This is a genomic window from Phaeodactylibacter xiamenensis (assembly GCF_000759025.1).
In the GTDB taxonomy this organism is placed as follows: domain Bacteria; phylum Bacteroidota; class Bacteroidia; order Chitinophagales; family Saprospiraceae; genus Phaeodactylibacter; species Phaeodactylibacter xiamenensis.
In genome coordinates, this window is record NZ_JPOS01000002.1 from 80,001 (window position 1) to 137,671 (window position 57,671).

A 57,671-nucleotide genomic window follows, 5' to 3' on the forward strand; every position below is an offset into this window, starting at 1 on the left:
ATGTAGACTTCTTTCTCCCGGCAGGCATTCGCCTCAGTCATTGCTGCACCATAATATATGCCTGCGCCTGTGAGGTCAGCTGCGCCCTCGGCGGGGAGCTTCCGGTAGTCGACGCCAGTGGTAATGACTACGGCCCGGGTATTAATGGTGGAGCCGTCTGCCAGGTGGATGGTTTTGTATTGCCCATCGGTGGAGATGCTGCTGACCTCCTGAGGGGATAGAAACTCCACGCCAAACCGGGTCGCCTGAGTGATGGCGCGTCGGGCAAGTTCGGAACCGCTTAGTCCTTTGGGGAAACCCAGGTAGTTCTCAATCCGGGAACTTGTGCCCGCCTGCCCGCCCGGTGCCCGCCGCTCAATGAGCAAGGTCTTCAGCCCTTCTGACCCACCGTATACGGCTGCAGCTAAACCGGATGGCCCAGCTCCGACGATGACCACATCGTAAAGGTCGGACTTCGCATTGGGATGAAGGCCTATTTTGGCGGCTATCGCTTGTACAGTTGGGTCGGCGATTGCACTGCCATCCTCAAAGAAAACCGCAGGCAGGGTTTTGGCTGGAATATCATGCAAGTTGAGCAATTCTTTTGCTTCCGGGCTGGTTTCTATGTCCAGCCATTGGTAGGGCAGCAGGTTACCTGCCAGGAAATCCTTCACCTGATGGGACTTGGGGGAGTAGTTGTAGCCGACTACGCGTATGCCCCGGAATTTTGGCTTAAAGCCAACCTGCCACTCCTCGAGCAAGTCGTTGAGGACGGGATAAAGCCGTTCCTGTGGCGGGTCCCAGGGTTTAAGAAAGTAGTAATCGAGCTGTACATCGTTGATGGCTTTGATGGCTGCGTCTGTATCGGAATAGGCAGTGAGCAGCACCCGCTTGGCTTCCGGGTATAATGGCCGGGCACGTTCCAGAAATTCCACCCCCAGCATTTCCGGCATCCGCTGATCAGAAATGAACAGGGCGACTTCTTCTCCCTTTTTCTTTAATGCGTCCAGCGCCTCCAGCCCTTCGTTAGCGCTTTCCGTGCTGATGATGCGATAGTCTTCCTTATAAGCATTGCGGAGGTCGCGTTTCAGTGAGCGCAGTACCTGCGGGTCATCATCAACGGAAAAGATTATGGGTTTGCTGTTGTTGGCCATTCGTGTAAGTTTAAGCGGTGGGGAAACAAAGGGTAAAAACGGTGCGCCCGGGTTTTGAATCCAGGGTAATCTTGCCTTTGTGGCGATCTACTATTTTTTTGACGATATCGAGCCCTATCCCGGTCCCCTCCCCCATAGGTTTGGTGGTGAAAAAAGGTTCGAAAATCCGGGTTTGGTCTTCTTCGGGGATGCCGCTGCCGTTGTCTTCGATGTCTACACAGACATACTCACGGTCAGGGTAAGTGCGGACAATCAGCCGTCCACCGGGTGGCATGGCATCAACGGCATTGACGATGAGGTTGGTCCAAATCTGGTTGAGCTCACCGGCAAAGCCCTGTACCGCAGGCGCCGACTGGCAGAAGTCTTGGACCAGTTCGATTTGCTTGCCTTTTACAGGTACATTGCGACCACAAAAATGGTTGCACCCTATGAGCCAGTCAAAAGAACTGGGCGAGAAGCCCATCGGCCCGCTGTTGCGGAAAATGGCAGTCCCGGCTTCCGTGGGTATGCTTGTGATGTCCATTTACTCGATTGTGGATACGATCTTTGTCGGGATATGGGTAGGCACACTGGGCATTGCGGCCATTACGGTGGTGATGCCTATTATGTTCCTGATTTCCAGCATGGGGATGGCGATTGGCGTTGGAGGCAGTTCGATTATCTCGCGGGCGCTGGGCGGCGATGATCATGACAAGGCGTGCAAGGTTTTTGGCAATATGGCTACCCTGACGCTATTGCTGGTGGTCGTTTTGGGGCTGGGGCTATCGTTTTTGCTCACGCCGGTGCTGGAACTTTTTGGTGCGCAGGGCGATATTATGGAACCGGCTAAATCCTATTTTACGATTGTGCTGCTTAGCGTGCCCGGTCTGGCCTTTGCCATGATGGGCAATAATGTGATGCGGGCGGAAGGAGCGCCGAATATGGCGATGTTTACGATGATGGTGCCGGCTGTGGCGAATCTGATTCTGGACCCGATTTTCATTGTATGGCTGGACTGGGGGATTGAAGGGGCAGCATGGGCCACTACCCTGTCCTACTATGCGAGTGGCGGTTTCACGCTATGGTTTTTCCTTTCGGGAAGGTCGGAGCTGACGTTGTACAGCAGCAGCATGGTACTTGAGGGCCGGTTGGTCCGGGATATTTTCAGCATTGGTATTGTCACTTTAGCCAGGCAGGGCACGATTAGCCTGCTGACCATTGTGCTCAACCGTACGCTTTTTCAGTATGGCAATGAAGTGGCGGTGGCTATGTATGGGATTATCAACCGGGTAATGATGTTTGCCAACTTCCCGGTGCTCGGAATCACACAGGGGTTTATGCCGATTGTGGGGTACAACTTCGGAGCGGGCAAGCCGGAGCGGGTGCGCAGCATTATCAATTACGCTATTCGGAGTGGCACGGTGATTTCCCTGGGATTGTTTGCGGGGATTCTGTTTTTTGCAGACTCTATCGTGTCCATTTTCACCAATGATCCGGAGCTGATCAGCCAAACGCCCCGGGCGCTCATGCTCAGCTTTCTGGCGGTACCGCTGATTACAGCGCAGTTGGTGAGTTCTGCCTACTTCCAGGCGATTGGGAAAGCCTGGCCGGCATTAATACTCACGCTAACGAAGCAGGGGTTTTTCCTCATTCCTTTTGTGCTCATTCTGCCCCGGTTTTTCGGTTTAGATGGGGTATGGTATGCCTTCCCGGTATCGGATGTGCTGGCCGTGGCGGTTACATATGGGTATTTGCGGTATGAGTTGGGGAGGAAGGCACCGTATGAAGTGGAGGCAGCTCAGGTGTCCGGTGGAGATTAGAGCAGCCCCTGATACAGATCCGACATCTGTATTTCAAAAGCTCCGACCTGAAGATCCTGGTTTGTGTCATTGAAATCGGTACTTTTCCATCGATCCGTACCAGGCATTCGCTCAAAAAGGGTCACAAAGGGGCGGTCCTGCTCCAGGTAAATTATGAACTGCAGGGAGGCGATAGATTTGTACCCCTGTAACTTTTCCCCGAAGTCACGGTTACGGCTTGATGGAGAAATCACCTCTGCTACCATCCAGGGGTTAGTATGGGCAGTCTTTCCCGGAGCATATTCATGGATGGAAGGTATTCCATGTACGACGGAGACATCAGGTGCATAAGCTTTCACTTGATGCTCCATAAACACATGCCGATTACTGCCGTACCTCCGGTATTCGGTATTCCCCTTTAAGCAAACAAAAAGTACACCAAGGAGATTAGCAACGAGTTGCTCGTGGTGGTCAGATGCTATACTCATAATAATGATTGAGCCATCTTCAAATTCGACCGGATACTCGACCTGTTGCAATACGTCGATGAAAGTAGCGTAATCAGCAGAGAACCGGTGCAATTCCGGGCCTAACTTTAGACGATCAGACAATGATAGTGGAATGGATACGGCTGTGCTCATAATCTAAAAATAACACTTTCCACTCAAAAAAACAACCGGCGCCGGAACACTACTGCCCGACGCCGATCTCACCTAATTTTTTCAACGGTGTTTACTTCGTTTTGAGGAGGCGCAGGAGGATTGGCGCCTGACCTTCCCGGCGGATCTCCAGCAGGTAGAGGCCATCGGGGTGGTTGTGCAGGTCCCACTCGGTTTGTACCGTGCCCGCCTGAAGGACACGCTGCTCCAGTGCCTGCCCTACCGGGTTGCGCAGGACAACGGTGGCCGGCGCCGGAAGTGCCTGCCCGAAGGACAAGGTAAACGGCCCGCCCGTTGGGTTGGGGAACAAGCGGGGCTCCGGCAACTGCTCCCCGGTTGCGATGTCCAGGTCCGGCATGGAAAGGTTGCCGCCGCCGGACGACAGCCAGTTGACCCGCCCGAAGGTAGCTGAGGCCTGGCCGTTGGGGTCTGTAGTAAAGACCGCCAGCCCCATTTCCACACATTGGCCCATAGGCAGGTAGACCTGATGGAAGAGCTGCCAGCTACTGCTATTCGGTGTACGGTAGAAGCCACGAATCCAGTCTCCCTGACGGACCAGGCGCAAGCGGGTGGCAAATGGAGCGAAGGAGCTGCCTGATGACTTATTGCCTCCGGTTAGGTAGCGGGTCTCCCGGCGCAGCAGGTTACCCAAATTGGAGTATATAGCTGTCACCTTACTGCCGGGGGCGCTGCTTTCACGGATCATGATGCCCGCATAGCCATTGGTGACGGCTTCGATATCCGCCTGTATGCCCCCATCGCCACAAAGCGGGCGGTGTACGTAAGCGGCTTCATCGGCATTGCCCGGGAAGAGGTTATACCCACCTGTGCTGATGTCAAACACCCCTCTTGGGGCAATGCAGGGGTTGTAGGCATAGTCGGAGCCACTGCCCGGGTCGCCTATGTCTGTGGCGGACCAGCCGGCCGGCAGGTCTGTGCCCGGTACGATCGCCACCTGAGCGGTACAGCTCGCGCTGCCGCCCACCCCATCAGTAGCGGTGAGGGTTACGGCCTGAATGCCGAGGTCATCGCAGGTAAAGTACTCCTGATCCAGGCTGAGCGTGCCAGTGCCACAAGCCTCCGAGGTGCCATCGTCTATCATGCCAGGCGTAAGGAAGAGGTTGCCACCGGGGTCCAGCTTGGCGGTGATGTTGCCGCAGCCAACGGTAGGGACGCAGTCCGGGCAGTCGGTATTTACGGGCTCGAAATAACCCGTTACCGTGGGGGAGAATGCGGTCCAAATACCATTGACCCGCGCACGTACCTTTACGCCAACGGAAGCAGCATTAGTCAAACAGTCCGTACATTCATAAACGCTACTCGTTAACACCGTATTGCTATTGAGCAAAGGCACAGATGCCCCTGTAACAGTCAATACCACGTTATACAAATCCGCCCCCTCAACAGCAGTCCACGCCAGTGGGATGGTGATGCCTTCTTCAGGGCGGCCCTCATTGGAGCAGCCGTTGTCCAGGATAGCCCCCTCTGTGAATGCGGTGATGGAAGGCGGGTCGATGAGGCATGGCCCGCACAGCAGCCCACCACAGTCCACGCCGGTCTCATCGCCATTCTGAATGCCATCGCTGCAGGTCTCGCAGGAGCCATCGTCCTGATTGGCGGCCGGGTTGTAGTTGTGGGCGGTGGGGTCGGTGCAGCCGGGGATGGGGGCTGCTTCAGTCGTGAAAGATTCCTCCGTACAGCCTTGTGCATCGCCGTTGCCGTCATAAGGTGTGATGGTCACATATATAGTCGTACTGTATGGGAAATTACCGGGATCATAAGTCGTCACATTGCCTACATCCATGCTATTGAGAATGTCGGTGCCGCCGCTTGTGGTACCTACCGTAAGCTTATAGCCAATAACACCGTCAACATTGCCCCATGAAAGATCGGTAGAGATAGAAACGTTCGAGCCCCCATTCAGCGGCATGCTCAAGCTGGCACAATCCGGAAACAAACAGCCTCCTGTACCAGAATTGCAAAAGCTTTGAAAATCACCTCCTCCAGGCAGTCCAGGGTTGTTGCTGAAATCAACTATCAAAACATCACATAATGCAGACAGCGTTAAGGGGAAACAACCAGACAATTGGTTATCTCGACAATTCAAAGAAACCAATTCTGACAGCTCTCCTAACTCTGGAGGCAATGATCCTGTCAGATTATTATCATATAGAGCTAATTGCCTCAACTCTTGAAGGCTACCAATTTCAGGGGGAATCTGTCCAGAGATGTTATTAGCTGCCAGCCATAAAAATCTAAGCTTCGTCAGGCTTCCAAGTTCAGCGGGTATACTTCCTGTAAACCCATTATTGTGAAGGCGCAAGCTTTCCAGATTTGCCAAGTTGCTCAGCTCTGGTGGGATGACACCAGTGAAATTATTATTGTAAAGACTCAATGATCTCATCTTAGTAAGGCTACCTAGTGGTCTGTCAAGGCTAAAACTAGGGGTTGCCTGCGGCGACTTTTGAGGCTACTCTTCGTTGGATAACCCCTTACGTAGCGCTGCTATGCGCGGGAACATCCGCCTTGATTAGCCTCAAAATTCGCTCCCACTCAACCCATAAATTAACACTTGACAGACCACTAGTTCAAGAGGCAGCTCCCCGTTAAAGTTACCGCCTACAGCGTAAACACTTGAAAGGTTTAGTGTTTCCAGTTCTGTTAAATTCCCTATCTCAGGTGGAATATTTCCACCTACCCAAGTGCTTGAAAGATTTAAGTTCCTTAGATTAGTCAAATTCCAGATTTCAAGTGGAATGGATCCACTTAGGCCAGTTCTCGCGAAGTTCAATGTCTCCAAAAAAGCTAACTGTCCGATTTCAGTTGGTATTTCACCTGTCAAGCTTGTATTGAAGCTAAGGTTTAGTGTTTGCAAATTAGACACAGCCATAAGCCCCACCGGTATTTCACCGGTAAGTCCATTATAATTTAAATCGATTTCCTGCACACATCCCTCGGTATCTAAAATCACCCCAAACCAACTTTCCATTGGCTGACTCAAATCCCAAGTATTAGTCCATGTAGGTCCATTTGTAGCGTTGTAAAGGGCCACTAGAGCTAGAGAGTCATTCTGTCGGCAGGAACTATTGGTTGTAGCGACTGTTTTATCGTGAATGTCAGGCTGGGGCAAAGTATTCATTCCTGCTAATGCCAAAGGTGACCCGACCAAAAAAAGTATGTAAATTGACAAAAGAGGTTTAAGCAAACTACAGCTCAGGTTTGCACGATAAGTAGCATGGGCTAATAACGAAATTGTAAAAACACTTGCCGGTACTTCTCCGTAATAATTTTGAGGAGATACCAACATAGAGCAGCTAGCAGCCGACCGCCCATTTGATTTTTCGGGTAAAGTTTGATTCATGATTATATAAAGTTTGGTTTAAACAGGCACGAACTGACTGGAGCACCACCTGCCTGTGCAAGTGTGCCATAGTCAATTCCAAAAAAGGACCGGACAATCGGGTGTGGTTGGGAGTGCTGCGGCGCAGCGGGTATCAATTGGTTTCCCCGGGATATAGCAGGGTGTAAGCGGGTATAAAAATAAGATAGCCTACAGTGCGGGCAAACAACAACCCTATATCAAGTATTGTACGAGAAATTGTGGGTGTAAGCGGGTATAAAAATAAGATAGCCTACAGTGCGGGCAAAGGGAAAAAACAGGAGTGGTCGATATTGGGTATGAGTGGTCGATGGTCAGGTTAAGTGGTCAAATTAGGAGGGGGGTTGGGAACACAGATTGGAGAGATTGCGCAGATTTCCACGGATTTCCGAGCGGGCCCTCCAGCGGGGCGGGTCTCGTTGAGCAGATCAACGGCATCAGTGTACCCATGTCGCACGTGGCGGGTTGGAACACGGATTAAACTGATTGCGCGGATTTGCACTGATTCCGGGAAGGCCCTCCAGCGGGGCGGGTCTCGTTGGGCAGATCAGTGTCATCAGTGTACCCGTGTCGTGCGTGGCATGAGGGAACACAGATTAGACTGATTGCGCGGATTTGCACGAATTTCCAAGAGCCCTCCCCAAGCATTTTACCCCCACCTCATTACCGGCGCAGCATATGCTGGATTTTGTCTATCAACTGTTTTAAGCTAGGCCTGTCCGAGATCAGCGCCCCGCTCACGTCCCGGTAAAAATCAGCACCCCGGCGGCGGGAAGCCTGAAGCTGCTCACCATTTCTCAAAATGAGGTATTTCTCACCTGAGGTGTAGCGCTGTATGTGCAGCTCGTTAACCAGGTGGCTGCGGCTGATCCGGTGAAAGCCACCTTCTCCACTTAGTAAGTGTTCGTAGTATTTCAGGTTTTGGGACGATGCTAATCGTTGCCCATCCTCCAAATGTACGATAGTGGCGGGCCCTTTGGACTCTATGTAAACCACTTTGTCCTTATGGACCATTTCCATATCGCCATGGAGCAAAGGCACCGACATCACTGACCGAAGCCGTTGCCCCCGGCGTTCCAGCAATTCCATCATGAGGCCGAGTTTTTCAATGATCGCTTGCTGATCCTGGTCCTTTCGGCATGCCCGCTCTACAGCGCTGCGCAGCTGATCGGGATTGATGGGTTTCTCGATAAAATCAAGGGCGGCATACCTCATTGCACGTTGGACATTCTCCTTGCTCCCGTGCCCGGTCACGAAAATCAGGTGAGCATTGAGCAGGCGCTGCGACTCCAGGGTGTTTAAAAGGCTAAAGGAGGTGCCCTGCTTAATCTGTATATCCAGAAAAAGCAGGTCAGGCCGGATCTCCCGGACCAGCTCCACGGCATCAGGCAGGCAGTCCGCTACCCCGGCAATTTTCATGTCCGGAAAGGATTCTCGTAAGTGGTGCTGCAGCAATTCGGCCACAGGCAAACTGTCTTCAATAATTGCGGCGGTCATAAGCTGTTGTTCTGTTGGTTTGTATCGTTAATTGTACTATTGTGCCGCCACCGGGGCGGTCGGTAATATCTAATTCAATGTGCTGCCCCATGTTGTTGAGCAAGCGGATGCGCTCGTAGACCAGGGCGGTCCCTCTCGACTTAAAACTCCCCATGGAAGAGGCTTGCAACTCAGATGCCGCCTGCCGGCCAATACCGTCATCCATGATCCGGCAATATAATGCCTGACCTTCCATTTCAAAGTGGAGCAACAGATGCCCATTATTTTTACCCAGCCGGAAACCATGCTCTATGGCGTTTTCCACAAAGGGTTGCAGCAGCATCGGCGGAAGGGATATCTCACTTACAGGTACTGCTTTGGGCAAGGCAATCTCAAAGGTGAAAAGCCCGGGGTGCAAAACCTGCATTAACTCCATGTAGTGGGTCAGGAGTTCCACTTCCTCGGTAAGGCGCATGGTATTGTCCGCCTTCACGCTACTATTTAGATCAGCAGAAAGGCTGGATTCCATAAAATGGCCCATTAATTTCGCTAACCGTTGAATTTGCTGGTCCAGGGCATCGGGGTCGCCTTGCTTTGAAAAGTGTTGCATGGCTGTCAGCGTATTGTTGATGAAGTGGGGGTTGAGCTGCGCCTGCAGGGTATGCACCTGATAAAAAGTCAGTTGCTGCTCTTTCTCCCGCAGGATTAATTGTGCCTTTTGATTTTTACGGAAATACCGGTAAATACCGATCGAAAGCAACATAAGCAGCCCACTTAGTACGAGGCCTGCCCACGCTGCCTGGTAATAGAAACCGGGCGCCTTGTAAAAAGGCTGACTCACAGAAAAGTGCAGTACATCTACCGTAGCGTGGCGGGTATCTGCAATGCGCAGGCGCACCTCAAAGGTGTAGTCGCCAGAGGTCAGATTGGCAAAGTGGGCAAAGGGCTCCTCCTGCCAGGCACTCCAATTGGTATCGCGTTCCAGCAAGCGATAACTGTATTGGTGGCGAAGGGTAGAAGCAAAACCAATGGGCTCAAACTGCAGGGTGGCTTCATTGACACCGTAGGGCAAGGCGATGAATTCATCCGATAAAAACCCAATAGGGCTTCCATTGATGCGGAATATCCGTACCTGCGCCGGGGGCTGATCAAAACTGATCGCGTCTACATCAATAAAATAGGCACCATTCCCTGCCGGCACCCAGTAACGGTTCTCGCGGTCCAGGTAACAGCTGCTTTGACCTGATTCCAGCCCAAAAAAGCCATATCTATAGTTGTAGTTTTTTATCCGGAGCTGTCCGGTGGCTTTGTAGTGCGCCCAGTCCACTACCTTGATCTCGTTTTGCTCGGCAATCAGCATCAGTCCGTTGGGCGTAAAGGTGATGTCCATGACCCGAACCTGAAAAATATCAGGCCGGAAGGCTATCAGGCTGTCTGTTGCCGCATTGTAATACATCAGCCCTTCTTTGCTACCCACCCACAGCACACTGTCTGCTGCGATACTCAAGGATATAGCCCCACGCTGAGGAGCCCGTTTTTCATATAGATCAATCTCTCCCGTTTGAATATGCACACGTGCCAGCCCGGCTGAGGAACCCCACCAGTAGTAGCCGTCGGGGCTGCGGCAGATGGAAACAACAAATTTGCGGGCATGTGCGCCGCTATCGACTTGTATGAGTTTTACAGGCTGCTCTTCTTTCTTAAGAAGGAGGCGGCCATTCGTAGCCCCGGCCAGCAGGCACTGCCCTACAGTATCGTAGTATGTACCTAAGATGTCACTGCTTTCCTTCTCCTGCAACAGGTAGTCTGCCGGCTTAATGTAATGGTCGAATACACCGTCCCGATAACGGATCACTCCCTGGCTGAACGCAAAATACAGATGCCCGTCCAGATCCTGAGAGGGGCTGAAATACATACCTTCCGTAGGAATAGCATCACCTTCATCATCGGTCAGCTCAATTGGCACTTTTTCGGCAGGTCCGCCCATCTCGAAAGCATACAATCCATAATTGAAGTTGGGCGACCAGTAGCGGTATTCCTCATCTTGTAAAATACCCCAGGGCAGCGGCAGTTCCTCATTCCCATAGTAGAAAAACCCATGAGGAAAGTACTGGAATATACCGTTTTCGGTGCCGATCCAAATATGGCCATCTCTGTCTTCCAGTAAAGCATTTACCATTACTCCTGAAAGTAAAGTTTCAGGGGCTCCATCCTTAGATATCCGTACCAATTGTTTCCAGTCCCCCAAATAAACATCCCCTGACTTGGTCATCAGTTGACGGGTTGCCCTTAGAGGCACATTCTTTAGGACCGTGTCCCTTACATCAGCGCCATAAACATTTGTCAGGCTGTCCCTCTTTTCCAAAAAACTAAGCCTTCCAGCATAATTTACCCCATAGGGCGTCCCATCAAACTGATGTGCCAAATGGAATTGCCCTTCGCTATACCGCCAGGCGTTGTGGTCTGAGAAAAAAAGTGTGCCCTCAAGGGTGGGCTGAGGCAGGAAACCAGACATGGAAACGTCTTTGATTTCTGGCTGCCCCTCGCCAACGAATTCATATTGCCCCCTTTTAAACAACAGTAGTTTGCCATCTGCATCAATGGTCAGCACACTCCCGTCATCCAGGCAGGCTACAGGTTGGTTTTCTCGCAATAGCCGGGGAAAGTATTCCCAGGTTTGCCCGTCAAAAACCAGCAGGCCCGCTCCGGAAGCGGCCCAGAGGCGCCCGGCTTTATCTTCATCAAAAGCAAAGATACTGGTGGCTGGCACCCCTTCTTCAAGGAAGTAGTTTTCAAAGGTGGCACCGTTAAATTTGCTGATGCCGCTTTTGGTACCCGCCCAAATATAGCCCTGGCTATCCTGGAACAGCCCCAGCACCTGCTGCTGCACCAAGCCATCATGCACAGTGAAGTGATTTAAGGGAAGTTTTTGCCCGGCGGCATCATACCAGGCCAGCAGCGCGGCAACTGCGAACAGGTAGTAGTTTTTCACTTGTTTGGGGTTAGTTCTGTTAGGCTAATATAGGATTTTCTCAAACAACATTGCGAGATTGGCTCGAAAAACTACCTTCGTAGTGAGGCAAAAAGAAGCCCTCACCTAAATCCTCCCATCTAACTCTATCAGTCAAGTAGAGTGCTCCACTGGAAAGCCTATGGAATGTTACGAATTGTGATCCCCGAATTATGGAGCCGCAAAGCCTTTCCCAATCCTCCACTGCTTCTTCTATCTTTGTAAAAAAACACCATGCAGGAAGGCCTCAAACGCATCGCCACCATGGTGGTGCTCCGCCACGAAGACGCGTTTTTATTGCTCGAACGGAATAAAATGCCCAATGCCGGCATGTATGTACCTGTGGGTGGGAAGGTAGAGCCCTACGAACGGCCCATTGATACCGCAGTGCGCGAGACAGCCGAAGAAACCGGTATTCAACTGACGCGGGAGCAACTGACCTACGGCGGAGTGCTCACAGAAACCTCACCGGTTCATTACAACTGGCTGTGTTTTATTTTCATCGCGGCTATCGAGTGGGTGCCGCCGCCGCCCTGTGACGAAGGCACCCTGCATTGGGTGCCGCGCAGTGGTTTGCTTGATGTCCCTACCCCTCCCACGGACTGGCAGATTTACGAATACCTGCTGAGCGGGCAGCCGTTTGCGCTTGACGCCCTGTACGATGCCCAGCTCAACCTGCTGGAAATGCGGGAGGAAATTTCCGGTAAGGTGGTCTTTCCTCAGAACCGGGATTCCAGGTAGTACGGCAGCATCTTGCGCCAGGTCGGCCAGTCGTGCGGCATATCCGGGCCCCAGACGTCAAGCTCATGGTCGATGCCCTTGGCGTGCAGGATGGCAGAAAAGCGGCGGGAGGCATCCGGGTTTTCCCAATCGCCCTGACCGGTAACGATATGAATGTGGTTGCTGCGGCGAATTTGCGTCAGCAGGCCGTGGTCCTCCATATTGGGCAGGTACTGTACCGGCGAGTTGAAATACACATCCTGATCGTGGTACCCTTTGGTATAGGTGCTCAGATCGTAATCGCCACTCATACCGATGACACCGCTGAAGAGGTCTGGCCGGCGGAAGAACAGGTTGACAGAATGCAAAGCCCCTAAAGAAGCCCCGCAGGTGATGATGGGGGTGTCTTCGCTCGTCATGCTTTTGATGAATGGCACGACTTCCTCAAAGACATACTCATTGAACTGCTGATGCCGGATCGCTTTGTGGCGGGGGGGCATGTTGGGATTGAGCCAGCTCTCCGCATTGATGCTGTTGATGGAAAACACCTTCACTTTGCCCGCGTTGATGGGCCCTGCAATGGCGTCAATCAGGTGAAAGCGCTCGTACTCCAGGTAATCGGCAGCGGCCGTTGGCAAAAGAAGCAGGGCAAAGCCGTAGTGCCCGTACACGGCTACTTCCATTTGTTTATTGAGGCGGGGGCTGTGCCAGGAATGAATGTCTCTGTTCATCGTTGGTTTTTAATTTCGCGCAAAGATAGCAGATTAGACGATAATTAAGCCCATAAAGTCTGGAGGGAGTCCCTACTTCATCAGTGCCGGCCGCTGCGTCACCTCGTGGTAGCAGATGTAGCCTTCCTTAAAGTAATGCAGGACCATACTTTTGCGGGGCTGGCTTTTATCGCGATGGGGCTCACCGCCGTGCAGCAGGTTGGCATGCCAGATCAGCACATCGCCGGCCTGCGCTTCGAAGATGCGCTTTTCCAGTCCCCACTCCTTAACCTTTTTTTCCATCATCTGCTCGTAGGCGGAGTAAGGCTGATCACCAATTTTCCAGCGGTTGCCTTCATTACCATAGGCGTCGTTGAGCAGGTAGGGCAGCTTGTGGCTGCCGGGGTAATAATGCAGGGGGCCGTTGTCTGGCGTCATGTCTTCGAGGGCAATCCATACGCCCAGCAGGCCGCCGAGTGGATAGGTCGTCATGTGGACAGAGTCAGAATGGGTCTTTTGCTCGCTGCCCTCATGCACGAAGTTGATACTTTGGAAAAGCCGGGCTTCCCCATCAATGAGGTAGTTGAGAATGGCCTGCAGGTGAGGGTGCTCCCCAATACGCCTCAGGAAATCGCTGTGGTGGATGGCAAACATCAGCTTTTTGTTGCTGTATCGAAAGCGCAGGGACTGATCGTCCAACAGGCGCTGCACCTCAGCATTGGCCAGGCCTACTTCATCGGGGCGCAGCCAGCCTTTAAGCACCGCGTAGCCTTCCTCAGGGTAGGCCAGCAAGCTTTCCTGAGTGGCAGGGTTGAGAATGGAAAACAGGGCGTCTGCCTTCAAGCCGGCAATATCCGGCTCAATGCTTTCTTTCCGGGCGTCCGGCAGATGGTCAAAATCAGCACTGCTAACGGGCTCGTAGTAGCGTTTGTCCAATCCGTACCTGGAGTACAGGGCATTGAGGTGCCCTAAGCGGGACTGCTGAAAGTAGTTGTAAAGGGCGTAAGTCCACTTGTATTGCCTTATCCATCCGATCATGCCATTCCGGTTTGGCGGCAAGATAACGGTAATCAGTGGGAATGTCTAAAAAGTCTTGCCCGGGCGTATGTAAGCTAACCCTCTGCGACAGATGTCGTCTCTGGCATTTCTACCTATAACCCGGGCAAGTACTAAAACACTAATAATGTGCCATGGAGTGAGTAATGGGACATAGCCCAGCTACCACAATGTCACACTAATGTGTAAACTGAGCTTCCTCTGTACTACCTTTCATGGCGACCGTAGAAGCATCCTGTTGTACAGTATTCTGCAGGAAGTCAAAATAGGTTGTACCTACAAAGGACTGATGCTTTACCGCAGCGAATCCGGTATTCTGTAACTCGAACTCCCGTTCCTGTAACTCACTATAACCTGCCATACCACGCGCCTTGTAGGCTTTGGACAGCTCAAACATAGACGTGTTCAGAGCATGAAAACCCGCCAAAGTGATGAACTGGAAGCGGTAACCGAGTGCAGCGAGGTCTTCGCGGAAGGTTAGCATCTGCTTTTCACTCAGATTGGCAGCCCAGTTGAAGGAAGGCGAGCAGTTGTATGCCAATAGCTTACCTGGATATTGTTCATGTATGGCCTGAGCAAATGCCCGGGCCTGCCCCAAGTCCGGATTGGAGGTTTCCATCCATAGCAAATCGGCGTAAGGTGCGTAGGATAACCCACGGCTGATGGCTTGTTCCAACCCACATCTAACCTTGAAAAAGCCTTCTGTGGTACGCACTTCACTCATCACAAAAGGCCGGTCACGCTGGTCAACATCAGAAGTGATTAAACTGGCAGCATCCGCATCTGTACGGGCAATGATTAGTGTAGGGGTACCTGCTACATCAGCTGCCAGGCGGGCAGCCACCAGTTTATTGATAGCTTCCTGCGTGGGGACCAGCACCTTCCCCCCCAGGTGACCACACTTCTTGGCTGAAGAAAGTTGGTCTTCGAAGTGAACACCTGAAGCACCTGACTCTATAAGCCCGAGCATGAGCTCGTAGGCATTAAGATTACCACCGAAGCCTGCCTCTGCATCAGCGATAACAGGCACCATATAATCTTTGCCTCCTACGCCACTAACCGATTGAATCTGGTCCCGGCGACGCAAGGCATTGTTAATACGGCGTACCACATTGGGCACTGAATTGGCTGGATAAAGGGATTGATCGGGGTACATAGTGCTGCCCAGGTTCGCATCAGCAGCGACCTGCCAGCCACTTAGGTAGATGGCTTCCAGCCCGGCTTCTACCTCCTGAATAGCCTGATTACCAGTTAATGCACCGAGCCCGGCAATCCAGTCCTGAGTATGTAACTTATGCCAAAACTTCTTCGCTCCCTCCCGGGCCAACGTATACTCCATGTCCACTGACCCCCTAAGTTTGAGGACTTTCTCTGCAGAATAAGGACGCTCAATACCCTCCCAACGGGGATTGGTGAGCCAATCGCTTTTCAATTGCTGTACGCGGATGTCATTTTTCATCGCTTGATAGTTTTGAATGCTCTTCACGATCAGGCATAGCTTGCCCGGCTGGCACAGGAGCACTGCACCAGATCGTGATTTGAAATAAATGTGATAAAATGACCGGGTGACCGTCTGGACTACCCGGATGAGATTAATCGATCAGGTTATATGCCGGCAAAGTGAGAAACGCTATGTATTGCTCTGACTTTACCAGCCGGTCGAATAAATCGATAGCTTCTGCGAAACGCCCCTGCTCGTAAGTTTCATAACCGACGTACGCTTTTATTTTTTGAAGCTCATCCTGTAAGAGCTCCCGGTAAAGTGAGTATGTAACAGGGCGCCCATCGTCAAGCTGTGCTCCCGTGTGTATCCATTGCCAGACTTGAGTACGGGAAATCTCTGCCGTTGCTGCATCCTCCATTAGATGGTATATGGCTGCTGCGCCATTCCCCCGCAGCCAGCTCTCAATATACAAGATACCAACGTTAATATTCAGCCGCAGCCCAGCTTCCGTAATTGTGCCCTTTGCCGGCCGGAGCAGGTCTGCAGCGACCACGTTCACATCTTCCCGCTTGCGGTTGATCTGATTTTTCCCAGGCATCAATTCATCAAATACGGCTTTGGCCACCGGAACAAGTCCGGGGTGTGCGACCCAGGTGCCATCATGGCCGTCCAGAGCCTCGCGCTGTTTGTCCTCGCGTACTTTATTAAGAGCTGCCTCATTTGCCGCCTCGTCTCCTTTTATAGGGATTTGGGCTGCCATTCCACCCATAGCATGTACCGCCCGTCGGTGACAGGTTTGAATCACCAGCTGGGAATAGGCTTTCATAAAATCCACCGTCATGCTCACCTGAGCACGGTCGGGGAGTATATAACCGGACAGATTACGCAACTTTTTAATATAGGAGAAGATATAATCCCAGCGCCCACAGTTTAGCCCTGCCGAGTGCTCCCGAAGTTCATAGAGTATTTCATGGAGCTCAAAGGAAGCCAGGATCGTCTCAATAAGCACTGTGGCTTTAATGGTTTTCCGGGGAATACCTACATAAGCTTGCGCAAATAAAAAAACATCATTCCATAAGCGGGCCTCAAGATGGCTTTCCAACTTCGGCAGGTAGAAATAAGGACCAGAGCCTTTTTGGATCAACGCCTGCGCATTATGAAAGAAATAAAGTCCAAAATCTACCAAGCTCCCGCTCATCGGTTCCCCATCTGCAATGATGTGTTTTTCTTTGAGGTGCCAACCCCGAGGGCGTACTAGCAAGACCGCTGTTTGCGCCTGCAGTTGATATGACTTGCCCCGCTTTTTATCCTCAAACGTAATGTCGCCCCGGATAGCATCCCGGAGATTAATCTGCCCCTGAATGGTGTTCTGCCAGTTGGGTGTATTACTATCTTCAAAATCTGCCATAAAAGTTTTAGCGCCAGAGTTAAGCGCATTGATAATCATCTTACGCTCCACTGGGCCAGTAATTTCAACCCTCCGATCAAGCAGGTCGGGCGGCAGTGGTGCCACCTGCCAGTCACTTTCACGAATATGTTGCGTATGAGAAAGAAAATCCGGTAGCTTGCCCCGATCAATAGTTTGCTGCCGCTCTTCGCGTGCCTTTAGCAGTTGCAAACGGCGATCATTAAAGTGGCGGTGCAGTGCTATGAGGAATTGCTGTGCTTCTTCTGTCAGGATTTCGGCGAAAGCCGGTTTAAAAGCACCATTAATTACCAGCCCATCGACTGTAGCGTAATTTTCAAGGGTTAATGCATCCATAAAATTCGTTTTTGTTATTCATGTACGCAATATGCGAATTATTATTCATTTAGCGGAATTTCCGCTAAAACTAATTTCGGTAAATTCCTGTGCTTGTTTTTTTGATAGCGTACATTTGCAAAGCGGTCACGCCCGCTGTACCTTTGCTGAACTATCCGAACTCTTAGATTTGAATTCGTAATTAAACCCTCAATATGATCATCAAAGAGGATATCATCAAAATGATATTTGGGTTCAAAGTCAAATATCACCGTCAACAGCTTGGCTTGTCGCTTGAAGAACTCGCCAAATCGTCCGGCTTATCCAAATCTTACGTTCACGATATTGAAAGAGGTAAAAAATACCCCAAAGTCCAGCGGATTGATGCACTGGCAAAAGCCCTAGGTGTAGATTATGACTATATGGTCTCGATGCGGGCGTCGAAAAAATTACAACCTATTGTGGACTTGCTTAGCTCAGAATTCATCAAGGAATTCCCATTGGATCAGTTTGGCATCAGCCCTGACAAATTATTCGAGCTATTCTCTAATACACCAGACAAGGTGAACGCTTTTATTAATACCATCTTCAAGGTCACCCGAAATTATCAAATGCAGCGGGAACACTTATATTTAGCAGCCTTACGCTCCTATCAAGATATGTACAACAACTACTTTTTGGAATTGGAACAAGCCGTACGAAATTTCCGTAAGGAAAATGGCCTGCCCCGCATACTAACTGGCCTGCCAAATGTTTTACGCAAGCTGCTTGAGGAGCGATATGATATAAAAGTCAACGATCAGTTAATGACTACAGTACCGGAACTGAATGGGCAGCGGTCTTTTTTCCAAGCTAAGAGTCAAACTCTTTATCTTGACGGAAAGCTCACAGACGCTCAACAAAATTTCCTTTTAGCCCGGGAGCTGGCTTTTCAGTACCTAAACCTATCTACGAGACCTTACTTTACCCGAATTGTACAAATGGACTCCTTCGAGCGTCTGCTCAGTAACTTCCGGGCATCTTATTTTGCTGTAGCTTTGCTAATGGATGAAGACAGTGTGGTAGAAGATATCCGCAAATTCGCTCAAAAAGTTAGTTGGTCACCAGATTATCTGCATCAGCTCCTCAGTAAATATAATGCCACACCTGAAACGCTTCTGCAGCGCTGGACAAACCTTTTGCCTCAACATTTCGGAATCAACGACTTATTCTTCATCCGACTAGTGGGGGCTGAAGGACTACAGCACTTTCGTATGACCAAAGAGCTACATCTCTCTCAAATACACAATCCTTATGCCAACCAACTTAACGAACACTACTGTCGCCGCTGGGTGTCTGTAAATATCATAAAACAGCTGAAGTCAGGGCTGAAGCCCACTACTTTACCTATTATAAATGCGCAGATCTCATCTTACTGGCAAACCGAAAACCGCTATCTGTGCATCTCCATTGCTAAACCGGATTTCCATATCCCTGCTCGGGGGGTCAGTGTCACAATTGGGCTGATGGTGAATAGTAGGCTTAGAGAACGTTTCCGTTTCCTCAGCAGTCCTGATCTGGAAACACGCCTGGTGCACACGACCTGTGAGCGCTGCGGGATCACAAATTGCGAAGCCCGGGCAGTAACACCTGCTTTTCTGGAAGCACAACAGCGCAAAGTGGATATCCTAAAAGCTGGGCAGCAATTACCTTAGTAATACGATATTTCACACAGCCTTATTTAATGAAATGTTCGGCCAGATAGGCTCCAATAAAGAGAAAACTCAAAAGGTGCTGCTGATATTCCTAAGCTTTAGACTTGATTCGCCACCAGAATTATCAGTTCACTTCCGCCGCTTCGCCCCTTCCATAGCAGGGAGCATGGGTGCATTCTTTTCCTGGTACGGCCCCATACTGCGGAGAATGGAATCCAGCAGGCCGATCGCCTGAGTGATATAGGCGCCTTTGTTGAGCATGACGCATTCTGCCCGCTGTGCCATTACGGCATCCGTTATTTCAGCCCGGCTGGGGATGCCTTTCTTGGCGAGGTTTTCCAGTACCTGTGTAGCCCAAATGTCTGGCAGGTGGGCCGCCTGGCAGAGCGACATAATCTCTTCCTGTACCCGGCCGATTTGGTCCCAGCCGGCCTCGATGGCCAGGTCTCCCCGGGCAATCATCACCCCGATGGGGTAAACGGCCATGCCTTCTAACAAGATGTCAACGAGGTTGTCAAAGCCGGCCTGGGTTTCGATTTTCAGGATGACACCAATGCGGTTGGCTGCACCGAGTTGGCTGAGCTCGTCAATCAAATCGCGCACGTCTTGGGGGCTGTTGACAAAAGATAAGTTGACCACATCTGCGTGTTCGGCTACGAAGGGCAGGTCTTTGCGGTCTTTTGTGGTCAGGCCACGGATGCTTAAATTGCTGTCGGGAAAATTGATGCCCTTATCGGCCCGGAGTTTGCCGCCGCCTTCTTTGGTGTGGAGGATTTCGACGTACAATTCTCCGTCTTTTACTTTGCGGATAACGCCTTCGATCTGTCCATCGTCGAAAAGTATAGGTTCACCAACTTTCACCTGCTCGAAAACCTCCTCAGAAGTACAGGAGATGTGGGCGACATCTATGAGCTGCCCATTGTCATCGTATTTGGCAGACTCCCCCAACTCGTTGGAACGGTGAATGCGCAGGATGTCGCCCGTGGTCAGCAAAATGGGGGCTTCCAATGGCGGCAGCACACCTACGGTCAGCGGACGTGATTTAAGTTTCTTATCGGTAAAGAGCTGACTGCCCTCCCCCAGATAAACGGTACGGTAGGCTTCGGCAAGACAGCCGTCATCGAGGACCTTCGTAACCCTAAACTGACGCTTCTTATGGCGGGTATCCCGGCAGTACAGTTTGTCGCCAGGTTTCATTTTCTTGAGCTCTACGGAAGACAGCGGCAGGTGCGGATAAGGCTTGGTGGGGTGCGGAGCCGGGGCGATCCATACTTCCACCGGTTGCTTGACCCGGCCAAGGCTATCCTTAGGGGTTTTAAAGCGGCGCACCTTAAGGCCGGGTTGCAATTCACCGGTGCGGATTTTGGGGCCTGCGAGGTCCATAGCAACCTGACAGTGGACGCCAAGCGCGCGGGAGGCCGTGCGTACATTCGCAATCATCTTCTTCCAGGCTTCGGGCCCGTCGTGGGCGCAGTTGATCCGGGCACAGTTCATGCCTTTCTGTACCATCTCAAAGACCAGCTCCGGCTGTTCGGCAGCCTCACCGGGTAAGGTTACCATAATGCGGGTACGCCGCCCTTCGGTGCGGTAGCCCAAAAGCTTCCGGGTATGGGTACGCACAATTTCCTGCGCCTTGGTGATCGTGAGATTGACACGTTCCTTTTCCACGAATTCGCCCAGGAGCAATGCACGGAGTATGGTGGCGGTTACCGAGAGGCTGGCCATGGTGTGCCCTTCGGCTTTAGCCAGACGGGAAAGCCCCATGCGTCCAAGTTGCTTTTGCAGCTCCCGGATATCAAAACTCCGCAAGGTGCGGTAATGAATCAGGTTTTTGGCGGAAGCCAGCAGGTTAGGGTGGATGCGGCTCAGCACCTCAGCGTACTCCAGCTCTTTGGATTGGGCAGCCCGCTCGATGGTTTCCACCTGCTCTAGCATGGATTGGATATTAGGTTGATCTTGAAGCATGAGGATGGATTTATTGCTGACGCTGTTTTTCTAATTCCTGAGCGGCCCATTTTGCTGTTTGGTCAAACCACTGGTCCAATCGTGGGTGCTCCCCTTTAATAATCGCAGCAATTTGCTCCGAGTTCTTTAGGTAAGCCTCTTTTTTGTCTAAAGACCAGTCGAGCGGATAAGAAAAAATATCTTCGATGTTGGAAGCTTTATCCGCAAGGCGGATGACCCGGGCGCCACGGCTCAGCTGAGCAGCGGTTTCCAGCTGCCGTTGTTTACGTACCTCATAGGACAAGCTCATGTCATCGGTGAGCTCAAGGACGATGGCAGCAACTTCATGGCCAAAACGTTCGGCCAGTTCCTCCCCCGTCACGTCGGTATCTTCCACGATATCATGAAGCACCGCGGCAAGCAGCAGCGTATCTTCTGTAAACCCACAGCGGTTCACCAACCCATTAGTCACTTTAATCAGGTGGTTAATGTAAGGCAGGCGGCTATAGCCTCCGCGGCGGTCGTACTGATGTTTTATGGCGGCAAATTGCAAGGCCTCTAAAAGTTCCGGAAGCGCAAGTGCGAACATACTTATTGCTTTTGACTGGTTAAGATAGCAGGATTATCCGGGAATAGAGAAGATCAGAATTAAACCGCAGGCATGACTTATGTCACTACAAAATCAAGTTTTAATAAGACCGGCATGACCTTATTTTATTTTAAAAAACAACCCTAAGCCAAATCTGATCCCGAAAGACCGAATTGACATCCTTTAACAAAAGGCGGGCTTCCTTACCAAATCATCATTTTGAAATCGTATTTACTTCAACTTTTTCAATGGCTATCCCGTTCTATTAATGGCTTTATATTAGGAATACACTATTCCCTTTCCGTATCTTCGGAAGCTGACAGTCGAGAACCCCTTAAGAAAACCAACTAGTAAAACAGACTGTACCCTACCAAGCCAACCAAACCAAAACGTAGCCAGGGAAGAGCTAAATCCATTGGCTCCGGTTACAAACTTACCTGGCTTTCCGAATTTACAAGACCCGGCTGAGGTGGCCACACATTTCAGCTCTATTTTCTGACGCTTACAATTGATCGTATGAGTGAACCTCAGCAAAAAGGGCTATATGTCCCGGAACTCGAAAAAGATTCTTGCGGTACCGGATTGATCGCCAACCTGAATGGGATTAAATCACATAAAGTCATCGAAGATGCCCTGACCATGCTCACCAATATGGAGCACCGGGGCGCCTGTGGCTGCGAGCCGAATACAGGCGATGGTGCGGGCATTCTGATTCAGACGCCACACGCATTTTTCGCCAAGAAATGTAAGGAGCAGGGATTTGAACTGCCCGAATTTGGCAAATATGGCGTGGGCGTGGTCTTCTTTCCGGCCGACCGCAACCTGCGCAGACAGTGCCGGGTCCTTTTTGATGACTATATCGATGAGCTGGGCTTTGACCTGCTTGGATATCGTAAAATACCTACCGACCACGAGGAACTGGGCGAGTCAGCGGTCTCGGTGGAGCCTCGCATGGAGCAGGTTTTTGTGGCACCCAAAACCCCTATGGAGCGCAAAGCCCTGGAGCGCAGGCTTTATGTACTGCGTAAGTTCTCCACCCATACCATTCACAATACTTACCCACAGTCTAAAGATCAGTTTTACCTGGCTTCTTTTTCTTACAAGACGGTGGTTTACAAAGGACAGCTGACCACTTATCAGCTCCGACCTTATTTCCCTGATTTGCACGATGAATTGTGTGAATCTGCTATTGCACTCATCCACAGCCGTTTTTCCACCAATACAGTCCCCAAGTGGAAGTTGGCGCAACCTTTCCGGTACATCGCGCACAACGGAGAGATTAACACCATCATGGGCAACCTCAACTGGTGGGCCTCTAAGGAAGGGCTGCTCAAATCCACCCTGTTCACAGAGGAAGAACTGGAAAAGCTAAAGCCTATTTGCGGAGAGAGCCTTTCCGATTCTGCCAACTTTGACAACGTACTGGAGTTTTTGGTCCTGGGCGGTATGTCGCTGCCCCATGCGCTGATGCTGATGATCCCTGAAGCCTGGCAGCACGACGAGCAAATGGAGGACTACAAGCGGGCCTTTTACGAATACAACCGGACCATCATGGAGCCCTGGGATGGCCCGGCTTCCATCTGCTTTACCGATGGGATTCTGCTGGGTGCCACACTCGACCGGAACGGGCTGCGCCCTTCGCGCTATTGCCTGACCGAAGATAATGTGCTTATTGTAGCCTCTGAAGCAGGGGCGCTGCCGGTAGATCAGAGCAAGGTGGTGACCAAGGGCCGGCTTCAGCCTGGCAAAATCCTCATTGCGGACCTGGACGAGCACCGTGTTATTGGGGATACGGAGTTAAAAGATGTGATTTGCCAGCGCCTGCCCTATCGGGAATGGCTGGACCAAAACCGGGTGAGCCTTAAAGACCTCCCGGTTCAACAGCCTGCCAAAGTGGAATTTGACCAGAATACGCTGCTGCGCAATCAGCAGATGCATGGATTTACGAAGGAAGACCTCAAGGTGGTCATCGGGCCGATGATTAAGGCAGGCAAAGACCCACTGGGCTCAATGGGCGCTGATACGCCCCTTGCTGTTTTGTCTAAGCAGTCGCAACACCTGGCCAATTACTTCAAGCAACTCTTTGCACAAGTGACCAACCCGCCGATTGATCCCATCCGCGAGCGCTCGGTCATGTCACTGTATGCGATGCTGGGCGGCAGCAGCAATATTCTGGATATTAATGCAGACCGGGCTAAGTTCATCCACCTTGATTCCCCTCTGCTGACCAATGAAGACCTGAGCAAAGTCAAATACATCAACCACCCTGACTTCAAGTCTGGCGTAATTGACATCGTATTTAAAGCTGGTAAGCAGGAAGGCCTCCTTCAGGCTGCTATCGACCATGTATGCGGGGTAGCCGAAGACCTGGTCCGCAACGGCTCCAATATCCTGATCCTGTCTGACCGGAATGCGGGCCCTTATCAGGCTCCAATCCCGTCCCTCCTGGCTGTAGGTGCTGTGCACCATCATCTGATTCAGAAAGGGCTGCGCAGCCTCACTTCCATTGTAGTGGAAGCCGGAGACGTTCGTGAGGCGCATCACTACGCCACGCTCATTGGGTACGGGGCCAGTGCGATCAATCCATATATGGCCTATGCCTCTATTGCTCAGCTGTATGGCAAAGGGGTATTTGAGGACGGCAAGACGCTGGACGAGGTTATCAATACCTATAATAAGGCTATTGGTAAAGGATTGCTAAAAATCATGTCTAAGATTGGCATTTCCACCCTCCAATCTTATCAGGGAGCACAAATCTTCGAGGTCCTTGGACTAAATAAAGAAGTAGTCGAGAAATGCTTCCGGGGTTCAATTTCCCGGATTCAGGGCATAGGCTTCGATGGTATTGCGGAAGAAGCCATGGTCAGGCACCGTATGGCATTTCCGGAAAACGGTGGTCAAAACCCAAGATTGGAAGTGGGTGGGGTATACCAATGGAAGCGCCGTGGAGAAGCACACCTGTTTAGTCCTCAGGCTATTCATCTGCTGCAGTTTGCTACCCGTACCGGGGACTATAAAACGTATAAAAAATACGCCAGGCTCATAGATGACCAAGCGGAGCAGGCGTTGACCTTGCGGGGCCTGCTCACTTTCCGCCGGGGGGAGAAAGTCCCACTTAAAGAAGTGGAGCCCGCGGAATCCATCATGACCCGCTTTGCAACGGGCGCGATGTCCTTTGGTTCTATTTCCCATGAAGCCCACGCTACGCTGGCCGTTGCAATGAATCGGATTGGCGCTAAGAGCAATAGTGGGGAAGGCGGGGAAGACGAGGTCCGTTTTGAGCGTAAAGAAAATGGCGACTGGGAACGTTCCGCCATCAAGCAGGTGGCCTCGGGCCGGTTTGGCGTGACGAGCCACTACCTGACCAACGCCGATGAGCTACAGATTAAGATGGCTCAGGGGGCTAAGCCAGGAGAAGGCGGACAGTTGCCCGGACATAAGGTGGACGACTGGATTGGACGCGTACGGCATTCCACGCCGGGCGTGGGATTAATCTCGCCACCACCACACCACGATATCTATTCGATTGAGGATTTGGCACAGCTCATTTTTGACCTGAAGAATGCCAACCGAAAGGCCCGGATCAATGTAAAACTGGTTTCCAAAGCCGGGGTTGGGATCATTGCCTCCGGAGTGGCTAAAGCCCATGCAGATGCCATCCTCATTTCCGGCCACGATGGCGGCACCGGTGCCTCTCCGCTGACGTCCATACGGCACGCCGGCCTGCCCTGGGAGCTGGGGCTGGCGGAAACGCATCAGACTCTCGTAAAGAACAAGCTACGCGACCGGGTGACCCTTCAGACGGACGGGCAGATGCGGACCGGCCGCGACCTCGCCATTGCCACCCTTTTGGGTGCGGAAGAATGGGGCGTAGCCACCGCAGCCCTTGTGGTCGAAGGTTGTATCATGATGCGCAAATGCCACATGAACACCTGCCCCGTAGGCATTGCCACACAGGACCCGGAGCTCCGGAAACGCTTTACCGGTAAGCCGGAACACGTGATTAACTTCTTCCGCTTCCTCGCTGAAGACCTGCGGGAAATTATGGCGAGCCTGGGCTTCCGCACGCTCGACGAGATGGTCGGCAAGGTGGAAATGCTAAAGGCGAAGAATAAACCCACCTACTGGAAATACCGTGGGCTGGACCTCAGCCCGATTCTCTATAAAGAACCGGCAGATGAAAACGTTGGTCAGCACAAAGCTGTAGAGCAGGATCACGGTATTGCTCATGTACTGGACCGGCGGTTGATGGCCACCGCACAGGCTGCCATCAATCAGGGCAACCGGGTGGAAGCCAGCTTTGATATACGCAATACCGACCGGGCCACCGGGACTATGCTTTCCAACGAGATCAGTAAGCGCCACGGCGGCAAAGGCCTGCCGGAGGGTACCATACAGTTCCACTTCCGGGGCTCAGCCGGGCAAAGCTTTGCAGCATTCGGAGCACCGGGGCTGAGTTTCCGCCTGGAGGGCGAAGCGAATGACTACTTTGGGAAAGGCCTTTCCGGGGCGCAGCTGATTGCCGTGCCCGACCGGGATGCGAAATTCACAGCAAGTGACAACATCATCATCGGCAACGTAGCTTTCTACGGCGCTACGTCCGGAGAAGCCTATATAAATGGTATGGCGGGCGAGCGGTTTGCGGTACGCAACTCCGGCGTAAAAACTGTAGTGGAAGGCATCGGTGACCACGGGTGCGAGTATATGACCGGGGGCATTGTAGTCGTGCTGGGCGATACCGGCAAAAACTTCGCAGCCGGTATGAGCGGAGGTATCGCCTATATCTATAATCCGGATGGCCACTTCGAACAGCGTGTAAACCGAGGCATGATTGATCTCGATCCTATGGAGGCAGAGGACGTCTCCCGCCTGCATGCCCTGATTACCAAACACCATAAGCTGACGGGCAGTACCCGGGCAGCCACCCTACTGGCAGACTGGGAATTGGCACAGCAACAGTTCACTAAGGTCATGCCACGAGATTACAAACGGGTACTCGAAGCCCGGAAAGCCGCTGCTGAAGCCGCTGCGAACACAACGGCAGTAGCAGACAAAAAGGCAGTGTAAGTTGATTTTTGAGTTGAAAAAGCAGTTAAAACATGGCAGATCCTAAAGGATTTTTGAAATATACCCGGGAGCTCCCCAATACACGAGACCCACAGGAACGCATCAAAGACTACAAGGAATTGTACGAAGACTTTGGGGAAGAGAAAACCGTTAAACAGGCGGCCCGCTGTATGGACTGCGGCGTTCCGTTTTGCCATAATGGCTGCCCCCTGGGCAATATCATCCCGGAGTTCAATGATGCCGTATACGAAGAGGACTGGCAACTGGCATATGAAATCCTGAGCAGCACCAATAACTTCCCGGAATTCACGGGCCGCATATGCCCCGCTCCCTGTGAGACCGCCTGTGTGCTGGGCATCAATCAGCCACCGGTAGCCATTGAGCACATTGAGAAATCCATTGCGGAAGTGGCGTTTGAGAAAGGGTATGTTCGCCCGCAGCCGCCTACATTAAGAACAGGAAAAAAAGTAGCCATAGTAGGCTCGGGGCCGGCGGGGCTGGCTGCTGCGGCTCAGCTGAACAAAGTGGGGCATTTGGTTACGGTGTTCGAACGCAACGACCGCATTGGCGGGCTACTGCGCTACGGTATTCCCGATTTCAAACTGGAGAAATTCGTCGTAGAGCGGCGGGTAGCCCTCATGGAAGCGGAAGGCATCCGGTTCCGCACCAATGCTAATGTTGGTGGGAATGTAGACCCGCAGGAACTGATGGACCAATACGATGCGGTGCTGTTGTGCGGCGGCTCCACAGTCCCCCGCAACCTGAATATTGAAGGCAGAGAGCTGGAAGGCGTGCACTTTGCCATGGACTTTCTGGAACAGAACAACCGCAGGGTAGCCGGAGATGCCATCCCGGACGTGGAAACCATTACCGCTAAGGACAAACACGTAGTAGTGATTGGCGGTGGCGATACCGGCTCGGATTGTGTGGGAACGTCCAACCGGCATGGCGCCAAATCGGTTACCCAAATCGAGCTGATGGACCGCCCACCTAACGACCGGGATCCCCTGACGTGGCCCAACTGGCCGGTGGTTTTACGCACCTCCACCAGTCATGAGGAAGGCTGCGAACGCCAATGGTCGCTGCTGACCAAAGCTTTTACCGGGGAAAATGGTAAAGTTACCGGGCTGAAATTGGTGCAGATTGAGTGGGCGAAAAGTAATAAGACCGGGAAGTATGGCTTTCAGGAAGTGGAAGGCACCGAGCAGGAAATCCCCTGTGACCTGGCGTTGCTGGCTATCGGCTTCCTGAACCCTCAGTATCGCGGCATGCTCGAAAAACTAGGTGTCGAGGTCGACGAGCGTGGTAATGTCCGCGATGAAGACTACCGTACGAATCTGGAAAAAGTATTTGTGGCCGGGGATATGCGCCGGGGGCAATCGCTGGTGGTTTGGGCCATTGCAGAAGGCCGGGAAGCCGCCCGTAGTGTGGATCAGTTCCTAATGGGCCGATCCAACCTGGAGGCGCGGGACAAGGGTTTTTTAATGGCGGAGGGGTAGCCTTGGCTTAGGACAACTCATTTTGTATTGGTAGATACCTGTCAGACCGAAGTAAAGAATAAAAAACTTCGGTGCAACTCTGCTGCAAAAACAAATCATTCCTGTATTTTGGAGGTTGTATTATTTTTATGACTTTAACCTCACCCTGGTTTGGGCTGCATATAATACTAAGACCGTGTTGGGACTTTGGTTTTCGACTAGAAGACCAAAATCCCAATACGGTCTTAGCCCAAGGCAGGAAAGGAACAAACAAGGAACATTAGGAATGTCAGAGCAGGAAATCAAGCAACAACTAAAAGACTGGAAGAAAATTATCAAGCGTTATCAGCAGCCCGACCGCAAGCGGGCCTGGTGGCAGGTGATCAACACCTTTGGCCCATTTCTGGCGCTGTGGGTACTGATGTATTTCAGCCTGGAGTGGTCTTACTGGATTACTTTGGGACTGGGCCTGATTAACGGTTTTCTCCTTGCCCGGATTTTTATTATTCAGCACGATTGCGGGCACCACTCCTTTCTCGAATCAAAAGGCTGGAATAATGTCATTGGCAGTGTTTGCAGCTTTTTCAGTACGATACCTTACAAGTACTGGTCAAAAATCCACAATTACCACCACGGGCACTCCGGGCAATTGGAGGAGGAGCCCCGCGATATCGGTGATGTCCCTTTCCTGACGGTGGAGGAATACCGAAACCTGAGTAAATGGGGACGTTTCAAATACCGGTTGTTCCGCACGCCGGTGGTCTTGTTTATTGTCACCCCTATCGTCTATTTGAGCGGCCCGATGCGCTGGCCTACGATCAAGGTGCCGATGGTGCGCAGTGCCTATGTGGCGCTTTTCCTCAACAACTTTTGGATCGGGTTGGTATATGCTGGTTTGATTTATCTGTTGGGATGGGAGTTTCTTTGGGTACAGGTGCCAATTGTGATTTTCTTTGGCACGATTGCGTTCTGGTTTTTCTATGTGCAACATCAGCATGAGGAAACCTACAAGAAATGGAAAGACGAGTGGGACTATCTGGTCGCAGCAGTCCGGGGCAGTACGTACTATAAACTCCCAAAGGTTTTTAACTGGTTGACCGGAAATATTGGATTTCACCATATTCACCACTTAAGCTCGCTTATCCCCAATTACAACCTGCCGAAGTGCGCGAAGGAGAATCCTATTTTACAAAAATACGTTACGACGATTACCTTCAGGGAAAGTCTGGCCTGCATCTTCAACAAGCTTTGGGACGAGCAGCAGGAGCGCATGATCTCTTTCCGGGAGTACTACCGGCTGGAGCGGGCTGGCGCGCTGGGATAGGCAGGCTGTTTACGAATAGCTTAAAAAGAAAAGGGTTGTCCTGCAGTTTTTCGCGCCGGACAACCCTTTTTTAATGCCTTTCAGCAGTTCGTTTAGACGACGCCCTCGAAGAGCGACTCTACAAAAGCCCGCTTGTTGAAGACTTGCAGCTGCTCGATCCCCTCTCCTACTCCAATGTATTTGATGGGCACTTTGAACTGATCAGAGATACCGATGGCTACGCCCCCTTTGGCTGTCCCGTCGAGTTTGGTGAGGGCCAGGGCGGAAACTTCGGTGGCATCGGTGAAGTGCTTGGCCTGCTCAAAGGCATTTTGTCCGGTGGTGGCATCGAGCACCAAAAGGACTTCGTGGGGAGCACCGTCGAGGCTTTTGGCTACGGATCGGCGGATTTTGGACAGCTCCTTCATCAGATTGACCTTAGTATGCAGGCGGCCGGCAGTATCGATAATCGCCACATCGCAGTTGTTTTGGATAGCGTGCTGCACAGTTTCGTAGGCTACAGCAGCAGGATCTGTATTCATGCCTTTGCTGAAGAAGTCGCAGCCTACCCGTTTGGACCAGATTTCGAGTTGGTCTACGGCAGCAGCCCGGAAAGTATCACCTGCACCGAGGACTACTTTTTTGCCCTTTGCCTGGTATTGGTGCGCCAGTTTGCCGATTGTGGTGGTCTTGCCTACGCCGTTTACGCCAACAACGAGGATTATGCTCGGCTTGCTGTCGGAAGGCAGGGTGTAGTCTTCAATATCAACCGTATTGTTCTCGGCCAGCAGTTGTACGATTTCGTCCCGCAGGATTTCGTTGAGCTCTGAGGTATTGAGGTACTTGTCGCGGCGGACCCGCTCTTCGATACGGTCGATGATTTTGACCGTGGTATCCAGCCCGACATCGGAGGCGATGAGGATAGATTCCAGTTCATCCAGGACTTCTTCATCTACGGTAGACTTACCAGCGACGGCTTTGGTTATCTGCCCGAAGAGGCTGCTTTTGGTTTTCTCCAGCCCTTTATCCAGGTCCTGTTTTTTCTCTTTATTGAAAAACTTTTTAAAGAAACTCATAGGCGTTTGATAAATAGGCAAAGAGGCTTTCCCTGCAGAAGAAAAGCCTCTTTGATGTATACGTTTACTTGCTGTCAGACAAGTGAATTATTTGCTAGCGAAAAACTCCTTAACGGCATCCTTGTGGATGACCACTTCTTTATAGGAATATTTACCAGTCTTAGGATCTTTGATGCTCTTAATCACTTTGACATGATCACGGCCTGATCCTGCGTTTGCTGCACGCTGTGCAACCCTTGCGTTCTTAGATACTTTCTTAGCCATTATACCTCGCTTTAAGAATATTAAGTAAAGTCAACATCACAAAAATAAGCGATAAACTGCTGTTTTGCAAGCTTACTTGATCTCGCGGTGCAGGGTCACGCGCTTCATGATGGGATTGAACTTCTTGAGTTCCAGGCGATCTGGTGTATTCTTACGGTTTTTCTCCGTAACATAGCGGGAAGTACCTGGCAGTCCTGACTTTTTATGCTCTGTGCACTCGAGGATTACCTGAATGCGGTTGCCTTTGCTTTTCTTAGCCATCGTTCTAACTATTTAATGGTCTTACAGTTCGACACCTACATCAAACCCCTTCTTCTGCTGGCGCTTGATAAACTCGTAAATGCCTATTTTATCGATTGTGCGCATTGCGCTGGCGCTAACCTTGAGCGTTATCCACTCATCCTTTTCAGGAATGAAGAAACGCTTGGTGTGCAGGTTGGGCAGAAAACGGCGCTTGGTCTTCTTATTAGAGAAGGAAACCGAATTGCCGGCTACCGGGCGCTTACCTGTGAGTTGACAAACTTTGGACATCGCGTATTCCTTTTAACTAAACAGCTCAACGCTCGGCTACTCAGGCTCGGACATTGAGCTATTCAGGTGATTCTAGGACTTTTAGAATTAAATAGTGACTCTGTCAGGATTCGAACCTGAAACCTCTTGATCCGTAGTCAAGTGCTCTATCCAATTGAGCTACAGAGCCATTTTATTGTTAGCGGCTGCAAAGATAAGATTTGATTTTTAAACCTGCAACTTTGCAATTACTTTTTTACTGCTTCCAGGCTTTTCTTTCAGCGTGGGCTGCAAAGATACAAAAGGAATGGAAAAAGCCGGCAAATTCCTTTACCAGCTTTTTTGAAATTCTTTCATTTACGCGCTTCTTTAATTCCCGGGACTACTCCCTGAGGAATTCAAGCTCATCTTTGTGGCCGAGCTGTACCATCACCGAAGGTTGTGCAATAGACTTATCGTTTCTACGGTGATGAACGATGTAGTCCACTTGTTCAATAATATCGGAGCTGATGGCACCGAAATTGGCGGGGAAACTGCCGGGCTTCAAATCCGCAGGCAGTGCGACAATCGGGCGGCCAAGTTTGCGGATCAAAGACTGACAGTACTCGTCCTGTACGATACGGATGGCAATGCTCCCTTCCTGATCCAAGGCTTCCTGCGGCAGGTTGCGCCCCCGCTCATAGCGCACCGTAAGCGGTCGCAAGTGGAAGGACAGCAGCGTTTCGATGCGCGGGTGGAAGTGCGCAATGTACTGCTTCAGCATTTTTGGGGAATCGACCAGAAGCTCGAGGCATTCGTGCTGATCAATGGATTTCATAGCCCTTAATCTGCGGAGGGCTTCGGGATCAGTTGCATCACAACCGACACTCCATACCGTGTCTGTGGGGTAGAGCAGCAACCCGCCGTCGCGGAGGACCGTCAGCGCCTGACCGAAGTCCTGCTGCTGTCCGGCAGATGCTCTGCCATTAGTAAAGGTGATCATACCTAATGGTGGTTTTATGCCAATTAAAAAATGAATCAATGTCATACAGTTTGGTTGAATCTTGCAGCGCTTCAATACGAGTGACGCTGCGGGTACTGTTTTTGGGAGGCCGTAGAAAGCACTATTTAAAAAGAGAGTTGTCGATTGTCAATAGCTTTACCAACCGGCGAAATAGTATTTCAAAAAAGCCTGTACTTCGAAACTATCTGTATCTTGCCTTTGTGATACGCAAGCAAATACTTTTGTGCTTTACTAAATGATTCAGAAAACGATGCCCGGAGCTGACTTATTACGCTACTACTGTTTTTTTTCAATCTTTTTTGCCAGTCTGTTTTTCAACCGACTTTCGGCTGCTCATATCATTGGTGGAGAAATCACCTATGAGTGCCTCGGCTGGACCAATGGCGACCCCGGAACAGGTACCAGGACTTACCAGTTTTACATGAATATTTACCGGGACTGCCAGGGTGGCGGTGCAGACTTTGACTCCGCCCCGGGTGGGTCTTTTCCAGCCACCGTTACCATTTACACGGAGAGCGACGAGGAGCCCTACAACGTATTGATTTTGCCTAACCCTGCCCGTAATACGGTGAACCCTCAGGAGGGCAATCCTTGTGTAATCGTCCCGTCCAATGTATGCGTGGAGCAAGGGGTTTACACTTTCCCGTTGCTCGATCTGCCGGTGATAGACGAAAGCTACTACATTACCTATCAGCGGTGCTGCCGTAACAATACGATTTCCAACATCCTCGCTCCGGGCGATTCCGGCGCGACCTACTTCATGGAGCTGACGCCTGCAGCGCAGCAGGTTTGCAACAGCAGCCCTACCTTCAACAACTTTGCGCCCCCGGTGATTTGTGCCAATGAGCCCATCAATTTTGACCATTCCGCTACCGACCCGGATGGCGATCAGCTGGTGTATGAGTTCTGTGCGCCATTCCTGGGCGGAGGGCTCAATTTCAATATGCCTACCGCGATGAACGGCCTGGCTCCCAACCCGGAGTCCCGCCCACCCTATGATCCGGTCAATTTTATAGGTCCATTCTATAATCCTACCCAACCCTTGGGCAATAATACTGATGTCAACATAAACGTCAACTCCGGGCTGATCACAGGCTCTCCGAACGCGCAGGGCCAGTTCGTGGTGGGTGTTTGCGTAAGTGAGTTCCGCAACGGAGAATTGCTCAGTGTGGTACGCCGCGATTTCCAGTTTAATGTAACCTTCTGCGAGCCTACGGTCAAAGCAGATATTGCAGAAGATAATGCAGTAGGGGCTGACTTGTATATCAGTCAGTGTGCCGACCGGGATGTGTTTATCGTCAATCAAAGTTTTGATGAGAGCTTTATAGACGATTATTTCTGGAAGTTTGATCTGGGCAACGGGCAGGATACTACCGTGACGACCTGGAATGCCGACCTGCAGTTTCCGGAGTATGGCACTTTCAGGGGCAGCCTAATACTCAACCCTAATTCACAATGTGGAGACACGGCCAGTATTATCGTTGAGCTCTTTCCCGAGATTGAAGCTGAGTTCACAGCCGCCTATGACACCTGCATAGCCGGGCCCGTTGCTTTTACGAATACAACCATTGCAACAACAGAAATCACTAACTACAACTGGAACTTCGGGGACGGCGGCGGTTCATCTAACCCTGATCCAACCTACCGGTATCAGGATCCGGGGCTGCAGCAAGTTAAACTCCGCGTTACGGATATTAATGGCTGTCAGGATTCGATTGTCAAGCCGGTCAGTTACTTTCCGGTACCAGCACTGATTGTAGTGGCGCCTAACCGATTTGATGGTTGCGCGCCGGCGGAGATTAGTTTTGACAATCTCTCAGAGCCGGTCAACGTGAATTACGAAACTTTCTGGGATTTTGGGGACGGCGTTACTTCCACTGAACTTAGCCCTACTAATATTTTTGAATCCGAAGGCACCTATGATGTCAGCCTGCAGATTACCTCCCCGATTGGCTGTGTGACAGATACTGTATTTAGGGAATTGATCGTTATTGACCCGTCACCTGTTGCTAACTTTACTTTTAGCCCGCAGGATCCGGATGTATTCAACCCTGAAGTCACCTTTACGGATTTATCCCAGGGTGCTGACCAGTGGTTTTGGTATTTGGAAGACCCATACACGGCTCAGGAGCCTAACCCTATACATGCTTTCCGGGACACCGGTTTTCAGGAAGTGCGGCTCATTGTCACCCATCCGCTGGGTTGCCAGGATACGGCTGTTCAGGTGGTGGATATTCAGCCTAAGGCCACTTTTTTCCTGCCCAATGCCTTTACGCCCAACGATGATGGGCTAAACGATGTCTATAAGGGCAAAGGATTTACGGACGGAATGAAATCCTTTGAGCTGAATATTTGGAACCGCTGGGGCGAAAACGTATTTTCAACGGACGATCCGCTACAAGGCTGGAACGGGCGTTTCAATAATCAGGGGCAACCTGTGCCTCAGGGTGTTTATTTTTCCAGGGTGGCCTATACCCCACCCCGTGGAGCGCCCGTTGAGATAAAGGGCACGGTGACCGTTATCCGGTAAAGGGTGGCTGTTGGCCCTCGTACGAAGAAAACGACACGAGCTATGGAAAACCATTTATCTGTAAAAAATGCAATGGCAATAGTACTGACCTTACTGTTGCCATTGGGCCTGCAGGCTAAGCACATCATTGGTGGTGTGATGACCTACGCCTGTTTGGGTGATGACACTTATGAAATCACACTGAAGATTTACCGGGATGGCAACTGTACAGATTGTGCAGACTTTGATGCGCAGGCTTTCATCGCCGTATACAACTGCTCAGGGAATTGCTCCGGCCAAACTCAGGCCAACCCTTTCCTGGAAATCAATGCGCCACTGTTGAGTGCAACGGATGTGGAACGCCCGGATTACCCCTGTCTGATCCCACCGGATGTAAAAGTAGAGGAAGGGCTTTACCGGTTCGAGCTGCAACTGCCTCAGTCGCCGGAAAGTTACTTCATAGCTTATCAGCGGTGCTGCCGTAATGTGACGATTTCCAATATCATTGCGCCCGGCGACACCGGTTCTACCTTCTTTACCGAAATTACGCCACAGGCCCAGCAGGTATGCAACAACAGCCCCGTATTCAATGAATTTCCTCCAATTATTATTTGTGCGGGGGCTCCTTTGGAATTTGACCATAGTGCCACCGATGTGGATGGGCATCAGTTGGTGTATAGTTTGTGCTCTTCCTACGATGGTGGCGGCAACCTGCTCACCGATCCGCTTTACCTGACCTGTGAGGGAGCGCGCCCAGGCCCGGCCTGCCCACCACCTTACAATACGATCAATTTTCTGGGGCCGAATTTTACGCCCACTCAGCCGATGGGGCCGGAAGCTAACTTACAGATCGATCCTAATACCGGTTTATTAACGGGCACGCCAATTAATCTGGGGCAGTATGTCGTGGCAGTCTGCGTGCAGGAATTCGATGCTACGGGTAATTTGCTGAGCACGACGACCCGGGATTTCCAGTTTAATGTAGCGCCCTGCGACCCTACAGTAGAGGCTGTTGTGGGAGCTGCAGACCTGAATACCGACCAGGAGTACGTGATTGTATCCTGTGGTCAAAATACGGTTAGTTTTACCAATGAAAGTTTTCAGGAATCTTTTATTGAAACCTACAACTGGTCTTTTATGGTGGAGGGGCAGGAAGTATCGTTTAGCGACTGGGAACCCGCTATCAACTTCCCGGATACAGGTACCTATTTTGGTAACCTAGTCCTCAACCCCAATACGCAGTGCGGCGATACCGCCGATATACGAGTGATCATCTACCCTGCCATAGAGGCTGATTTCAGCTTTGACTATGATACCTGTGTTGCTGGCCCTACGGTCTTTACGGATGCCTCTTTTTCCGGCAGCGGGCAGATCACGGGTTGGTCATGGACATTTGGTGACGGAGGTACGGCCGGCGACCAGAATCCGGTTTACACCTATGCCACCCCAGGTAATTTCCCGGCAACCCTCACCGTCACAGATATCAACAATTGCCAGGATACCTATACCTTGCCCATTGAGTACTTTCCCGTACCAGAGCTTATCGTGATTGCCCCTAGTGACTTTACAGGTTGCGCGCCTGCGGATATCTTTTTTAATAACCTTTCCACGCCCATTAGTGAGGCGTACGATATTACCTGGGATTTTGGAGACGGAGGAGTGGACAGCGTGATCAGCCCCACTTATACCTACGAAGCCCCGGGGACTTATACGGTGAGTATCGATATTGTGTCCCCAATCGGGTGTCAGATTGATACTACCTTTGGTGACCTTATTACCATATTGCCATCGCCTGTAGCGGGCTTTTCGTTTACACCTGACCGCCCGAGCAATTTGGAGCCATTAGTCAGCTTCTTTGATGAATCGACCGGTGCTACCCGCTGGTCCTATGACTTTGGGGACGGCAATCAGTCCATTGCTCCCAGCCCTACCCATGAGTTCCGGGACACGGGCGTATACGAGGTACGGCAGATTGTCACGCACCCCAGTGGATGCCAGGACACGCTGGTACAACTTCTGGACGTTATTCCGCAAGTGCGCTACTTCCTGCCCAATGCCTTCACCCCCAACCAGGATGGCCTGAATGATGAGTACCTGGGTACCGGTGTACTTGAGGGGGCGACCAATTTCCGAATGATTATCGTTAATCGCTGGGGGGAAACGGTTTTCGAAACCAATGACCCCTTTGATGGCTGGAACGGTCGTAAACTTAATACGGGGAATTTTGTGCAAAACGGCGTCTATATGGTGTTGGTAACCTTTACTGGGCCCAGGGGGGATAAGTATGAGTATAAGAGTACGGCTACGGTTATTCGGTGATGGGCCTGTGATAGGTTGATTTGTTTTGCAGTAACCGCCCCGGTAACATGCCCCCGCTCGCAATCAGTGGCAATCCGTGTTACAACCCATCACACACGACACGGGTACACTGATGACGCTGATCTGACTGATCTCACTGATCTGCTCAACGAGACCCGCCCCGCTGGAGGGCCTTCCCGGAATCAGTGCAAATCCGCGCAATCAGTCCAATCTGTGTTCCAACCCGCCACGCACGATAATAGTACACTGATGACACTGATCTGACTGATGACACTGATCTGCCCAACGAGACCCGCCCCGCTGGAGGACCTTCCCGGAATCAGTGCAAATCCGCGCAATCAGTCCAATCTGTGTTCTCTCGCGCCACACATTACACTGATCTGACTGATGACACTGATCTGCCCAACGAGACCCGCCCCGCTGGATGACCTTCCCGGAATCAGTGCAAATCCGCGCAATCAGTCCAATCTGTGTTCTCTCGCGCCACACATTACACTGATCTGACTGATGACACTGATCTGCCCAACGAGACCCGCCCCGCTGGATGGCCCGCCCGGAAATCAGTGCAAATCTGCGCAATCAGTCTAATCCGTGTTCCAACCCGCCACGCACGATAATAGTACACTGATGACGCTGATCTGACTGATCTCACTGATTTGCTCAACGAGTCCCGCCCCGCTGGAGGGTCATCCCGGGAATCCGTGGAAATCTGCGCAAACCCGTCCAATCCGTGTTCCCACCCGCCACGCACGATAATAGTACACTGATGACACTGATCTGCCCAACGAGACCCGCCCCGCTAGATGGCCCGCTCGGAAATCAGTGCAAATCCGCGCAATCAGTCTAATCCGTGTTCCAACCCGCCACGCACGATAATAGTACACTGATGACACTGATCTGACTGATGACACTGATCTGCCCAACGAGACCCGCCCCGCTGGATGGCCCGCCCGGAATCAGTGCAAATCTGCGCAATCAGTCCAATCTGTGTTCCCAACCCTCCACTTTATCAACACCAAAAAACGTAGCTTAGCAGCAAAAAATGCTACCCAGCCAACGCCACCTTTTTGACCTCCCTGACGATGTAGCCTATTTGAATGGTGCCTATATGTCTCCCCAGTTAATAGCGGTGGAAGCTGCCGGCATTAAAGCCCTAAAGCGCAAAAGCCAGCCCTTCAATATCCAACTGGAAGACTTTTTTGAGCCCGTACAGGCACTTCGGTCTGCCTATGCCCGCCTTATCAACTGCCCGGAGCCGGGGCGCATAGCCATCATACCTTCTGTCTCTTATGGAATGGCCGCTGTTGCGCGTAACCTGAAGCTGCAGCCCGGGGATAATATCATCCTCACACGGGAGCAGTTTCCGAGTAATTACTATGCCTGGGAACGGGTAACGGAAGCGCATGGGGCTACAATTCGGATCGTAGACCCACCCCGGGAATCCCCCAGGGGGCAAGCCTGGAATGCGGCAATACTGGATGCGATTGACGAAAGGACAGCTATGGTTGCCATTGGACAGGTGCATTGGGCAGATGGTACCCTATTTGATTTGAAAGCGATACGGAAACGGGCAACGGAGGCGGGCGCCTGGCTCGTCATTGACGGTACTCAATCGGTAGGTGCTTACCCGTTTGATGTGGAGGAAATTCAGCCTGATGCGCTGATTTGCGCGGGCTATAAGTGGCTCATGGGGCCTTACAGCATTGGCCTGGCATATTACGGTCCGGCACTTGATAATGGCTTACCGGTGGAGGAAAACTGGATCAACCGGGTAGACAGCTACGACTTCCGCAATCTGGTAAATTACCAACCGAATTACAAACCACTGGCTGCCCGTTATAACATGGGTGAGCAAAGCAACTTTATCCTGGTCCCTATGATGAAAGCGGGCGTTGACCAGTTACTGGAATGGGGCACTCGCGGTATTCAAAGTTACGCCCAGTCACTATTGAGACCAGCGCTCCGGGAGTTGGAAGCACTCGGCTGCACGATGGAGCCGGAAGAACAGCGGGCACATCATCTCGTGGGCGTTCGCCTGCCTGCCGGGGCTGACATGAATCTTTTCCGGAAGCGGCTGCAGGAAGAACAGGTGCACGTTTCCATCCGTGGCAATGCCATTCGGGTATCCTGCCACCTGTACAATGAAGCGCAGGAAGTAGAACGCCTGATGAAATGCTTTAAAGCTGTGATTGGATAAGCACCGGCAACCTGCACCGGATTACAACAGATTCAACCAGTCCACACCATTCCGGACCTCTGCCGGCTTTGGCATACGCCCGTCGCGCATCAGCTCCTGAATGGCACAAAGTTCCTGATCGCGGAACAAGGATAGCGTGGCGCTAACGGCGCCGTTCTCTACATAATGCACCAGGAAGCTATCGCCATCGAGGTCGCCCTCAACAATAGTCTCCTCAGAGCTGGAAGCATGGCCGACATAACCCAGAATTTTGTCTTGCTGAGCCGACCAGAAGAAAGGGACCGCCTCGTAAGGCTCCCCGGCTCCTGCCATATTTTTGCCTGCTATCCGCCCCTGCTGAGCAGCGACTTTCCAGTGTTCAATCCGCTGGTTTTTGCCATTCATCGGGGGAGCGGCGATGTCCCCGGCGGCAAAGAGGTTTTCCTGAACGCGGAGGAAGGGGTCGGTATGCAGGCTGCCATCGGATTGCAGCAGATTTTCAGGGAGAAAACCAGTATTCGGCTGTACGCCAACGCCCATGACCAGCAAATCGGCATCCAGTTCTTCTCCGTTTTCCAGTTTCACCTTCTCAATCCGGCCATTGCCTTCAATCGCTTTGACATTTTGCCCCAGATGAAAGTGGACGCCCGCATCGCGGTGCCATTCCTGAATACGCTGACCAACTGCATCTCCCCATATGTGCGCAAAGGGTAAGTGTTCAGGTGCAACGACGTGAACCTCACAGTCCAGTTTTTGCAGGCTCATGGCTGCTTCCATGCCTATGAAAGAAGCGCCGACAATAAAAGCTTTCTTTGCTGACCTGCCTGCCTTGAGAAGCGCTCGGCTATCTTTCAGGCTGCGTAGCGTGTGTACATTCTTCAGGTCTGCACCTGGGATATCCAGCTGCCGGGGCCGGGCACCTGTGCAAATCAATAGCTTATCATAGGATACTGGTGCGCCAGATTTAAATTCGATCTTTTGGACCTCCGGATTCACTTTAGTGACGCGATGCCCCTTCATAAGTACTATACCGTGCTTTTTATAGAACGCAGCGTCCCGCAACGGCATCCACTCCTCCGGCGCTTCGCCCTGCAGGTAATCTTTACTGCAATTGGGCCGGTCGTAAGGCACCTCTTCTTCCGCAGAAAACAAGACGATGCGCCCGGTGAAGCCAGCTTCGCGCAAGCCTTCCGCAGCGTAAGCGCCCGCGGCACCACCTCCGATGATGGCATAAGTGGCTTCGTTGCTCACTTCCGGTTTTGCCATTGAGTTTGGGGTACGATCAGAGGTCTCTTCCGGAATGTCCACCCAAATTTCACTGCCACGCAGTTCTACTTTGTAAGCAGGCAGGCCATCAATACCCGGCGCTTCGACGTGTTGCCCGGTTTTTGCATCAAAACAAGCATGATGCCAGGGGCAAACCAGCCGGCTGCCGTTCAGGACGCCATCGGCAAGAGGAGCACCGTAGTGGGTACATTTTGGATAAAGGGCGGAGATTTCGCCATCGACATTAGTCAGCAGGACTTCCTGATCACCAGCCTTGACGACCTTAAGGTCACCGGGCTTTAATTCATCGGCTTTGAGTACATAATACTGCATGGTAGGGAACGGTTTAAATTACGCTTTTGGAAAGCATAGCCCCCTGCCGATGTTCACTCGTCAGTGCCTTTTAATGTTCGAACATTAGGAATTCGCCGGATTTGGTATTTTCTGAATGGGCGGCCCAACCTTAGTGTCACCACTCAGGCCGGATTGATGCTGCTCCAGCCATTGGTAGGCATCTCTGATGGTAACCGCTAATGGCGTCTGTGGCATTTGCAACTCCGCTACGGCTTTGGCCGGGCTAAAGTATTGCCCATCACAGGAAATACGGGCAATAGGAAGAGATATCATGGGATCGTACCCTAATCTTGGAGCCAGGAGAGAATGCAGCCTCCCGTAGGACAATACCAAAGGAGAAGGGATCCGGAAACGAGGGGGGTTGGCTTCCAGAGTTTGGCCAATCAGCTTAAACAGGTCAGCGTAGGTCAGGTTTTGATGCCCCGCGATGTAGCTTTCGCCCACCCGGCCCATTTTTAGTCCATTACAAGCAGCTGCAGCCACATCTCTGGCATCCACAAAGTTCTTGCCCCCACGGGTGTAAAAAGGCAGTGTCCCCTGAACTACTGCCAGGAGCATTGCACCTGAGCTTGGCTTACTGTCGTAGGGGCCAAACATGAACGTTGGGCAGACCAGCACTGCCGGCAGACCCTGTCCCCGGACCGCTTTCTTCACCATTTGGTGAGCCCGGTATTTCGAGTCTATGTAATCCAGCCCGTACCGATACCCGTCAAAGACTCCGGTTTCGTCCCCGGGATTTTCCAGTGTCCCTTTTGAGAAACTGGCTGCTGAACTGATGAACACCACGCGCCGAACGCCATGCTTCAGGCAGGAGGCTATGATGTGTTGGGTCCCTCTGACATTCACAGCCACCGTAGCTGCTGACCGGGAAGGCCAAACCGAAGTACTGGCCCCGGCGTGTATGACGTAATCGCAGCCCGCTACCGCCCGGTCCACTTCCGGCGCATTCAACAAGTTGCCTTTTGACAATTCTACAGGAAGGCCCTTCAGTACAGGAGATTGGGAAGACGGGAGCTGAAGAACGCGGACCTGATAGCCCTGACGGAGCGCCCGGCGTACAATATTTGCGCCAAGCAGTCCGTCCGCTCCGGTAATCAATACTTTCAAGATAACGGGGTTTTGTTTTTTTGATGGCCTAAAGATAGCCATTTCAGAGCACAGAAACGCACGAACACTGACATTCCTCATTGCCCACCTCCCAAAATAGCCTCAACTTTTGCCTGAAGGTATGGAACAACTTCCATATCAAACCAGGGATTCCGGCTCAGCCACCGGTTGTTGAGCGGAGAAGGGTGCGGCAAAGGCAGCACTCCGGGGCCATACTCCCGAAAAGCGCGGACTGTTTCCGTCAGGTTGCGTTTGCGGTTAGCCCCCAAGTAATACTGCTGCGCATATTGGCCGATGTAAAGCGTAAGTGCTATTTCAGGCATCATACGTAACAAAGCCGCATGCCACTGAGGGGCGCATTCCGGGCGGGGCGGCAGGTCACCTGTTTTCGCTTTACCCGGATAGCAAAAGCCCATCGGCAAAATACTAAAGCAGGTTGGGTCGTAGAACGTGGCTTCGTCTACATTCAGCCATTGCCGGAGGCGCACCCCGCTGGGATCGTAATAAGGCAGGCCCTTTTCATGCGCTAACCGCCCCGGAGCCTGGCTGATCAGAGCAATCCGCGCTTCCGGGTGTACGGCAAATATAGCACGGGGAGGCACCGGCAAAGCAGCTTTGCAAATCCGGCATTGACGCACCGAGGCCTGTAGTGCCTGTATCATAAATTCAGGTTTTGGCTTCGCCCGTACTAACATCGGCGGGGGTCATCTTGTTACATTAATGTTGCAGGGTTGAAAAGCACTGCATATTCAAAATCATTACTAACCAACTTAAAGCGACAACCTCATGAAAGAAGATTGGGTAAAAGTATTCGAATCCAGAGAAATTCTGAAAACCAAACTGGTCGAAGATGCATTAAAGCAACAGGGCGTCGAAAGCCATATTCTCGAACGGCCCGACAGTGCCATCCCTTCCCTGGGCGCAGCTACGCTGTATGCACCTCAGGACAAAGCACAAAAGGCACTGGAAATTATCAGGACCATTGATTTTTCAGCTGTAGAAGAAGATTAATCCATATGACAAAAAGCAAAGAGAACTGGAATTCACTCAACTCTGAAGAGGAGCGGGTCATCGTGCATAAAGGTACAGAACGCCCCTTCACCGGAGAATACGACAACCACAAAGCGCCTGGCGTTTATGTTTGCCGACGCTGTGAGGCACCGCTTTACAAATCGGAGGACAAGTTTTCCTCCGGGTGCGGATGGCCTAGCTTCGATGATGAAATACCGGGAGCGGTAAGGCGGGAAACTGATGCCGATGGCCGGCGGACTGAGATCCTCTGCGACAATTGTGGCGGGCACCTCGGGCATGTCTTCATTGGAGAGCGGCTTACGCCAAAAAACACCCGCCACTGTGTGAATTCAATTTCCATGAAGTTTATCCCGCAGGAAGAATGGGACAAGCAACAGCAGTAGCCACCTTTGCCTGTGGCTGCTTTTGGAGCAAAGCGTACTTTTTCAGCAAAGTCCCCGGTGTGGTTGCCACCAGAGTAGGCTACACCGGCGGGCACCGCTCCCACCCAACTTATCAGCAGGTTTGCACCAAAAAGACGGGGCACACGGAAGCGGTGGAAGTGACGTTTGATCCGGACAAGGTGCGCTATGAAGCACTTGTCCGTTTCTTTTTTGAGATACATGACCCCACCATAGACCGGCGTGGGAAGGGTGGGCAATACCGGTCTGCTATTTTTTGCCATACTCCGGAGCAACAGCACATCGCCACTAATCTGAAAGCACAACTACAGGAACGGGGGTACGCCGTTAAAACTGAAATCGAAAGCGCTTCTGTATTTTGGGAAGCCGAAGACCGGCATCAGCAGTACTGCGAAAACCGGGGCATCCAACCCAGGTCTTTTCGGGTAAACCGGTGGGCAGAGCAATAAGGCTTTATAGCCAATTTCGCCTCCGGAAATAGTAAATTAGAGCACCACTGATCATTATCATCAGGCCCCATAGGTAGTAATAGCCATATTCCCAGCTCAGTTCTGGCATGTGTTGGAAGTTCATCCCGTAAATGCCTGCCAGGAAAGTCAGTGGAATGAAAATTGTTGAAATGATGGTCAGCACCTGCATGATGCTGTTCATTTTGAAGCTGATCTCGCTGAGGTAAAGATCATATAAGCCATTCATCATATCGCGGACCGTGTCGATGTTCTCCATGACTTGCACGACGTGATCGTAAAGGTCACGGACAAAGACGTCTGTCCCTTCTGACATGAGCGGGCTGTCGACCCGTGAAAAAGCACCGATGGCGTCCCGCAAAGGGGCGATAGCCTTCCGGAGGGTTATGGTTTGCAGGCGGAGGTTGTGAATCTTCCCTTTACTGTCCCGGTTGGCTTTTGAGAGGATCTCCTCCTCCAGGTCATCCAATATGAGGTCGATGCGGTCCAGCAGCAGATAATACTGGTCCACGATATTGTCAGCCAGCGCATAAGCCAGGTAATCCGCTTTACGCTTTCTGATTTTTGCACGCCCGGAATGGATACGTTCCCGGACACCTGGGAAAAGATCTGTTTCATTTTCCTGAAAGGAGAGCACGAAGCCATCGCCCGCAAATATGGCCACCTGTTCGGTCTGTACGCGTTGCGTTTCCTCATCGTAAGACAAGGCTTTCAGGATTAAGAACAAGCCGTTTTCGTAATCTTCAAATTTGGGGCGTTGCTGAGTGTCCAAAATATCTTCCAGCGCCAGTGGGTGGACGCCAAACTGTTGGCCCAGCTGTTCGACGAGGGCTACATCGTGCAATCCGCGCACGTCGTACCACTTGACCATTGCCTGTCCATCAGAATCCGGGATCTTACCTTCCGCTTTTTGCTCCGTCACCTCGCCATCTATGCTGTATTCCACCAGCATTACCTGCGCCTCTTCCAGCTTTTTTTGACCGGTGAAGATCAGGCTACCGGGTGCCAATCCGGTATTTTGCCGCTTTTTTTTCCGGGGCTTTAGCTTAAGCGCTGCCTTTGTACTAATTTTGGGTAAACTCATGGTGGTAAAATAGCTGAATTCTGCAAAAATGCAATCCACCAGCCCAATAATCGCCAGCTCAACCCATATTGATCTAACAAAACACAGAAAATGAGTGCAACAATCAGTCCCCCTGCATTGCCTGTCGAACAATTTGAAACCACTGCCAACCTTACAGGCACGATCGTGTTAGACGGTCGGGAGAAAAGTTTGTTTAGTGCTGGCTTTATTCCTGGTTCTGTATTTATTGGACTGGAAGGCAATTTTACGTATTGGGCAAAACACGTGCTGCCTGATCCATCGACTAAGCTCTTGCTTGTTGTGCCGGAAGGGCAGGTAGAGCAGGCTGTAAAATTGCTCCGGGAAGCCGGTTTCACCAATATACAAGGCTACCTGAAAGGCGGTTTTGAAGCCTGGCGTGTAGCCGGCAAACCAATTGATGAAGTCCCGACGCTTGATGTAGCCCGGTTTGCTGCCGACTTCAAAGGCGGGAAAGTAACTCATGTGCTGGACGTACGCCGTCCTGATGAATTCGGGGAAAGGCATATTTCGGGAGCGCAATTACTCCCACTGGAAGTTTTGCGCGACCGTATTCAGGAAGCGGACCCGGCCAAAGCCTATCACCTGCACTGCCGCAGCGGCTACCGTTCCACTATTGCCGCCTCCATGCTCAAAGCCAGGGGTAGTGCGCCAGTAGTCAATTTGCACGGTATGATTGACGAGGTCTTTGAAGCAGGCGTGCCGTCAGAATAAATTATACACAGACGCTATTTTGAAGCAGTTTATACCTATCCTGGACTGGCTGCCCAGGTACAAACGCAGCTATCTGAAAGGGGATATTCAATCCGGGCTTACCGTAGCCATTATGCTCGTGCCTCAGGGCATGGCCTATGGGCTGTTGGCCGGGCTGCCACCAATTTACGGGCTTTATGCGAGTTTGTTCTCCCTGGTCCTCTATGCTATTTTTGGTACTTCGCGTGAGTTATCCGTCGGGCCGGCTGCTATTGTTTCCATGCTGGTTGCAGCGGGTATTTTCAGCCTTGGAGAAGACTTGAGTACAGCAGAGATGGTCAGCATAGCCGTCTCCATAGCGCTTCTGGCAGGCATACTGCAATTTTTGCTGGGCGTTTTTCGGCTGGGGGTACTGGTCAACTTTCTTTCGCACCCGGTAATTGCAGGCTTTGCCTCTGCAGCTGCCTTTATTATTGCCTTTAGCCAATTGAAGCACCTTTTGGGCATTCCGCTACAGCGGAGCAACAATATTTTCGTACTGGCCGGAGATGCGATTGAGCACATTGGCCAACTGCACTGGATTACGCTCGGTATTAGCGTGGTAAGTATCATCATCATCCAGGGGCTAAAGCGCATCAGTAAGGCCATTCCCACCGCCCTGATTGTTGTGCTTTTTGGCACCCTGGCGGTGGTTGGATTTGACCTCGATCAGCAGGGTGTTGCGGTTATTGGTAAAGTGCCGGAGGGGCTGCCTCCTTTTGCCTGGCCGGATTTATCAGCAGACCGCATCCTGAGCATCTGGCCTATTGCGGTGACCATTTGCATCATCAGTTTTATCGAATCGGTGGCTATTGCCAAAACCATGGGCAGGCAGCAGAGCAGCCCACACATTGATCCCAATCAGGAGCTGATTGCACTGGGCATTACGAAGATTGGAGGTGCTTTTTTCCAGGCTTTTCCAACCTCAGGGAGTTTTTCCCGCTCAGCTATCCATGTGGACTCCGGTGCCAAAACGGGGATTTCGTCCCTGATCAGTGCCTTAATTATCGTACTGACGCTGCTGTTTTTTACCGAGTGGTTTTATTATTTGCCCAAAGCCGTATTGGCAGCGATTATCATTTCTGCGGTGATCAATCTGGTAGACTATAAGGAAGCCCGTCACCTTTGGTCGGCTGACCGGAGGGATTTCTGGACCATGCTGACCACTTTTGTGGCTACCCTGCTACTGGGTATTCAGAATGGGGTGCTGATGGGCGTACTGCTTTCCCTTGCCATTATGGTTTACCGCAATTCCCGGCCCCACATCGCGGTGCTCGGGCAGTTACCCAATTCCCGACGTTACCGCAGCATCAGCCGGTTTTCCAATGCGCAACAGCATGAAGAGGTACTCATTGTGCGGTTTGATGCGCAGCTGTACTTTGGCAATGCCGATTATTTCAGGGATGAGATCGAGCGGCTCGTCGCCCGGGAAGGGAGAGCGCTTCAACTTTTCATACTTGATGCTTCGAGCATTCATGATATCGATACCACAGGAGCAGAGTCGCTAGGTGAAGTCATTGAGATCCTGCAAGGCCGGAACATTCGCTTTTTCATCTCAGGCGCAGTGGGCCCGGCAAGGGATGCCCTCTCCCGCCACGGACTAATGCAGGTGATTGGCGAGCGCAATCAGTTCATCCAAATCCATGATGCGGTGGAGTATTACCACACCGCTGCTGACGCTGCGGATAGTAGTTGGACGCCAGATGCGTTGCAAACCAATGAACCCAAAAAGAAAAAGCGGAAATAACTTACATTTACCTAAAAAGAAACATGGCCAGACCACTACTCCTTTTCGCGCTGTTGGCCGTGCTGTCAGGCACGCTATCCGCTCAGTTAACGACTTATTACCCTGCTAAGGTATGGCTCAAAAACGGAGACCGCCTTACCGGCGAAATCGAAAAGCCGGACTGGGAGAAAGGCACCGAACGCCTGCTCTACCGCAGCAGCTCCGACCCCGAACCTCAGTTTCTCAACACGGCTGACATCAACAAGGTCGTACTTACGGAAGATAAGCTAGAACGCCGCTACCTGAGCCGGTCCGTCCAAAGACTTTACCTCCCCGATACCATGCCGGTGGGCGACACCTTGCTGTATGTGCAGGACACTCTGCTCCTGCAGGCGGTGGTGGAAGGCACACTTGGCTTTTATTACCATGAAACACCGGGTGGCCGGCCGTACTATTTTTTGGAAAAGGATGAGGTCTTTACCCAACTTGTGGAGCATAATTATCAACGGGTCGGGAGCGGGCGCCGTATCCGGATGAAGCACGACCGGTGGAAAGAGCAGCTCCAAACGGCGATGTCAGACTGCCGGCCGGCCCGGACGAAAATTGACAATATCAATTTTGCTGATGAGACCATAAAGCGCTTATTCGTTCAGTACAACGAGTGCGGGGGTCGTAAACGGCTCGATTATGAACTGGAATATAAAAAAATGACCCTCCGCCCGGGAGTGCTTCTGGGTAGCGCCTTCACCCGCCTCAGTACCCGCGACCGCATTTTCCGGGACGTGGGCACCGGAGGCTTCACGCCCAGAATTGGGGGCAGCCTGCTCATCCTCCCCTTCCGCGGAGACGGGCGGTCGGGCTTCCTGATCGAAGCGCTTTATGCTCCGTTCCGGACTACAGACGACTTCGATAACTTTGAAGCGGATGTGGACTACCTGCAACTGAATTTAGGTGTGCGCAACAGTGGTATTGCGACGGTATTCGGGAGTATCTTCGCCGGCTTCAGCATTTCCCGGCAAATCGGCACCCCGGTTCGGCTCAACCTCACAGAACGTGTACTGCAGCCCACACAGATTGGAATGTTCGGAGGATTTAGCGTAAGCGGTGAAAAGGTGGAAGTGAGCCTGTGCTACGAGCTGGACGATATTGGCTTATTCTCGCCCAATGCGCCCTTTTTCTACGTTAGCAGCCTTAGCCTTATGACGGGTTACCGCTTTTGATATTCCAGCTCTCCGGCCCTAATAAAAACGGGCAGGTGATTTTCCAGCGGTGGAATCGGGCAGCTGTACCCATCGCTGTAGGCGCACCAGGGATTGTAAGCCTTATTGAAGTCGATGGTGAGCCTGCCCTCCTCGATATCAGCCGTACTAATGTCCATGTAACGGCCGCCCCCGTAGGTCTGCTCGCCATTGGTGGCATCCTTGAAAGGAATGAACAAATGATCGCGGTACTGCGGCATACGGATGAGGCGAAGGCTTTGGTAAACCGCCAATTGCAAAGTGGTATCTTTGAGCCGGAAGGTCGCCGTTCCGTACTTTACATAGGGTTGGGTGGCGCCGCTGTAGGTCGGCATTTCAAAAGGCTCTGCGCCGGTAGCCCGCTCAAATGCTGCGGTGACTTTAAAAGCGGTATCCGGCGGGTAAAAGCGTAATTTTTTCACGCCCTTCCGGTCGAGGGGTGCGCGTTGATCTTCCAGGAACTCTTTTTTATAGTGCTTCCGGTGTTTCCGGATGCTTTTGGCGTAAGCGGCATCCGCCTGCCCCCAACTGCTCAGTGGCAGGAGGAATAAGCAGGCGGATACAGCGAAGAAAAACCTGGCTGTCATCATATTTTAGGCTTCTTTCACTGCGTTGCTACGGACTTTTTCCCAGGCCCAGGAGGTACGCATGATGTCGTTGACGTCCCGCTCCGGCTGCCAGCCCAATTGGTCGGCAGCTTTTTTGTAATTGGCATAAATGGCGACCACATCGCCCGGGCGGCGGGGGCCTACACGGTAGGGCAAGTCTTCGCCCGTTACCGCCATGAAAGAATTCAATGCTTCCAGCACCGTCACGCCCTCACCGATGCCGAGGTTGAAAATTTCCACCGGGCCTTCCTGTTTGCCGGCGATCACATACTGCAAGGCTTTGGTGTGGGCATTTGCCAGATCCATTACATGGATGTAGTCGCGAATGCAGCTGCCGTCCCGGGTATCGTAATCGTCGCCGAAGACCACCAGTTCCTTACGCTTGCCGATAGCCGCTTCGGTAATAACGGGGACAAGGTTGGAAGCAGGTGTGGTGGGGGATTCTCCGATTTTAGCGCTTTCGTGCGCACCCGCCGGATTGAAGTAGCGCAGCAGGATATTGTTGTGGTTAGGATGGCGGCGGGAGAAGTCCTGAATGATGTGCTCCCCCATTTGCTTGGTACGGGCATAGGGAGATTCGGCTTCTTCCAAAGGCGTATTTTCGGTTACCGGCAGCTCGGAAGCGTTGCCGTAGACCGAACAGGAAGAAGAGAAGATGATGTTGGGCACCTCGTAACGTACCATACAGTCGAGGACGTTGATAAGGCTATTGAGGTTGTTGCGGAAGTAGCGGATGGGCTGTTCCACCGACTCCCCTACGTGCTTCAGGGCGGCGAAGTGGATGACGCCCACCAAATCGCTGTGCTCCCTGAACATCGCTTCTGTGGCTTCAAGATCGCAGAGATCGATAGCGTAGTTTTTTACGCGGCGCCCGGTGATGGTTTCGATCCCGTCAAGGACTTCTTCACTGGAGTTGCTGAGGTTGTCTGCTGAAATGACATCAAACCCATTATCAATAAGGTCAACAATGGTGTGGCTGCCGATATAGCCGCAACCGCCGGTCACTAAGATTTTGTGCATGGGGCAAGTGGTTTAACAGGTGGATAATTCAATGACAAAGAATGGAAGCCCTTTGGTGGCTGCCGGTTTTCGACCTACCTTTGTGCCCTGAAGGATGGGCGGTGCCCCGTTCAGGAATAATCAGGCAGGGTTGGCTTAGTCTTGTCCTTGCCATCCAAAGGTAAGCGAAAATAACAATGGATAAAAAAGAACTTGCACAGGAAGTTGTACAAATCGCCCGTCATGCCGGGGCGGCCATCATGGCCATTTACAGTAAAAAAGACCTTGGCGTAGAGCTGAAAGCGGACGAATCCCCTTTGACACTGGCAGATCAGGCGGCCAATGAAGTCATCTGCCGGGCGTTGGAAAAGCTGTCTGTGCAGTACCCCATTATTTCGGAAGAAAACAAGGCGGTACCCTATGAGACCCGTAAAAATTATGATTACCACTGGCTGGTGGACCCTCTGGACGGGACCAAGGAGTTTATCAAGCGCAATGGGGAATTCACCGTTAACATCGCGCTCATTCATGCGGGCAAACCAGTAATGGGCGTGGTTTATGTGCCTTGCTTTGACGAAACCTACTGGGGAGCAGAGGGCGTTGGTGCCTTTCTGGAAGCGAACGGGAAAACGACCAGGCTCGAAGTGCCAGCCTTCAAACTGGCTGATGAGGGGTTGAATGTAGTCTGCTCCCGGTCTCATCTCAATGACGACACCCAAGCCTTTGTAGATAAGCTGAAGAATCCGTCCCTGGTACCCACAGGCAGTTCTCTGAAGTTTCTGATTATTGCCAAAGGGGAGGCGCACGTCTATCCGCGCCTGGGGCCAACGATGGAATGGGATACGGCTGCGGCACAGGCCGTACTGGAGCAAGCTGGTGGTTCGGTCATCGATGAAGAAACGAAGCAGCCCCTGCGCTACAATAAGGAGAATCTGCTCAATCCGTACTTTATTGCCTACGGTGGATTACAGCAGTAAGCGACCCAACCACTGGAAAACCCAAGACTGTCTATAGAGACAAATAAAGGTTCATGCCCATTGATTTCAAGGCACTAAAGCAAGGTCCGTTCCCTCAGCCGGTCCACCATCAGTGGCTGGGCATGGCCTGTCTCATTGCAATGATGGTGGGTATGATGACTTCGGCAGAGGCACTGATCAGCATTGCCTTTATTGCGCTGGTTTGCAATGCTGTACTCAACCGGCAGCTTCCGCAGTTGTGGAAACAATTCATCCGGCACCCGGCCCTACTGGGGATTACCGGTATTTTTCTGGTGTATGCGCTATCCGGGCTTTATTCTGAAAATACGGCTTACTTGTTCCGCAGGCTGCGCACTTCTTTGCCTTTGTTGCTGCTGCCCTTTGCTATTTTATCAATTCCGCGGCTGGAGCGCAGGTCTTATTATAGCTTGCTGTACCTGTTTTTCCTGCTTACCCTGGCTGCCTGTCTGGCAGTTGTGTACAATTACCTGACCGACTATGCTGCTATCACAGCTCTCTACAAAAAAGGACAGGTGATGCCAACGCCTATGCGGCATATCCGGTTTAGCCTCACGGTGGTACTTGCCGTAGCAGGGGGTTTTTACTTATCTGCCCGTCGTTTTTGGTGGTGGCATCCGGCAGAGCGCTACCTGTTGACTGGCGGCAGTCTGTTTATGATTGCCTTTCTGCACCTGTTGGCTGTAAGAAGCGGCCTGCTGGCACTCTACCTGCTGGCTGTATTTGCCCTCGTACGGCTTATTGTAATACAGAGGCAGTTTTGGCTTGGAGCCAGTGTATTGGTGACCGCAGCAGGCCTGGCCTACGCTGCTTTTCAATATGTCCCGACGCTGCAAAACAAGGTGAATTATACCCGTTATACCATCCATTTGCTGATTCACGGCGGGGAAATCAAAGAATTGTCTGACTCTCAGCGCCTTGGCTCTATAAATGCCGGGCTGTCTATGGCCAGGGCTCATCCATGGATTGGGGTAGGGCTGGGCGATATCCGTGAAGCGGCAGAAACTTACTATGAAAAGAACGCTCCGGGCCTGGCCGGCCGGCAGTTACTCCCTCATAATCAATATATTTTTGTACTTGGGGCAACCGGAGCGCTAGGGCTGGTTTATTTTTTGCTGGCCACCTTTTATCCTCTGCTGTACGGGCACGGTTACCGGGATATCTTCTGGACGGCCTTTCATATTGTTGTGCTCCCTTCCTTTATGGTAGAGCATACCCTGGAAACGCAGTTTGGCCTGACGCTTTACCTGCTGTTTGCCCTTATGGGCATCCGGTATATTGATACGCAAAGCCCACGCTGATTATTTGTATTCTTAGCCCGGCAAAGTATATTGCATCCTGCAAACAAAAAACAAAAGATATGATCCGCCTCGAGCACCTCGGAATTGCGGTTAAAAACCTGGAAGAGAGCAATGAGCTCTTTGAAAAAATCCTGGGCCGCCCACTATACAAAGTAGAAGAAGTCGAATCCGAGCATGTCAAAACTGCCTTTTTCAAAATTGGAGAGTCCAAGATAGAGCTACTGGAAGCCACAGCTCCGGAGAGTGCCATTGCCAGGTACGTGGAAAAGCGGGGCGAAGGGATTCACCACGTTGCCTTTGAAGTGGAAGACATCTACGCCGAAATGGAACGACTGAAAGCAGAAGGATTTCGACTGCTCAACGAGGAGCCCAAGCGTGGTGCGGACAACAAGCTCGTCTGCTTTGTCCACCCCAAAAGCGCGAATGGCGTGCTGCTGGAACTTTGCCAGGAAATTAAGGAGTAGCGCCTTTAATCCGGTGCAATAATTTCCATAGCGACATGGGCAGGAGTGGTCCCTATGTTGCCCCCTATATCGTGGGTACGATTAAGACGGTGCACTCCTTTGATGTAGCGTATGGAGCCGGTAAGGGAGCGCAGGACAATACTCTCGGTAGTGACACCTCCGCGCCGGTCGAAGTGTACGCCGTCCAGAAAAGAAGATGGAGTAATGCCGGTGGCTGCAAAGAAGGTATTATTGGACCGGATGAGGGTATCGAGCGTAAGGACTTCCTTTAATTGCACCCCATCCTGCTTAAGCTGCCGCTTCTCCTCCACCCGCTGTGGTGCCCGCATGCACTGCATCCCACCGCCCAGTGCTTTTACAGCGGCAGCGGCGATCACCCCTTCCGGAGTGCCCCCTACGCCCATGAGTACGTCAACACCGGTACCAGGTACTGCTGCCATCAACGCACCAATGACGTCGCCTTCTGCGTGAAGCGTAATGCGCGCGCCGGTCTGCCGGATTTCCTCAATGAGGGACATGTGCCGGGGTTTGTCGAGCACGAAAACGGTAAGGTCTTCCACATTACGGCCCAGAGCTTCAGCTATATTGTAAAGGTTTGAAGAGGGCGACTTGGTAATGTCGATGGCGCTTTTGGCTTCTGCCTCCACCACAATTTTGTTCATGTAAAAACTATTGCCCGGGTCCCACATGCTGCCTTTATCCGCTACGGCTATGGAGGTAATGGAATTTGGCCGCCCTTCTGCCAGCAACGTAGTGCCTTCCACCGGATCGACGGCGACATCGACTTCCGGCCCTTCGCCATTCCCCACTTGCTCTCCATTAAACAACATGGGGGCTTGATCTTTTTCGCCTTCACCTATGATGACCGTCCCCCTCATCTCTACGGTTTTCAGGAAAGTGCGCATAGCATCTACGGCCGCCTGATCGCCCGCATCTTTCTTGCCCATGCCCATGTATCGGGCAGCAGCAATGGCGGCGGCTTCAGTGGCACGGACCAGCTCCATAGCCAGGTTGCGGTCGGCACGCGGTATCATTTGTTCAGACATAGGTTACGCTTTTATTGAGGATAAAGATAGGGAAGTCAGGCGAACGCTACTGTGCGGAATATCACTACAGCGCCAGTAATTCCGGAAATCGGTCTATAAAATAATCCGGGGCCTCCGTTTCAAGCTCTTTTCGGGAACGGTAGCCGTAAGTGACTGCGCAGGTAGGCATACCGGCAGCCTTTGCGGCTTCTATGTCATGGGTGGAGTCGCCCACCATCAGTGCCCGGCCGGCCGGCACCTGTAGTTGCTCCATGATGCGGTGGAGACCTGCCGGATGAGGTTTGAGTGGATAGGCATCCGGATTAGCGCCCTGCACGATGTCCATGAGCGGAGCCATATCCAGGGCTTCCGCAATTCGCCCGGTGAAGTGTTGTAGTTTGTTGCTGTAAATGGCGGTCTTTTTAGGCTTCAGTGCCCGCAGGGTATCTATGACACCGGGATAAGGCTTGGTTTTGGTGACGAAGTGCTCAGCGTAGTACGCGTCGAAGTGCGCTTTTGCGGTGCGCAGGGTGTCGGGATCGTCTGTGCCTGCCGATTCTTTCAGCAAATAGGACAAGCCGCTTCCTAATAAAGGCGGCAAGTCTTCATAGGATAGGGTTGGGCGCCCCAATTGCTGCATAGCGTGGTTCACGGCATCCGCCAAATCGAAGCGGGAGTCCACGAGCGTGCCATCCAGGTCAAAAACGATGAGGTCAATGGTGTCTAAAAAAGCCATGCAGTGGTGTTTTGATGGGCTAAAATACAGGAATTATTGGTGTGCCCCGTTGGCTGCTTTTCAATATTCCGGCCCGTCTGTCATCTTTTCGCCGTTCAGTTATTAAACAAAATTATTTGTTTTAAAAAACAATATCATTTATCTTTGAGCGCCCTCCACGTACTATGAAACGCTATGCAAATCGGGTTTGCCAGCTTTATACTGCTGGCAGCCCCTTGCATGGTCCGAAAACAAAACAAAATGTTTGGACGAGCCATCCTGCACCTGGACCTCGATGCTTTTTTTGCGTCCGTAGAGCAGCTGCACAACAGCGACCTGCAGGGTAAACCCCTAATCATTGGCGGCAGCAGCGGCCGGGGCGTGGTCGCAAGCTGTAGTTATGAAGCGCGGCGCTTTGGTATCCGATCCGGCATGCCTATACGCCATGCACTGCTGCGCTGTCCGGATGCAACTGTACTGCGGGGCGATATGGAAAACTACCTGAAGCATTCCAGGCTGGTCACAGAGATACTGGCAGAGGATGCGCCCGTGCTGGAGAAGGCTTCCATTGATGAGTTCTACCTGGATATTAGCGGTATGGACCGCTACTTTGGCTGTTGGAAATGGTCGCAGGAGCTGCGGCAAAAGGTGATTCGCGAAAGCGGTCTGCCTTTGTCCATTGGCCTATCGGTCAACAAGCTGGTTTCGAAGGTCGGCGCGGGGGAAAGCAAACCTAACGGCGCACAGCTGGTGGAATCGGGACGGGAGCAGCAGTTTTTGGCGCCACTGCCCGTGCGCCGCTTGCCGGCGGTGGGGCAGGTGACCTGCCACCGGCTGAGCCAAATGGGCATACGCACGGTGCAGGCGCTTAGTCAGGTGCCGCCGTTGTTACTACAGCGCGAATTTGGCAAGCCCGGCAAGCAATTATGGGAAAAGGCGCACGGTATTGACCACCGGCCCGTCGTGCCTTATACTGAACGGCAGTCTATCTCCACAGAGCGTACCTTTCAGACCGATACTACGAATGTTGAATTCCTCCGCACCACCCTCAATCAGATGGTAGCTCAGCTGGCTTTCGAGCTCCGGCAGTCCGGGCGGCTGACCGCCTGCATCACCGTGAAGCTGCGGTATACCGATTTCAATACCTTCACCCGGCAGCACCGCCTGCCTTATACAGCTTCCGACAGCACGCTGCTGCATCATGCGCAGAAATTACTGGAACAACTGTATGAGCGTCGTCAACTGGTCCGCCTGTTGGGGGTGCGATTCAGCAAACTCGTGCCCGGCCACCCACAACTAAGCCTTTTTGACGCCTCAGCGGAGGAGCAGCGCCTGCAGGCGGCGATGGATGGAATACGGGAGCGGTTTGGGAAGGGGGCGGTGGAAAGGGGAGTGCGCTAGCAGCCTGTCGGAGATGTGCTGATGCGGCGAGAGCGAGCAAATATTGTTCTGAACAAGGCGCGAAGAAGGAACATAGCCTGAGCTACGTGACTGATGAGCAACGAAGTGCAGAATAATATTTGCCGTTCGCAGACCATTGAGCGCCTCTCCGACAGGCTGCTAGTGGTCTCTATTGAGACGGGGAGAATGGCAAGCGTAGTTGCCCATCGCCACCGCTTCGCAGCACCAATGCCCTACCGCACCGTCACCGGTAACGTCTGCACCTGTCCCTCACCCTGTATACGAAGGTAATACATGCCCGCTGCCCACTCCGTCACATCCACTTCAAACGAAGCCGGAGTTTGTTTCAGATCACGGCTGAAAATTTGCTGGCCGTTTACTCCGAAGGCATTCAGGGTAACAGGCCGGCCCTGCCATGCTCCGAAGTCAATCCGGAGCCAGTCTGCTGCCGGGGACGGAAAGGCATTGGCGAAAGCTACGGTTGCAAAGCCGTCGGCGCTGACTACCACTACGGATATCTCGGTACAGCTTATATCGCTGCCTGCACTGTTCATGGCGGTCAGGCAGACGTTGTAGGTGTTATTTGCCGTGTAGGTGTGGGTTGGGTTTTGCAGGGTGCTGCTATTGCCATCACTAAAATCCCAGAACCACTCAGTGGGGTTATTGGCGGAAGCATCGGTGAACACAAGCGTACCTTCTCCCTGGTCTTCAAAAGTAAAACTAGCGGTGGGTGGCAGTATGACCACAACTTCCTGGCAACTAATATCACTGCCTCCCAGATTAGTGGCAGTCAGGCAAACGGTATAGGTGCCGGGGGCGCTGTAGGTATGCAGTGGGTTTTGCTCCGTACCCGCGTTGCCATCGCCAAAGTCCCAGGACCAGCTGAGGGGCATATTGGTGGAAGCATCGGTAAACTGTACCTGCCCATCGCTGAGCAGCTCCGCAGAAAAATCAGCGACCGGGGGTTGGTCACTTGGATTAATAGCGGCAAGGTAAGTGGCAGAGATGGGGTTGCCATCCACGTCAAAGTCGACGCTGCATACGGTGCCTACCCCATCAGCACCCCACCATTCGTAGGAGACAGTCGTGTTTTCAATTACATCGATCAGGATAAAACTGCCGAAGATTTTCACGTAAATAGAGTCGGCTGTAGTAATGACACTACGTTGTCTCAGCACTTCAAAGGTACCCGCAGGAACCGTAATTTCACCAAAGGCATCCACCTCAGCTTCCACGGTGCCCCCGCCAATCAGGCGGACGGAGTCAGCGCCAAAAGTTCCTCCATCAATTTCCAGCCGATAGCTGAATTCATCTTCGAATACCGCTCCGTAAGTAGCAGGCAGGGGAAGCAATTGCTGTTGATTTTCGAAAGCTACCGTAAAAATAGTGCCGTCCGGGCCGGGTGCTGACCCTCCTGCGGCAAATAAGGCATCAGAGGTGACCTCGGCAAAGCTGTACAGCTCATTGCTGCCTTCAAAGGCGAAAGTGGCTGTGGGAAAAAGATCAGCAGCCGGTGTTTCGGAAGGCATGACGACTGTATTGGTGAATACTTCATCGGCATCAAAATTGAGGAACGACCAGGTTTGAGCATCAGCGCTGGCCGGGCCTACATCAACGCTTGTCAAGAGGGTATCCACGGCATTGGCGTAAACTTCACCAAAGTCGGGTATATCATCGGCAGTGAGGGTTATCTGCGCCGT

At 52.0% G+C, this 57,671-nt stretch carries 46 protein-coding genes, 1 tRNA gene and 1 pseudogene (2 of these 48 cut by a window edge); 19 read left to right on the top strand and 29 right to left on the bottom strand.

The window, feature by feature from the left end:
• On the bottom strand, positions 1 to 1,133 hold the 5' portion of the coding sequence (locus IX84_RS00340) for an FAD-dependent oxidoreductase (RefSeq protein ID WP_044215580.1). 538 nt of this gene lie to the left of the window's left edge; the window shows 1,133 of its 1,671 coding nt (coding positions 1–1,133); its start codon is at positions 1,131 to 1,133; its stop codon lies off the left edge, out of view.
• Between the two features lie 10 nt (positions 1,134 to 1,143).
• Positions 1,144 to 1,596 carry a sensor histidine kinase gene (locus tag IX84_RS00345; RefSeq protein WP_044215582.1) on the bottom strand — a complete coding sequence of 151 codons (453 nt, stop codon included), beginning with the start codon at positions 1,594 to 1,596 and terminating at the stop codon, positions 1,144 to 1,146.
• Here IX84_RS00345 and IX84_RS00350 point away from each other — a divergent pair.
• Positions 1,562 to 2,932, top strand: coding sequence for an MATE family efflux transporter (locus tag IX84_RS00350; protein WP_044215584.1), 1,371 nt, complete (start codon positions 1,562 to 1,564; stop codon positions 2,930 to 2,932). The two genes, IX84_RS00345 and IX84_RS00350, sit on opposite strands and share 35 nt — an antisense overlap.
• Here the strand turns inward: IX84_RS00350 and IX84_RS00355 are convergent.
• The 6 genes and pseudogenes from IX84_RS00355 to IX84_RS00380 all read right to left on the bottom strand — a co-directional run bounded on the left by IX84_RS00355 (position 2,929) and on the right by IX84_RS00380 (position 11,417).
• The gene (locus IX84_RS00355) at positions 2,929 to 3,552 is read right to left on the bottom strand and encodes a Uma2 family endonuclease (RefSeq protein ID WP_081968546.1); all 624 of its coding nucleotides are present in this window, start codon (positions 3,550 to 3,552) and stop codon (positions 2,929 to 2,931) included. The two genes, IX84_RS00350 and IX84_RS00355, sit on opposite strands and share 4 nt — an antisense overlap.
• Before the next feature lie 91 nt (positions 3,553 to 3,643).
• Positions 3,644 to 5,500 (bottom strand): hypothetical protein, encoded by a 1,857-nt coding sequence (locus IX84_RS00360; protein WP_152604867.1) that lies wholly within the window; start codon positions 5,498 to 5,500, stop codon positions 3,644 to 3,646.
• 174 nt (positions 5,501 to 5,674) lie between these two features.
• Positions 5,675 to 5,974 (bottom strand): annotated as a pseudogene (locus tag IX84_RS34770) (leucine-rich repeat domain-containing protein); the annotation flags it as partial.
• Positions 5,975 to 6,106: 132 nt separating this feature from the next.
• Positions 6,107 to 6,931: a leucine-rich repeat domain-containing protein gene (locus tag IX84_RS00370; protein WP_152604868.1), complete on the bottom strand. Its 825-nt coding sequence runs from the start codon at positions 6,929 to 6,931 to the stop codon at positions 6,107 to 6,109.
• A 681-nt stretch (positions 6,932 to 7,612) separates the two neighbouring features.
• Entirely contained in the window at positions 7,613 to 8,446 is an 834-nt protein-coding gene (locus IX84_RS00375; protein ID WP_044215591.1) for a LytR/AlgR family response regulator transcription factor, read from the bottom strand.
• Complete coding sequence (locus IX84_RS00380) at positions 8,427 to 11,417, bottom strand: sensor histidine kinase (protein ID WP_044215593.1); 2,991 nt, start codon at positions 11,415 to 11,417, stop codon at positions 8,427 to 8,429. Before IX84_RS00380 ends, IX84_RS00375 begins: the two co-directional genes overlap by 20 nt.
• 252 nt (positions 11,418 to 11,669) lie before the next feature.
• Here IX84_RS00380 and IX84_RS00385 point away from each other — a divergent pair, with 252 nt between their 5' ends.
• Positions 11,670 to 12,176, top strand: coding sequence for an NUDIX hydrolase (locus IX84_RS00385; protein ID WP_044215595.1), 507 nt, complete (start codon positions 11,670 to 11,672; stop codon positions 12,174 to 12,176).
• On the opposite strand, the gene IX84_RS00390 is transcribed toward IX84_RS00385, so the two are convergent.
• The 4 genes from IX84_RS00390 to aceB form a co-directional block, all read right to left on the bottom strand.
• Positions 12,155 to 12,886, bottom strand: a complete 732-nt coding sequence (locus IX84_RS00390) for an esterase family protein (protein WP_044215597.1) — start codon at positions 12,884 to 12,886, stop codon at positions 12,155 to 12,157. The genes IX84_RS00385 and IX84_RS00390 overlap by 22 nt on opposite strands.
• 72 nt (positions 12,887 to 12,958) lie before the next feature.
• Positions 12,959 to 13,903: a phytanoyl-CoA dioxygenase family protein gene (locus IX84_RS00395; RefSeq protein ID WP_044215599.1), complete on the bottom strand. Its 945-nt coding sequence runs from the start codon at positions 13,901 to 13,903 to the stop codon at positions 12,959 to 12,961.
• A gap of 196 nt (positions 13,904 to 14,099) precedes the next feature.
• Positions 14,100 to 15,380, bottom strand: coding sequence for an isocitrate lyase (gene aceA, locus IX84_RS00400; protein WP_044215600.1), 1,281 nt, complete (start codon positions 15,378 to 15,380; stop codon positions 14,100 to 14,102).
• A gap of 133 nt (positions 15,381 to 15,513) precedes the next feature.
• Positions 15,514 to 17,127, bottom strand: a complete 1,614-nt coding sequence (gene aceB / locus IX84_RS00405; RefSeq protein ID WP_081968547.1) for a malate synthase A — start codon at positions 17,125 to 17,127, stop codon at positions 15,514 to 15,516.
• Between the two features lie 194 nt (positions 17,128 to 17,321).
• Here aceB and IX84_RS00410 point away from each other — a divergent pair, with 194 nt between their 5' ends.
• Positions 17,322 to 18,800 (top strand): XRE family transcriptional regulator, encoded by a 1,479-nt coding sequence (locus IX84_RS00410; RefSeq protein WP_044215602.1) that lies wholly within the window; start codon positions 17,322 to 17,324, stop codon positions 18,798 to 18,800.
• 129 nt (positions 18,801 to 18,929) lie between these two features.
• Here IX84_RS00410 and IX84_RS00415 read toward each other — a convergent pair whose 3' ends face one another.
• Together IX84_RS00415 and IX84_RS00420 are read right to left on the bottom strand one after the other, a co-directional pair.
• Positions 18,930 to 20,765 (bottom strand): pyruvate kinase, encoded by a 1,836-nt coding sequence (locus IX84_RS00415; RefSeq protein WP_044215603.1) that lies wholly within the window; start codon positions 20,763 to 20,765, stop codon positions 18,930 to 18,932.
• A 10-nt stretch (positions 20,766 to 20,775) separates the two neighbouring features.
• Positions 20,776 to 21,333, bottom strand: coding sequence for an HD domain-containing protein (locus IX84_RS00420; RefSeq protein ID WP_044215605.1), 558 nt, complete (start codon positions 21,331 to 21,333; stop codon positions 20,776 to 20,778).
• Between the two features lie 516 nt (positions 21,334 to 21,849).
• On the opposite strand from IX84_RS00420, the gene gltB reads away from it, so the two are divergent.
• The 3 genes from gltB to IX84_RS00435 all read left to right on the top strand — a co-directional run bounded on the left by gltB (position 21,850) and on the right by IX84_RS00435 (position 29,202).
• A complete protein-coding gene (gene gltB, locus IX84_RS00425; RefSeq protein WP_044215606.1) occupies positions 21,850 to 26,400 on the top strand; it encodes a glutamate synthase large subunit in 4,551 nt (1,516 codons plus the stop codon).
• Positions 26,401 to 26,432: 32 nt separating this feature from the next.
• The gene (locus tag IX84_RS00430; RefSeq protein WP_044215608.1) at positions 26,433 to 27,899 is read left to right on the top strand and encodes a glutamate synthase subunit beta; all 1,467 of its coding nucleotides are present in this window, start codon (positions 26,433 to 26,435) and stop codon (positions 27,897 to 27,899) included.
• 265 nt (positions 27,900 to 28,164) lie between these two features.
• On the top strand, positions 28,165 to 29,202 hold the full coding sequence (locus IX84_RS00435) for a fatty acid desaturase family protein (protein ID WP_044215609.1): 1,038 nt from the start codon (positions 28,165 to 28,167) through the stop codon (positions 29,200 to 29,202).
• 92 nt (positions 29,203 to 29,294) lie between these two features.
• On the opposite strand, the gene ftsY is transcribed toward IX84_RS00435, so the two are convergent.
• The 6 genes from ftsY to IX84_RS00460 form a co-directional block, all read right to left on the bottom strand.
• Positions 29,295 to 30,257 (bottom strand): signal recognition particle-docking protein FtsY, encoded by a 963-nt coding sequence (gene ftsY / locus IX84_RS00440; RefSeq protein WP_044215611.1) that lies wholly within the window; start codon positions 30,255 to 30,257, stop codon positions 29,295 to 29,297.
• 87 nt (positions 30,258 to 30,344) lie between these two features.
• Positions 30,345 to 30,521, bottom strand: coding sequence for a DUF4295 family protein (locus IX84_RS31965; RefSeq protein WP_072013634.1), 177 nt, complete (start codon positions 30,519 to 30,521; stop codon positions 30,345 to 30,347).
• A gap of 72 nt (positions 30,522 to 30,593) precedes the next feature.
• On the bottom strand, positions 30,594 to 30,782 hold the full coding sequence (gene rpmG / locus IX84_RS00445; protein WP_044215612.1) for a 50S ribosomal protein L33: 189 nt from the start codon (positions 30,780 to 30,782) through the stop codon (positions 30,594 to 30,596).
• Between the two features lie 21 nt (positions 30,783 to 30,803).
• The gene (gene rpmB, locus IX84_RS00450; protein WP_044215614.1) at positions 30,804 to 31,052 is read right to left on the bottom strand and encodes a 50S ribosomal protein L28; all 249 of its coding nucleotides are present in this window, start codon (positions 31,050 to 31,052) and stop codon (positions 30,804 to 30,806) included.
• A gap of 95 nt (positions 31,053 to 31,147) precedes the next feature.
• A tRNA-Arg gene (locus IX84_RS00455) sits at positions 31,148 to 31,221 on the bottom strand.
• Between the two features lie 192 nt (positions 31,222 to 31,413).
• Positions 31,414 to 32,013, bottom strand: coding sequence for an L-threonylcarbamoyladenylate synthase (locus tag IX84_RS00460; RefSeq protein ID WP_052515661.1), 600 nt, complete (start codon positions 32,011 to 32,013; stop codon positions 31,414 to 31,416).
• Between the two features lie 271 nt (positions 32,014 to 32,284).
• Here IX84_RS00460 and IX84_RS00465 point away from each other — a divergent pair, with 271 nt between their 5' ends.
• The 3 genes from IX84_RS00465 (at position 32,285) to IX84_RS00475 (ending at position 39,059) form a co-directional block, all read left to right on the top strand.
• Positions 32,285 to 34,564 (top strand): PKD domain-containing protein, encoded by a 2,280-nt coding sequence (locus tag IX84_RS00465; RefSeq protein ID WP_160213595.1) that lies wholly within the window; start codon positions 32,285 to 32,287, stop codon positions 34,562 to 34,564.
• Positions 34,565 to 34,636: 72 nt separating this feature from the next.
• Entirely contained in the window at positions 34,637 to 36,862 is a 2,226-nt protein-coding gene (locus IX84_RS00470) for a PKD domain-containing protein (RefSeq protein ID WP_238578210.1), read from the top strand.
• 1,042 nt (positions 36,863 to 37,904) lie between these two features.
• A complete protein-coding gene (locus IX84_RS00475; RefSeq protein WP_044215618.1) occupies positions 37,905 to 39,059 on the top strand; it encodes an aminotransferase class V-fold PLP-dependent enzyme in 1,155 nt (384 codons plus the stop codon).
• Between the two features lie 21 nt (positions 39,060 to 39,080).
• On the opposite strand, the gene IX84_RS00480 is transcribed toward IX84_RS00475, so the two are convergent.
• The 3 genes from IX84_RS00480 to IX84_RS00490 form a co-directional block, all read right to left on the bottom strand.
• On the bottom strand, positions 39,081 to 40,637 hold the full coding sequence (locus IX84_RS00480) for an FAD-dependent oxidoreductase (RefSeq protein WP_044215620.1): 1,557 nt from the start codon (positions 40,635 to 40,637) through the stop codon (positions 39,081 to 39,083).
• Positions 40,638 to 40,721: 84 nt separating this feature from the next.
• A complete protein-coding gene (locus tag IX84_RS00485; protein ID WP_052515663.1) occupies positions 40,722 to 41,765 on the bottom strand; it encodes an NAD-dependent epimerase/dehydratase family protein in 1,044 nt (347 codons plus the stop codon).
• Between the two features lie 77 nt (positions 41,766 to 41,842).
• Positions 41,843 to 42,427 carry a uracil-DNA glycosylase family protein gene (locus IX84_RS00490; protein ID WP_044215622.1) on the bottom strand — a complete coding sequence of 195 codons (585 nt, stop codon included), beginning with the start codon at positions 42,425 to 42,427 and terminating at the stop codon, positions 41,843 to 41,845.
• Positions 42,428 to 42,551: 124 nt separating this feature from the next.
• On the opposite strand from IX84_RS00490, the gene IX84_RS00495 reads away from it, so the two are divergent.
• Genes IX84_RS00495 through msrA form a run of 3 tightly spaced genes read left to right on the top strand, consistent with a single transcriptional unit; the run spans position 42,552 to position 43,647 of the window.
• Positions 42,552 to 42,776 (top strand): hypothetical protein, encoded by a 225-nt coding sequence (locus IX84_RS00495; RefSeq protein WP_044215624.1) that lies wholly within the window; start codon positions 42,552 to 42,554, stop codon positions 42,774 to 42,776.
• Between the two features lie 5 nt (positions 42,777 to 42,781).
• On the top strand, positions 42,782 to 43,180 hold the full coding sequence (locus tag IX84_RS32705) for a methionine-R-sulfoxide reductase (protein ID WP_044215626.1): 399 nt from the start codon (positions 42,782 to 42,784) through the stop codon (positions 43,178 to 43,180).
• Entirely contained in the window at positions 43,159 to 43,647 is a 489-nt protein-coding gene (msrA, locus tag IX84_RS32710) for a peptide-methionine (S)-S-oxide reductase MsrA (RefSeq protein ID WP_044215635.1), read from the top strand. Before IX84_RS32705 ends, msrA begins: the two co-directional genes overlap by 22 nt.
• Before the next feature lie 4 nt (positions 43,648 to 43,651).
• Here msrA and corA read toward each other — a convergent pair whose 3' ends face one another.
• The gene (gene corA / locus IX84_RS00510; RefSeq protein WP_044215709.1) at positions 43,652 to 44,749 is read right to left on the bottom strand and encodes a magnesium/cobalt transporter CorA; all 1,098 of its coding nucleotides are present in this window, start codon (positions 44,747 to 44,749) and stop codon (positions 43,652 to 43,654) included.
• A 90-nt stretch (positions 44,750 to 44,839) separates the two neighbouring features.
• Here corA and IX84_RS00515 point away from each other — a divergent pair, with 90 nt between their 5' ends.
• Genes IX84_RS00515 through IX84_RS00525 form a run of 3 tightly spaced genes read left to right on the top strand, consistent with a single transcriptional unit; the run spans position 44,840 to position 48,445 of the window.
• The gene (locus IX84_RS00515; RefSeq protein WP_052515665.1) at positions 44,840 to 45,481 is read left to right on the top strand and encodes a rhodanese-like domain-containing protein; all 642 of its coding nucleotides are present in this window, start codon (positions 44,840 to 44,842) and stop codon (positions 45,479 to 45,481) included.
• A 19-nt stretch (positions 45,482 to 45,500) separates the two neighbouring features.
• Positions 45,501 to 47,246: a SulP family inorganic anion transporter gene (locus IX84_RS00520; RefSeq protein WP_238578211.1), complete on the top strand. Its 1,746-nt coding sequence runs from the start codon at positions 45,501 to 45,503 to the stop codon at positions 47,244 to 47,246.
• Between the two features lie 23 nt (positions 47,247 to 47,269).
• Positions 47,270 to 48,445, top strand: a complete 1,176-nt coding sequence (locus IX84_RS00525) for a hypothetical protein (RefSeq protein WP_044215637.1) — start codon at positions 47,270 to 47,272, stop codon at positions 48,443 to 48,445.
• Here the strand turns inward: IX84_RS00525 and IX84_RS00530 are convergent.
• Complete coding sequence (locus tag IX84_RS00530; RefSeq protein ID WP_052515666.1) at positions 48,433 to 49,053, bottom strand: DUF1684 domain-containing protein; 621 nt, start codon at positions 49,051 to 49,053, stop codon at positions 48,433 to 48,435. The two genes, IX84_RS00525 and IX84_RS00530, sit on opposite strands and share 13 nt — an antisense overlap.
• 3 nt (positions 49,054 to 49,056) lie before the next feature.
• A complete protein-coding gene (gene galE / locus IX84_RS00535; protein WP_044215638.1) occupies positions 49,057 to 50,091 on the bottom strand; it encodes a UDP-glucose 4-epimerase GalE in 1,035 nt (344 codons plus the stop codon).
• A 176-nt stretch (positions 50,092 to 50,267) separates the two neighbouring features.
• Here galE and cysQ point away from each other — a divergent pair, with 176 nt between their 5' ends.
• Genes cysQ through mce form a run of 3 tightly spaced genes read left to right on the top strand, consistent with a single transcriptional unit; the run spans position 50,268 to position 52,830 of the window.
• Positions 50,268 to 51,047 (top strand): 3'(2'),5'-bisphosphate nucleotidase CysQ, encoded by a 780-nt coding sequence (gene cysQ / locus IX84_RS00540; RefSeq protein ID WP_044215639.1) that lies wholly within the window; start codon positions 50,268 to 50,270, stop codon positions 51,045 to 51,047.
• A gap of 53 nt (positions 51,048 to 51,100) precedes the next feature.
• On the top strand, positions 51,101 to 52,366 hold the full coding sequence (locus IX84_RS00545) for an O-antigen ligase family protein (protein ID WP_044215640.1): 1,266 nt from the start codon (positions 51,101 to 51,103) through the stop codon (positions 52,364 to 52,366).
• Between the two features lie 59 nt (positions 52,367 to 52,425).
• Complete coding sequence (gene mce, locus IX84_RS00550; RefSeq protein ID WP_044215641.1) at positions 52,426 to 52,830, top strand: methylmalonyl-CoA epimerase; 405 nt, start codon at positions 52,426 to 52,428, stop codon at positions 52,828 to 52,830.
• 5 nt (positions 52,831 to 52,835) lie between these two features.
• Here mce and glpX read toward each other — a convergent pair whose 3' ends face one another.
• Both glpX and IX84_RS00560 read right to left on the bottom strand, forming a co-directional pair.
• On the bottom strand, positions 52,836 to 53,876 hold the full coding sequence (gene glpX / locus IX84_RS00555) for a class II fructose-bisphosphatase (protein WP_152604869.1): 1,041 nt from the start codon (positions 53,874 to 53,876) through the stop codon (positions 52,836 to 52,838).
• 64 nt (positions 53,877 to 53,940) lie between these two features.
• Complete coding sequence (locus tag IX84_RS00560; protein ID WP_044215642.1) at positions 53,941 to 54,591, bottom strand: HAD family hydrolase; 651 nt, start codon at positions 54,589 to 54,591, stop codon at positions 53,941 to 53,943.
• A 240-nt stretch (positions 54,592 to 54,831) separates the two neighbouring features.
• Between IX84_RS00560 and dinB the strand changes: the two genes are divergently transcribed.
• The gene (gene dinB / locus IX84_RS00565) at positions 54,832 to 55,971 is read left to right on the top strand and encodes a DNA polymerase IV (protein ID WP_044215716.1); all 1,140 of its coding nucleotides are present in this window, start codon (positions 54,832 to 54,834) and stop codon (positions 55,969 to 55,971) included.
• 233 nt (positions 55,972 to 56,204) lie between these two features.
• Here dinB and IX84_RS30550 read toward each other — a convergent pair whose 3' ends face one another.
• Positions 56,205 to 57,671, bottom strand: the 3' portion of a protein-coding gene (locus IX84_RS30550) for a PKD domain-containing protein (RefSeq protein ID WP_052515667.1). 57 nt of this gene lie beyond the right edge of the window; only the last 1,467 of its 1,524 coding nucleotides appear in the window; its start codon lies beyond the right edge, outside the window; the stop codon is at positions 56,205 to 56,207.

Bases quoted from the DNA above. Each gene is read 5' to 3' on its own strand.
- IX84_RS00360 (WP_152604867.1), bottom strand. From the start codon at position 5,500: ATGCCGCTGAATGGGGGCTCGAACGTTTCTATCTCTACCGATCTTTCA.
- IX84_RS00465 (WP_160213595.1), top strand. From the start codon at position 32,285: ATGCCCGGAGCTGACTTATTACGCTACTACTGTTTTTTTTCAATCTTT.
- rpmG (WP_044215612.1), bottom strand. From the start codon at position 30,782: ATGGCTAAGAAAAGCAAAGGCAACCGCATTCAGGTAATCCTCGAGTGC.
- gltB (WP_044215606.1), top strand. From the start codon at position 21,850: ATGAGTGAACCTCAGCAAAAAGGGCTATATGTCCCGGAACTCGAAAAA.
- IX84_RS00390 (WP_044215597.1), bottom strand. From the start codon at position 12,886: ATGAACAGAGACATTCATTCCTGGCACAGCCCCCGCCTCAATAAACAA.
- IX84_RS31965 (WP_072013634.1), bottom strand. From the start codon at position 30,521: ATGGCTAAGAAAGTATCTAAGAACGCAAGGGTTGCACAGCGTGCAGCA.
- IX84_RS00435 (WP_044215609.1), top strand. From the start codon at position 28,165: ATGTCAGAGCAGGAAATCAAGCAACAACTAAAAGACTGGAAGAAAATT.
- IX84_RS00515 (WP_052515665.1), top strand. From the start codon at position 44,840: ATGAGTGCAACAATCAGTCCCCCTGCATTGCCTGTCGAACAATTTGAA.
- IX84_RS00385 (WP_044215595.1), top strand. From the start codon at position 11,670: ATGCAGGAAGGCCTCAAACGCATCGCCACCATGGTGGTGCTCCGCCAC.
- IX84_RS00490 (WP_044215622.1), bottom strand. From the start codon at position 42,427: ATGATACAGGCACTACAGGCCTCGGTGCGTCAATGCCGGATTTGCAAA.
- ftsY (WP_044215611.1), bottom strand. From the start codon at position 30,257: ATGAGTTTCTTTAAAAAGTTTTTCAATAAAGAGAAAAAACAGGACCTG.
- galE (WP_044215638.1), bottom strand. From the start codon at position 50,091: ATGCACAAAATCTTAGTGACCGGCGGTTGCGGCTATATCGGCAGCCAC.
- IX84_RS00355 (WP_081968546.1), bottom strand. From the start codon at position 3,552: ATGAGCACAGCCGTATCCATTCCACTATCATTGTCTGATCGTCTAAAG.
- IX84_RS00415 (WP_044215603.1), bottom strand. From the start codon at position 20,765: ATGCTTCAAGATCAACCTAATATCCAATCCATGCTAGAGCAGGTGGAA.
- rpmB (WP_044215614.1), bottom strand. From the start codon at position 31,052: ATGTCCAAAGTTTGTCAACTCACAGGTAAGCGCCCGGTAGCCGGCAAT.
- IX84_RS00480 (WP_044215620.1), bottom strand. From the start codon at position 40,637: ATGCAGTATTATGTACTCAAAGCCGATGAATTAAAGCCCGGTGACCTT.
- IX84_RS00430 (WP_044215608.1), top strand. From the start codon at position 26,433: ATGGCAGATCCTAAAGGATTTTTGAAATATACCCGGGAGCTCCCCAAT.
- IX84_RS00420 (WP_044215605.1), bottom strand. From the start codon at position 21,333: ATGTTCGCACTTGCGCTTCCGGAACTTTTAGAGGCCTTGCAATTTGCC.
- aceA (WP_044215600.1), bottom strand. From the start codon at position 15,380: ATGAAAAATGACATCCGCGTACAGCAATTGAAAAGCGATTGGCTCACC.
- IX84_RS00545 (WP_044215640.1), top strand. From the start codon at position 51,101: ATGCCCATTGATTTCAAGGCACTAAAGCAAGGTCCGTTCCCTCAGCCG.
- IX84_RS00560 (WP_044215642.1), bottom strand. From the start codon at position 54,591: ATGGCTTTTTTAGACACCATTGACCTCATCGTTTTTGACCTGGATGGC.
- corA (WP_044215709.1), bottom strand. From the start codon at position 44,749: ATGAGTTTACCCAAAATTAGTACAAAGGCAGCGCTTAAGCTAAAGCCC.
- IX84_RS00395 (WP_044215599.1), bottom strand. From the start codon at position 13,903: ATGATCGGATGGATAAGGCAATACAAGTGGACTTACGCCCTTTACAAC.
- IX84_RS00370 (WP_152604868.1), bottom strand. From the start codon at position 6,931: ATGAATCAAACTTTACCCGAAAAATCAAATGGGCGGTCGGCTGCTAGC.
- IX84_RS00375 (WP_044215591.1), bottom strand. From the start codon at position 8,446: ATGACCGCCGCAATTATTGAAGACAGTTTGCCTGTGGCCGAATTGCTG.
- IX84_RS00475 (WP_044215618.1), top strand. From the start codon at position 37,905: ATGCTACCCAGCCAACGCCACCTTTTTGACCTCCCTGACGATGTAGCC.
- IX84_RS00525 (WP_044215637.1), top strand. From the start codon at position 47,270: ATGGCCAGACCACTACTCCTTTTCGCGCTGTTGGCCGTGCTGTCAGGC.
- IX84_RS00495 (WP_044215624.1), top strand. From the start codon at position 42,552: ATGAAAGAAGATTGGGTAAAAGTATTCGAATCCAGAGAAATTCTGAAA.
- aceB (WP_081968547.1), bottom strand. From the start codon at position 17,127: ATGGATGCATTAACCCTTGAAAATTACGCTACAGTCGATGGGCTGGTA.
- IX84_RS32705 (WP_044215626.1), top strand. From the start codon at position 42,782: ATGACAAAAAGCAAAGAGAACTGGAATTCACTCAACTCTGAAGAGGAG.
- cysQ (WP_044215639.1), top strand. From the start codon at position 50,268: ATGGATAAAAAAGAACTTGCACAGGAAGTTGTACAAATCGCCCGTCAT.
- IX84_RS00350 (WP_044215584.1), top strand. From the start codon at position 1,562: ATGAGCCAGTCAAAAGAACTGGGCGAGAAGCCCATCGGCCCGCTGTTG.
- IX84_RS00470 (WP_238578210.1), top strand. From the start codon at position 34,637: ATGGCAATAGTACTGACCTTACTGTTGCCATTGGGCCTGCAGGCTAAG.
- IX84_RS00530 (WP_052515666.1), bottom strand. From the start codon at position 49,053: ATGATGACAGCCAGGTTTTTCTTCGCTGTATCCGCCTGCTTATTCCTC.
- IX84_RS00345 (WP_044215582.1), bottom strand. From the start codon at position 1,596: ATGGGCTTCTCGCCCAGTTCTTTTGACTGGCTCATAGGGTGCAACCAT.
- glpX (WP_152604869.1), bottom strand. From the start codon at position 53,876: ATGTCTGAACAAATGATACCGCGTGCCGACCGCAACCTGGCTATGGAG.
- msrA (WP_044215635.1), top strand. From the start codon at position 43,159: ATGGGACAAGCAACAGCAGTAGCCACCTTTGCCTGTGGCTGCTTTTGG.
- IX84_RS00410 (WP_044215602.1), top strand. From the start codon at position 17,322: ATGATCATCAAAGAGGATATCATCAAAATGATATTTGGGTTCAAAGTC.
- IX84_RS00460 (WP_052515661.1), bottom strand. From the start codon at position 32,013: ATGATCACCTTTACTAATGGCAGAGCATCTGCCGGACAGCAGCAGGAC.
- dinB (WP_044215716.1), top strand. From the start codon at position 54,832: ATGTTTGGACGAGCCATCCTGCACCTGGACCTCGATGCTTTTTTTGCG.
- mce (WP_044215641.1), top strand. From the start codon at position 52,426: ATGATCCGCCTCGAGCACCTCGGAATTGCGGTTAAAAACCTGGAAGAG.